This is a genomic window from Psychrobacter sp. Pi2-1 (assembly GCF_904846645.1).
Lineage (GTDB): Bacteria > Pseudomonadota > Gammaproteobacteria > Pseudomonadales > Moraxellaceae > Psychrobacter.
Window position 1 is genome coordinate 346030 of the sequence record NZ_CAJHBO010000001.1, and the last position, 57671, is coordinate 403700.

49 protein-coding genes (2 of these 49 only partly in view) are annotated in these 57671 nt (G+C 43.2%); 29 read left to right on the forward strand and 20 right to left on the reverse strand.

Annotated elements, in window-relative coordinates; translation table 11 throughout:
* The 6 genes from JMX91_RS01310 to JMX91_RS01335 all read left to right on the forward strand — a co-directional run.
* On the forward strand, nucleotides 1-849 hold the 3' end of the coding sequence (locus JMX91_RS01310) for a DNA primase (RefSeq protein WP_201547342.1). The gene continues 1380 nt to the left of window position 1, outside the view; the window shows 849 of its 2229 coding nt (coding positions 1381-2229); the start codon falls outside the window, past its left edge; its stop codon occupies nucleotides 847-849.
* A gap of 530 nt (nucleotides 850-1379) precedes the next feature.
* Nucleotides 1380-3302, forward strand: coding sequence for an RNA polymerase sigma factor RpoD (rpoD, locus tag JMX91_RS01315; protein ID WP_201547343.1), 1923 nt, complete (start codon nucleotides 1380-1382; stop codon nucleotides 3300-3302).
* 368 nt (nucleotides 3303-3670) lie between these two features.
* A complete protein-coding gene (locus tag JMX91_RS01320; RefSeq protein ID WP_201547344.1) occupies nucleotides 3671-4114 on the forward strand; it encodes a MarR family winged helix-turn-helix transcriptional regulator in 444 nt (147 codons plus the stop codon).
* 16 nt (nucleotides 4115-4130) lie between these two features.
* A complete protein-coding gene (locus JMX91_RS01325; protein WP_201547345.1) occupies nucleotides 4131-4925 on the forward strand; it encodes a siderophore-interacting protein in 795 nt (264 codons plus the stop codon).
* 30 nt (nucleotides 4926-4955) lie between these two features.
* A complete protein-coding gene (locus JMX91_RS01330) occupies nucleotides 4956-5486 on the forward strand; it encodes a DUF2798 domain-containing protein (protein ID WP_201547346.1) in 531 nt (176 codons plus the stop codon).
* 541 nt (nucleotides 5487-6027) lie between these two features.
* Nucleotides 6028-6336, forward strand: a complete 309-nt coding sequence (locus tag JMX91_RS01335) for an ArsR/SmtB family transcription factor (RefSeq protein WP_201547347.1) — start codon at nucleotides 6028-6030, stop codon at nucleotides 6334-6336.
* A gap of 369 nt (nucleotides 6337-6705) precedes the next feature.
* Here the strand turns inward: JMX91_RS01335 and JMX91_RS01340 are convergent, their stop codons facing one another.
* On the reverse strand, nucleotides 6706-8205 hold the full coding sequence (locus JMX91_RS01340) for a SulP family inorganic anion transporter (RefSeq protein ID WP_201547348.1): 1500 nt from the start codon (nucleotides 8203-8205) through the stop codon (nucleotides 6706-6708).
* Between the two features lie 694 nt (nucleotides 8206-8899).
* On the opposite strand from JMX91_RS01340, the gene JMX91_RS01345 reads away from it, so the two are divergent.
* The 9 genes from JMX91_RS01345 to yfaE all read left to right on the forward strand — a co-directional run bounded on the left by JMX91_RS01345 (nucleotide 8900) and on the right by yfaE (nucleotide 17602).
* A complete protein-coding gene (locus tag JMX91_RS01345) occupies nucleotides 8900-9856 on the forward strand; it encodes a bestrophin family protein (protein ID WP_201547349.1) in 957 nt (318 codons plus the stop codon).
* Nucleotides 9857-10393: 537 nt separating this feature from the next.
* The gene (locus tag JMX91_RS01350; protein ID WP_057762424.1) at nucleotides 10394-10684 is read left to right on the forward strand and encodes a YbeD family protein; all 291 of its coding nucleotides are present in this window, start codon (nucleotides 10394-10396) and stop codon (nucleotides 10682-10684) included.
* Nucleotides 10685-11185: 501 nt separating this feature from the next.
* Entirely contained in the window at nucleotides 11186-13462 is a 2277-nt protein-coding gene (gene nrdA, locus JMX91_RS01355; protein WP_201547350.1) for a class 1a ribonucleoside-diphosphate reductase subunit alpha, read from the forward strand.
* Between the two features lie 141 nt (nucleotides 13463-13603).
* The gene (locus JMX91_RS01360; RefSeq protein WP_201547351.1) at nucleotides 13604-14713 is read left to right on the forward strand and encodes a protein kinase family protein; all 1110 of its coding nucleotides are present in this window, start codon (nucleotides 13604-13606) and stop codon (nucleotides 14711-14713) included.
* A gap of 340 nt (nucleotides 14714-15053) precedes the next feature.
* Nucleotides 15054-15305 (forward strand): type II toxin-antitoxin system Phd/YefM family antitoxin, encoded by a 252-nt coding sequence (locus JMX91_RS01365; protein WP_075102948.1) that lies wholly within the window; start codon nucleotides 15054-15056, stop codon nucleotides 15303-15305.
* Nucleotides 15295-15582: a type II toxin-antitoxin system RelE family toxin gene (locus JMX91_RS01370; protein ID WP_071001399.1), complete on the forward strand. Its 288-nt coding sequence runs from the start codon at nucleotides 15295-15297 to the stop codon at nucleotides 15580-15582. The genes JMX91_RS01365 and JMX91_RS01370 overlap by 11 nt, the downstream gene beginning before the upstream one ends.
* A gap of 36 nt (nucleotides 15583-15618) precedes the next feature.
* Nucleotides 15619-15987, forward strand: coding sequence for a hypothetical protein (locus JMX91_RS01375; protein WP_201547352.1), 369 nt, complete (start codon nucleotides 15619-15621; stop codon nucleotides 15985-15987).
* Nucleotides 15988-16073: 86 nt separating this feature from the next.
* Nucleotides 16074-17207, forward strand: a complete 1134-nt coding sequence (gene nrdB, locus JMX91_RS01380; protein WP_201547353.1) for a class Ia ribonucleoside-diphosphate reductase subunit beta — start codon at nucleotides 16074-16076, stop codon at nucleotides 17205-17207.
* 125 nt (nucleotides 17208-17332) lie between these two features.
* Nucleotides 17333-17602, forward strand: a complete 270-nt coding sequence (yfaE, locus tag JMX91_RS01385; RefSeq protein ID WP_201547354.1) for a class I ribonucleotide reductase maintenance protein YfaE — start codon at nucleotides 17333-17335, stop codon at nucleotides 17600-17602.
* Nucleotides 17603-17721: 119 nt separating this feature from the next.
* Here yfaE and JMX91_RS01390 read toward each other — a convergent pair whose 3' ends face one another.
* On the reverse strand, nucleotides 17722-19044 hold the full coding sequence (locus JMX91_RS01390) for a S1C family serine protease (RefSeq protein ID WP_201547355.1): 1323 nt from the start codon (nucleotides 19042-19044) through the stop codon (nucleotides 17722-17724).
* A 351-nt stretch (nucleotides 19045-19395) separates the two neighbouring features.
* On the opposite strand from JMX91_RS01390, the gene JMX91_RS01395 reads away from it, so the two are divergent.
* Together JMX91_RS01395 and JMX91_RS01400 are read left to right on the forward strand one after the other, a co-directional pair.
* Complete coding sequence (locus JMX91_RS01395) at nucleotides 19396-20232, forward strand: Nif3-like dinuclear metal center hexameric protein (protein WP_201547356.1); 837 nt, start codon at nucleotides 19396-19398, stop codon at nucleotides 20230-20232.
* Between the two features lie 1023 nt (nucleotides 20233-21255).
* Nucleotides 21256-22461 (forward strand): transglycosylase SLT domain-containing protein, encoded by a 1206-nt coding sequence (locus JMX91_RS01400; RefSeq protein WP_201547357.1) that lies wholly within the window; start codon nucleotides 21256-21258, stop codon nucleotides 22459-22461.
* Between the two features lie 138 nt (nucleotides 22462-22599).
* Here the strand turns inward: JMX91_RS01400 and JMX91_RS01405 are convergent, their stop codons facing one another.
* From JMX91_RS01405 to JMX91_RS01415, 3 genes are all read right to left on the reverse strand, one after another.
* On the reverse strand, nucleotides 22600-25581 hold the full coding sequence (locus JMX91_RS01405) for a LysM peptidoglycan-binding domain-containing protein (protein ID WP_201547358.1): 2982 nt from the start codon (nucleotides 25579-25581) through the stop codon (nucleotides 22600-22602).
* Between the two features lie 243 nt (nucleotides 25582-25824).
* Entirely contained in the window at nucleotides 25825-26319 is a 495-nt protein-coding gene (locus JMX91_RS01410; protein ID WP_101205368.1) for a hypothetical protein, read from the reverse strand.
* 373 nt (nucleotides 26320-26692) lie between these two features.
* On the reverse strand, nucleotides 26693-27991 hold the full coding sequence (locus JMX91_RS01415) for a CNNM domain-containing protein (protein ID WP_201547467.1): 1299 nt from the start codon (nucleotides 27989-27991) through the stop codon (nucleotides 26693-26695).
* A 547-nt stretch (nucleotides 27992-28538) separates the two neighbouring features.
* On the opposite strand from JMX91_RS01415, the gene yajC reads away from it, so the two are divergent.
* The 6 genes from yajC to JMX91_RS01445 all read left to right on the forward strand — a co-directional run bounded on the left by yajC (nucleotide 28539) and on the right by JMX91_RS01445 (nucleotide 35270).
* Complete coding sequence (yajC, locus tag JMX91_RS01420) at nucleotides 28539-28868, forward strand: preprotein translocase subunit YajC (protein WP_057759529.1); 330 nt, start codon at nucleotides 28539-28541, stop codon at nucleotides 28866-28868.
* A gap of 378 nt (nucleotides 28869-29246) precedes the next feature.
* The gene (gene secD / locus JMX91_RS01425) at nucleotides 29247-31124 is read left to right on the forward strand and encodes a protein translocase subunit SecD (protein WP_101205370.1); all 1878 of its coding nucleotides are present in this window, start codon (nucleotides 29247-29249) and stop codon (nucleotides 31122-31124) included.
* 9 nt (nucleotides 31125-31133) lie between these two features.
* Nucleotides 31134-32396, forward strand: a complete 1263-nt coding sequence (secF, locus tag JMX91_RS01430; RefSeq protein ID WP_201547359.1) for a protein translocase subunit SecF — start codon at nucleotides 31134-31136, stop codon at nucleotides 32394-32396.
* Between the two features lie 231 nt (nucleotides 32397-32627).
* On the forward strand, nucleotides 32628-34034 hold the full coding sequence (locus JMX91_RS01435; protein WP_201547360.1) for an MATE family efflux transporter: 1407 nt from the start codon (nucleotides 32628-32630) through the stop codon (nucleotides 34032-34034).
* Nucleotides 34035-34189: 155 nt separating this feature from the next.
* Nucleotides 34190-34921: an AzlC family ABC transporter permease gene (locus tag JMX91_RS01440; protein ID WP_201547361.1), complete on the forward strand. Its 732-nt coding sequence runs from the start codon at nucleotides 34190-34192 to the stop codon at nucleotides 34919-34921.
* On the forward strand, nucleotides 34911-35270 hold the full coding sequence (locus JMX91_RS01445; RefSeq protein ID WP_201547362.1) for an AzlD domain-containing protein: 360 nt from the start codon (nucleotides 34911-34913) through the stop codon (nucleotides 35268-35270). The genes JMX91_RS01440 and JMX91_RS01445 overlap by 11 nt, the downstream gene beginning before the upstream one ends.
* A gap of 119 nt (nucleotides 35271-35389) precedes the next feature.
* On the opposite strand, the gene purF is transcribed toward JMX91_RS01445, so the two are convergent.
* The 11 genes from purF to JMX91_RS01500 all read right to left on the reverse strand — a co-directional run bounded on the left by purF (nucleotide 35390) and on the right by JMX91_RS01500 (nucleotide 46227).
* Nucleotides 35390-36925, reverse strand: coding sequence for an amidophosphoribosyltransferase (gene purF, locus JMX91_RS01450; protein WP_102094783.1), 1536 nt, complete (start codon nucleotides 36923-36925; stop codon nucleotides 35390-35392).
* Nucleotides 36926-37161: 236 nt separating this feature from the next.
* Complete coding sequence (locus JMX91_RS01455; RefSeq protein ID WP_057759516.1) at nucleotides 37162-37659, reverse strand: CvpA family protein; 498 nt, start codon at nucleotides 37657-37659, stop codon at nucleotides 37162-37164.
* A 30-nt stretch (nucleotides 37660-37689) separates the two neighbouring features.
* Nucleotides 37690-38724 carry a quinone-dependent dihydroorotate dehydrogenase gene (locus JMX91_RS01460; RefSeq protein WP_201547363.1) on the reverse strand — a complete coding sequence of 345 codons (1035 nt, stop codon included), beginning with the start codon at nucleotides 38722-38724 and terminating at the stop codon, nucleotides 37690-37692.
* A 214-nt stretch (nucleotides 38725-38938) separates the two neighbouring features.
* Nucleotides 38939-39340 carry a DUF4870 family protein gene (locus JMX91_RS01465; protein ID WP_227526596.1) on the reverse strand — a complete coding sequence of 134 codons (402 nt, stop codon included), beginning with the start codon at nucleotides 39338-39340 and terminating at the stop codon, nucleotides 38939-38941.
* Between the two features lie 202 nt (nucleotides 39341-39542).
* On the reverse strand, nucleotides 39543-40112 hold the full coding sequence (gene gspM, locus JMX91_RS01470; protein ID WP_201547364.1) for a type II secretion system protein GspM: 570 nt from the start codon (nucleotides 40110-40112) through the stop codon (nucleotides 39543-39545).
* A 32-nt stretch (nucleotides 40113-40144) separates the two neighbouring features.
* Nucleotides 40145-41416, reverse strand: a complete 1272-nt coding sequence (gspL, locus tag JMX91_RS01475; protein ID WP_201547365.1) for a type II secretion system protein GspL — start codon at nucleotides 41414-41416, stop codon at nucleotides 40145-40147.
* 191 nt (nucleotides 41417-41607) lie between these two features.
* Nucleotides 41608-42066, reverse strand: coding sequence for a SixA phosphatase family protein (locus JMX91_RS01480; RefSeq protein ID WP_201547366.1), 459 nt, complete (start codon nucleotides 42064-42066; stop codon nucleotides 41608-41610).
* A 57-nt stretch (nucleotides 42067-42123) separates the two neighbouring features.
* Complete coding sequence (locus JMX91_RS01485) at nucleotides 42124-43416, reverse strand: NAD(P)H-dependent glycerol-3-phosphate dehydrogenase (RefSeq protein WP_201547367.1); 1293 nt, start codon at nucleotides 43414-43416, stop codon at nucleotides 42124-42126.
* A 127-nt stretch (nucleotides 43417-43543) separates the two neighbouring features.
* Nucleotides 43544-44212, reverse strand: a complete 669-nt coding sequence (locus JMX91_RS01490) for a nitroreductase (protein WP_201547368.1) — start codon at nucleotides 44210-44212, stop codon at nucleotides 43544-43546.
* A 121-nt stretch (nucleotides 44213-44333) separates the two neighbouring features.
* Nucleotides 44334-45434 carry a cell division protein ZapE gene (zapE, locus tag JMX91_RS01495; protein ID WP_201547369.1) on the reverse strand — a complete coding sequence of 367 codons (1101 nt, stop codon included), beginning with the start codon at nucleotides 45432-45434 and terminating at the stop codon, nucleotides 44334-44336.
* A gap of 133 nt (nucleotides 45435-45567) precedes the next feature.
* Complete coding sequence (locus tag JMX91_RS01500) at nucleotides 45568-46227, reverse strand: alpha/beta hydrolase (RefSeq protein WP_201547370.1); 660 nt, start codon at nucleotides 46225-46227, stop codon at nucleotides 45568-45570.
* A 302-nt stretch (nucleotides 46228-46529) separates the two neighbouring features.
* Here JMX91_RS01500 and JMX91_RS01505 point away from each other — a divergent pair, with 302 nt between their 5' ends.
* The 3 genes from JMX91_RS01505 to xseB all read left to right on the forward strand — a co-directional run bounded on the left by JMX91_RS01505 (nucleotide 46530) and on the right by xseB (nucleotide 49105).
* A complete protein-coding gene (locus tag JMX91_RS01505; protein WP_201547371.1) occupies nucleotides 46530-46898 on the forward strand; it encodes a hypothetical protein in 369 nt (122 codons plus the stop codon).
* Nucleotides 46899-47268: 370 nt separating this feature from the next.
* Complete coding sequence (gene xseA / locus JMX91_RS01510) at nucleotides 47269-48801, forward strand: exodeoxyribonuclease VII large subunit (RefSeq protein ID WP_201547372.1); 1533 nt, start codon at nucleotides 47269-47271, stop codon at nucleotides 48799-48801.
* Between the two features lie 58 nt (nucleotides 48802-48859).
* The gene (gene xseB, locus JMX91_RS01515) at nucleotides 48860-49105 is read left to right on the forward strand and encodes an exodeoxyribonuclease VII small subunit (protein ID WP_201547373.1); all 246 of its coding nucleotides are present in this window, start codon (nucleotides 48860-48862) and stop codon (nucleotides 49103-49105) included.
* Between the two features lie 85 nt (nucleotides 49106-49190).
* On the opposite strand, the gene pncB is transcribed toward xseB, so the two are convergent.
* The 4 genes from pncB to JMX91_RS01535 form a co-directional block, all read right to left on the reverse strand.
* Complete coding sequence (gene pncB / locus JMX91_RS01520; protein ID WP_201547374.1) at nucleotides 49191-50417, reverse strand: nicotinate phosphoribosyltransferase; 1227 nt, start codon at nucleotides 50415-50417, stop codon at nucleotides 49191-49193.
* Between the two features lie 272 nt (nucleotides 50418-50689).
* Nucleotides 50690-51601: an ATP-binding cassette domain-containing protein gene (locus JMX91_RS01525; RefSeq protein WP_201547375.1), complete on the reverse strand. Its 912-nt coding sequence runs from the start codon at nucleotides 51599-51601 to the stop codon at nucleotides 50690-50692.
* An 88-nt stretch (nucleotides 51602-51689) separates the two neighbouring features.
* Nucleotides 51690-53618 (reverse strand): glycine betaine ABC transporter substrate-binding protein, encoded by a 1929-nt coding sequence (locus JMX91_RS01530; protein ID WP_201547376.1) that lies wholly within the window; start codon nucleotides 53616-53618, stop codon nucleotides 51690-51692.
* Nucleotides 53619-54010: 392 nt separating this feature from the next.
* On the reverse strand, nucleotides 54011-55495 hold the full coding sequence (locus JMX91_RS01535; RefSeq protein ID WP_201547377.1) for a coniferyl aldehyde dehydrogenase: 1485 nt from the start codon (nucleotides 55493-55495) through the stop codon (nucleotides 54011-54013).
* Nucleotides 55496-55901: 406 nt separating this feature from the next.
* On the opposite strand from JMX91_RS01535, the gene lipB reads away from it, so the two are divergent.
* From lipB to JMX91_RS01550, 3 genes are all read left to right on the forward strand, one after another.
* Nucleotides 55902-56741, forward strand: coding sequence for a lipoyl(octanoyl) transferase LipB (lipB, locus tag JMX91_RS01540; RefSeq protein WP_201547378.1), 840 nt, complete (start codon nucleotides 55902-55904; stop codon nucleotides 56739-56741).
* A gap of 194 nt (nucleotides 56742-56935) precedes the next feature.
* Nucleotides 56936-57466 (forward strand): inorganic diphosphatase, encoded by a 531-nt coding sequence (locus tag JMX91_RS01545; protein ID WP_057759479.1) that lies wholly within the window; start codon nucleotides 56936-56938, stop codon nucleotides 57464-57466.
* 157 nt (nucleotides 57467-57623) lie between these two features.
* Nucleotides 57624-57671 carry the beginning of a hypothetical protein gene (locus JMX91_RS01550; RefSeq protein ID WP_101205393.1) on the forward strand. 417 nt of this gene lie beyond the right edge of the window, so 48 of the gene's 465 nt are visible here — the first part of the coding sequence; it begins with the start codon at nucleotides 57624-57626; its stop codon lies beyond the right edge, outside the window.

A 57671-nucleotide genomic window follows, 5' to 3' on the forward strand; every position in this document is an offset into this window, starting at 1 on the left:
CTGCCTAATAATCATGATCCTGATACGTTTATTAAGAGTCAGGGCAGCGATGCCATGCGTGAGCAAATCGCTAATGCCATGCCGCTATCGCAGTATATTTTTGCGTATTTGAGTGAGCGTTATGACATGAGTCTGGCTGAAGGCAAAGCCAAGCTCATGTCCCAAGTTCGCTCGTTGACGACCGCTTTACCCAAAGGCAGTAGCTTTCGCTATTTGCTTAACAATGACGTTTATCAAAAGCTTGGCGGCAGGCGCAGTCAGAATGTCGAGGCCAAAGATGCGCTGCTAGATTTCGATGGTGATATGACCATCAGTCAGCAATTGCAGCTTTGCTTTTTGTTTCAGCCGCGCGCGTTAATCGACGACCCTATTGAGTCGATTTGGCAACAGTCAGGGATTAATGGCTTACACCTACCTGCCCATATCAAACAAAAAGCATCGCCTGATACGCTGCGTCCTCTTGCGTGGGAAGACTTGCAAGATGCTGCCTTGTTAGACATCGTAAGTACCATTAAGCGCTGTCTTAATTACTTACCAAAAGATGTAAATGCAGCGGCGCATTTTATCTTATCGAACGTAAAGCCTGCGACCCAAGACATGCTCAGCCGTAATTGGGGCGGCTTCTATAAAGCGCTAACTACACGTAATATTTTGGGGCTTGATGGCCTAATCGAAGAGCTAGTCAGTCAGCTGCTTGAGCGCAACATGAAGAAAAAAATACAAGAGCTGATACAGAACCCAGATCATATTAAGCTTGCGATCGTCCGTAAACAAACCCAATTATTGAATGATTGGTTACGCGCACAGCAGGCAGAGCAATCGGCCCAGATGGTCACTGTACAGTCTTAATGTTTAATTTCAAATGTTGACCCTTTAAAAGTCTAGCAGCTGCCCCCACTACTAATGATTATGCCCAGTAGCATGAGTCGCTTCTAAATCATTTAGCTGATGGCAAATAATCAGTAAAAAATGGTCGGTAACTATCACTAGCTCGTGCTTGACGACTGTGGTCTGTGTTAAACTGTGTCGCTGTATATTGACAGCACTGCTTGGTGAATGATTGTGAGCATGCATCGTTGAGCACAAATTTTAGGTATTATTTTTACGTATCAGCTTTTAGATACTATTTTTGAGTATTAAATTTTAAGTACTGTATTTTTTTAAGTACCATATTGAAGTCTTTTTAGCTTTTCTAATTTTTAGCTGTTTATCAGCATTGTTATTGTAGTGTTTTGAGCCTTTATTCATATCAACTCATTTTTGATATTATTGACAACCTCTACGCCATATTTTGATCAATCGACTGATAAGATCAACGCAAAGAGCGAGCGATAGCGAGTCACAATATAAAAATGTCCGATGCAAGTAAGCGAGTATTTATGAACGATAAGTCAGTTTCTAAGTCCACATCTCAACTGGCCACCTTAATCCAAATGGGCAAAGAGCAAGGGTATCTTACCTACGCTGAGGTGAATGACCAGCTGCCCGACTCTATTACCGAAAGCGATCAGATCGAAGACATTGTGCAAATGCTGACCGATGTCGGTATCAAAATCTTTGAATCAGCTCCTGATGCCGATGACATCTTGATGAACGATGATTCAAGCGATGATGATATGGCAGCAGATGAGGCAGCGGCAGTACTCGCCTCTGTTGAAACTGAGCCTGGTCGTACTACTGACCCTGTACGTATGTATATGCGTGAAATGGGTACGGTTGACCTACTAACTCGCGAAGGCGAGATTGCCATTGCGAAGCGTATCGAAGAAGGTATTCGTGATGTGCAGCATGCCATGTCTTACTGGCCTGGTACCGTACAGTTTGTCCTTGACGAGTATCAAAAAGTACAAGACGGCGAAAAAAAGCTATCTGACGTCATCACTGGTTTCTTAGATCCTGAGACCGAAGAAGACAAAATCGCTGCCCAAGAAGCAAAAGAAGCGGCGAAAGAAGAACGTGAGCGCATTAAAGAAGAAAAAGAAAACCCACCAGTTATCAAAGCTAAGGTCAATGCAAAAGCAGCTGCGCTTGATGATGATGAGGAAGACGAAGACGACGTTGAAGAAGAAGCTGAAGAAGAAACTAGCGGTCTTGATCCAGAAGAGGTTCGTTTACGTCTAGAAGAGATCGAGCATCTATTTATCAAAGCCAAGCAAGCATTGCTAGATTATGGCCGTGGTAGCGTACAGGCTGATACAGCGTATGCCCTACTTGCTGAACGCTTTATGATGCTAAAGCTAAACAATCGCTTGTCAGACCAAGTCATGGCTATCATGCATGACGTCTATGACGACGTACGTAAGCAAGAACGTCAAATCATGCGTTTGGTGATTCGCCGTGGTCGTATGCCGCGTGAAGAGTTCCGTAAGACCTTCCCTAGCAATGAAACCAATGTTGATTGGTTGATTGAACGTATTAAAGGTAAGCCTGCATTTGCTGGTACGCTAGAAAAAGTTACTGATGACGTTATTTTACTACAACGTCGTATCCGTGATTACGAGCAACAGCTCGACATGAAAATCCACGACATGAAAGATGTGGCACGTCGTATGGCTGTTGGTGAAGCAAAAGCTCGCCGCGCGAAAAAAGAAATGGTTGAAGCTAACCTGCGTCTGGTTATCTCTATCGCCAAAAAATATACTAACCGTGGTCTACAGTTCTTGGATCTTATCCAAGAAGGTAACATCGGTCTGATGAAAGCCGTTGATAAGTTTGAATATCGTCGTGGTTATAAGTTCTCGACCTATGCTACTTGGTGGATTCGTCAGGCGATTACTCGCTCGATCGCTGACCAAGCGCGCACCATTCGTATTCCTGTGCATATGATTGAGACCATCAACAAGATAAACCGTGTCTCACGTCAATTGCTACAAGAAATGGGCCGCGAGCCAACGCCTGAGGAGTTAGGCGAACGCTTAGAGATGGACGAAGTTAAAGTCCGTAAAGTGCTGAAAATTGCTAAAGAACCTATCTCTATGGAAACCCCTATCGGTGATGATGAAGATTCGCACCTAGGTGATTTTATCGAAGATGGTACGATTTCAAGCCCTGTTGATGATGCGACTGCTGCTGGTCTGCAAGAAGCGACGCGTGATGTATTGGGTAACCTGACTGAACGTGAAGCGCGTGTCTTGAAAATGCGCTTCGGTATCGATATGCCAACCGATCATACTCTAGAAGAAGTCGGTAAACAGTTCGATGTAACGCGTGAGCGTATTCGTCAGATTGAGGCAAAAGCATTACGTAAATTGCGTCATCCATCACGTTCTGAGCACTTGCGCTCTTTCCTTGAAAATGATTAAATTTTCAGAGAAATACTGAGCCTAACTAATAGGTTTCAGATAGTTGCCAACAATAAAAAAGCTGAGTATATCTCAGCTTTTTTTATGCCTGCTTTTTAATTCTAGAAATTATTAATCACAGCATTTGTTAATCACGATGTTTGTTAGTTACAAATCTTCTTAATTGCACAGCCTCCTAGTCATAAAACCCTTTAATCCAAGAGCTCCTCCTTCAATATATACCCTTATTTTTCTTACTTCCTAATAACTTATTTCATTGAAAATTATCTAACTATAGATACAGACACTCCTTTAAAAATCACTTTATAGTTGATACTATCAACATTATTCTATATAGTTGCTCCTATCAACTATATCAAAGAGTTTTTATGTCTAATAATTCATTGAGCGAAACACTACATCAATTGATGCATACCTATACTAACCTACTGCTAGAAGGTATTCGCCAGCAAGGTGTCGAGTTGTCCGTGACCAATATCAGAACGTTAAAAGGTGTCTGTTATAACCCAAACAGTACTGCGCTATCGATCTCTAAACACATGCAGCGAGACAAAGCGCAAATCACTCGTGCCTTAAATGACCTTTTGGCGGCTGAGCTAATCTTGAAGACAGATAACCCGCTTGATGGTCGCAGCCAATTACTACAGCTGACCCCTAAAGGTGAAGAGGTTATGACAAAGCTTGATGCAGCAGAGGAATGGACAAGACAGCAATTAACGAAAGATTTAAGCCTCGTAGAGCTTGCGTTATTTTTCCGTGTCAGTCGCACCATGATAGACAACGTTAGCAGCAGCAAGACTACTGATAAATAAGTAAGGACAGATCCACATGAATAACACAATAAATCAAAAAACAGTGCGCGAAATCATGACTGTTGCTCACAAGCAAATGATTACTCCGCACTACATCCGTATATACCTCACAGGCCAAGCAGATACTATTGCCAATATCTCGACCATGACAGTTGGTGCAAACAACAAAGTGCTTATCCCTGTCGATAAAGCTCAGCCAATTGACCTAAATGACAATACTACATTCGTTGTTCGCACTTATACTCATCGCGGCGTTGATGTAGCAAAACAACAGATCTGGATTGATTTTGTCGCTCATGGTGACGAAGCCCCTGCTTCAGGTTGGGCCACTCATGCTGAGGTTGGCGACGAGATTGGTATCTTAATGAAGCCTAAAACCAAAGCGCTTTGTCCTGATGCAGATAATTTTCTATTGATTGGCGATGCCACAGCGATACCAGTGCTCGGCTCAATATTAGAAAGCTTGCCTGCCAGCGCGACTGGTCAATGCATCATTGAAGTACACGGTACAGAAGATGAGCAAGAATTGTCGACAGCGGCCAATATCACCATGACATGGTTACACAACCCAGATCCAACGCAAGGCAGCCAATTAATCGACACAGTGAAATCTCTCGATTTGCCAACTGCAGAACAGAGCCGTTTTGCTTATATCGCTAGCGAATTCTCATCTGTCAAAGCCCTGCGTCATTATCTAAAGGTCGAGCAACAGTGGTCTAAAGACGAACTATATGCCTTTTCTTACTGGAAAGCAGGTGTTGCAGAAGACCAATCTGTAAGCGATCGACAAGCAGAAAAAAACACCGATTAATTAATCGCTCTTTATGATAGGAAAATAACTATGGCTCCAAATACTATACCAGCAAATACCGAGACCCTGCTCATTGATGGTAATAAAAACAATGGCGCTAAGAATGATGGTACTAAAAAAACACCGTTGCTCTACAAAGTGTTATTAATCCTTGCTTTGATGACTGTCATAGGTGGTCTCTTAACAGGTGTGATGACCTATATGAATGTCGGGTATTCCGATACATTTTTTATAGACTGGTCTAGAGCGCTACTTGCAGCGTATGCGATTATGCCGATTGGCTTCTTAATGATGGGTCTGGTCACAAAATACATTAATCATAAGCTACCTAATACCAAAGCGTACAAACGTAACCTCATCACAGGCATATTGATGGCTTGCATAATGGAGTCTATGTTGGCCTTTAGCACCGCCTCAAAGACGATTGGTTTTGCCAATCAAACGGCATTTTTGAACGGCTGGTTAGAAGGGTTTCTAGTTGCATTACCAGTAGGATTGACGTTAATGGTCATTGTTTCTATGACTATTAAACCAAAAATTGAGACGTTTCTAAAAAGCTAAAATATCACGACTATGTTTATTAGATTTTTTGGCACACGACCGCGACGCTAACCAGATTAACAAAAAAGCTTAATAAAATTGAAGAACATAAAACATTAAGGGCGTGTTGAGTATTCAACACGCCCTTGTCATGTCAGAAGCTTTCTAATACTATTTGACTGCTTGTCAGGTCAAAACTAACGTTTATTTAATAAGGCAGTCGTAACAACCTTTACGGTTAAATTCGATTTGAGACAGTCTTTTTTGTTCATCATATATTTATGCTATTCGACAATATTCCGATGACTAGACAGTACAACTGTCATAATTAATCTAGTTTTGGCTGTATACTCTACTATTATAGAAACGTATAGTCAGAATACAAACGCTAGTTATAAACAGTATCCTACTAGTAGCCATTTATTTGTATATGTTTGACACATTGGTGGTAGATAGATTCTACTCCGCTTTAGTGTTTAGACCCATAATGAGTAAGCTAAAAATCTAATGTTCCACTCTGACAGTTGTTGATTATTAACTAGGTATCGATATCACATATTTTATGAATACAGAAAACATAATATCTGCACTTAACAACCCCATGCGTCGTCAAATCATAAAGTGGTTGAAGGACAGATCGAACTTTCCAGCGTCATTGCCAGAGCATGCTAATCTGGATGGGGTATGCGTCAGCTACATCCAAGAAAAAGCTGGATTGTCGCAATCAACCATCTCAAATTATATGGGTGTGTTAAAAAAAGCAGGATTGGTTACGTCCGTACGCCACGGACAATGGACGTTTTATCAGCGTCATGAAGCTAACATCGAAGCGTTTCTCACTGAAGTTGAAAAAGAGCTGTTGAAGCTTTAAAAATTTCTCATAATCTTTAGAGCTATTTTTCTTTGTTACAAAACATCTAGATATTTCAATATAACGATTATTTATCTCCATACCGCATCATCCAAACCAGCTACTTCTTCTCTTCTAGCGACCTTTTTCCTTCTGCCGACATATTACCTTCTAAAATTTTATTCATAATAGAATATTGCCTTCTGGTCAGTCGCCAGAACAAATACCTAAATACTCATTACATTTCTATTGTCCTTAATAAGCCAATAATGAATAGTAAACTCTCTCAATAAATAGCATGTATTCTTGGTTTTAATCTGCATAAAAAAAGCCAAGATACACTCAGCTTTTCTATATTTATCAATATGACACTATTAATACGTAGCTAGTTTAATGCGCGCCTAAACTTTGCTCAGCATCTGGCTTATCATGCACACCGAAATTGTCTATCATCGCTTGGCTCGCCTCGTTCAAACCGATGAGCTCTACCTCAGTGCCTTCACGGCGAAATTTAATAATCACTTTATCTATGGCAGCGACTGCTGTCACGTCCCAAAAATACGCGCGCGACACGTCAATGACCACGTTAGAGACAGATTCTTTAATATCAAAGGAGTCAATCATACGCTCTGCTGATGAAAAAAATACTTGTCCATCAACTTGATAATAACGCGTTTGCGCTGCTTCATCCATGTGACTATGCACGCTCATATAGCGCTCAATCTTATTGGCAAAGAACAATGCTGACAGCAGCACACCAATCAATACGCCATAAGCCAAGTTATGCGTTGCGACCACCACAGCGACGGTCGTAATCATGACCACATTACTTTGCAGCGGCTTGGTTTTTAGCTCTTTAAACGAACCCCAGTTGAAAGTACCGATAGACACCATAATCATCACAGCGACCAATGCGGCCATTGGAATAATCTTTAGCCAATCGCTTAAGAACACTACCATCAATAATAAAAACACGCCTGCCACTAAAGTAGAAAGACGTGTATAACCGCCTGATTTGACGTTGATGATCGACTGGCCAATCATCGCACAGCCTGCCATCCCGCCAAAAAAACTACTAACCACATTGGCAATACCTTGGCCTTTGCACTCTTGCGTACGGTCGCCTTTGGTATCAGTCAAATCATCTACGATCGTCATGGTCATCATAGACTCAAGTAAGCCAACTATCGCCAAACTGATAGAGTACGGGAAAATAATGATCAACGTATCTAAGTTCAACGGGATATCAGGTATCAAAAACATCGGCAGAGTGTCAGGCAGCTGTCCCATATCATTGATGGTTCGAGCCTCTGCACCTAATAGGATGGCTATAACCGTCACCAGCACAATACTGACCAATGGCGATGGAATCACTTTACCGATCTTTGGAATATATGGATAGCCATAGATAACGACGAGACCTAGCGCTACAAGACCATAAACATGTACTAGGTTTGAGCCTGCCTGCGGCAACAGCTCAGGAACCTGCGACATAAAAATCAAAATAGCCAAGGCATTGATAAAGCCGAGCACTACGGATTGCGATACATATTTCATCAGATTCCCCAGCTTTAAGAAGCCAAAAATAATCTGTATAACACCTGTCAGCACACTGGCTGCTAATAAATACTGTAATCCATAATCCTTGACCAGTGTCACCATTAGTAACGCCATCGCACCAGTCGCCGCCGAAATCATCGCTGGACGACCGCCAACAAACGAAATCACTACCGCGATACAAAACGAGGCATAAAGCCCTACTTGGGGATCGACACCGGCAATGATAGAAAACGCAATCGCTTCAGGGATAAGCGCCAAAGCGACGACCATGCCAGCCAAGACATCGCCGCGCGCATTGGATAACCAATGCTCTTTAATTGTATTTAACATATTTAACTCAGTTTTGGAGAACTGCTTTAGTCTGTCAATAAACGAAGTATCTAATCACTATTTAGAAAGCATCTATTTGGAAAGTATCTAAAAAGTAGTTAAAAATCATCTCACATGAAAAGTCTGACACATCTTTATTTAGATCCTTTGCTATCTAGGCACATCTCTGTTTATACCCTTTGATATCCAGACACGTTGCCCATTGCCTATCAAATGATAAATATAAAAATGTGAACGAGCATAGTTATCGAGTTATCGTCATAACATATTTTTAGTGGGATAATTTTTATGATCCACTAGATATATCGAATAGTGATACAAACGTTAAAGCAGTGCGTGCGCACAAGAAAAAGCGTCAGACGCTTTATAAGAGTAATTGCTATAGGAAGCAATCATTACTGAGGAGGGGTACAGCTAGGGTGGCGTATTCATCTTTGTGGTGGCAGCTTTTATAGAGTTAAGAAGTGATATTTTGCATCATTTTAACATACATAAAGTAGATTAATAAAAACATCGCTCTTTTGGCGAGGATTTAACTCCTATAGCTATCTCAATTATCAAGCTTAAGTAACCACCCTACGCTTCTGTTTGAATAAATTTATAGCCTTTTGGGCTTTACAGAACTCGATTCTATATTAGAATCACACCAGACATTGAATAGTGTCTCCATCTACCTCATCGCTAGGAAACTGACATGATTGTCCGGCAAACGCCAAATGCCCTTAAGATATTTTTTACCCTACGTGGATCAATCATTCCAAAAATCTATCCGCAAATTTTGCTGATTACTATTCTTAGTACGCTTATCACGATTATTCAGCACTGGCTTCCTGACTCGTTTCCCTATTATGGTATGGCAACGTTTACCTTACTCGGAATTGCCTTATCGTTGTTTCTTGGGTTTCGGAACAATGCCAGTTATCAGCGTTGGTGGGAAGCGCGCGGACTGTGGGGTCAGCTGGTATACGACTCTCGTAGCTTAACGCGCCAAGTACTGTCCTTTATAGATGATGATGCGACTGCCATAGATGATGGCGAGGATGACAATGTGACTGGACGCGATACTCAGCGAACAATGGTATATCTGACCATTGCGTTTGCCCATGCGGTGCGTCATCGATTGCGTGGTACGCCACCTTGGGCGGATATCGAGCCTTTTGTCGCTGCGATACATCATGACCGTATGCGCCAAGCAAAAAACGTACCTGATTATATAATGCGCCTAATGGGTAAGCAGCTTGGCGATATTCGGCGTCAAGGACTGGTATCGGAGCAAGTCATACAAAATATGGACGAGCGCCTGACCTCTATGACAATTGTACTGGCAGCGTGCGAGCGCATTCATAACACTCCGCTGCCCTTTGCTTATATGCTGCTGGTACATCGCACGACCTATCTGTATTGCATTATGTTGCCCTTTGGCTTGGTGGCATCACTCGGTTGGGTGACCCCGTTGATTTGTGCGGTGATTGCTTATACCTTTTTTGGTTTGGATGCGCTTAGTGAAGAGTTAGAAGAGCCTTTTGGCTTGGCCGCTAACCAGCTACCTTTGACTGCCTTGTCACGCACTATCGAAATTAATCTACGAGAAGCATTGGGAGAGACGGATATTCCACCTGATATCACTCCTATCAATGGTTATTTGCAGTAGCTTTATTAACAGCTATTAATTAAAGCAATTTGGCTTACTGTTTCGCGATAAATCTGACTAAATACAGACTTCACTTGAATAATCACCCATAGACCACTATAAACAGTGCATATATTCTCTGCCTAATATAGCCATTCCACTATAAAAGTATGACAGCGTTAACCTCGCTTAAAGTATCAAATGTACATCTATACTCGGTTGCCTTGTACTACTTTTAAATTGAATCGACTATAGCTTGACTGATTTAAGTGCCACTGATGTCCATACTGAGCCTGTCTCAGATTTTTGCATTATTCAAGCGCATACTTTACTAACTGAATGTCTATAGCAGCGATTTTCGAATGTCTTAATATTAGTTACTTACTTATTTACTGCTAATGACTGATTAACTTTTTCCTATTTACCTATATAAGCGAGGCTCATATCATGAGTGATGATTCAAAAGACAACAACGACAACGTCGACAACAGCGCAAATAACCCAACCAGCAATCAGCCATCAGTTAAAGTCACTGATTTGACGCCAAATAAAGGTGCATTGGTAGGCAAAAAGACCGATATTCAAAACCCAGAGCTTTGGGAGTTCCCGATGAACTACCCACTGAGCATCATCGGTCATGAAGGAGAGCGTGAGAGTTTGCTTAATGAAGTAAAGCTAATTTTGGGTAGCCAATTCCCTGATTTTGATTTGGCGTCTATCGAAGTTAAGCCGTCTAAAACGGGTCGTTTTCACTCAGCACGGGTTAATTTGTACTTAACGGCTGCTGAGCAAGTGAATGCGCTTTATGCCTCACTGGATAATGCAAAAACGGTTCGTATTGTTTTATAAGTCGCATAAAAAACTTTAACGCCTTTTTAGTCCAAATCGTCACTCGCTAGTAATAAGTTATGGGTGGCGATTTTTTGTGGTTTGATGTACAATCTGCGCCCGCATTATTGCCGCCATGACTCGCATTATCAGTCGACAATAACCGAGAGAATGAAAATTAAATCTCACGATATTTTTACAAAAATTTTATTATTGACCGCATTTGCGTCTAACCCTTATCCCATCGTCCTTTGCCAAAATTTGGACTGACTACAACCTTGTAGCAACATAGTTTTATTCTAAAATCAATATAGTATTTTCAAAATTTTCCCGCTATATTGTGCCTACCAATTAACAAACACGCTATATGTAGTACTCAGTGATTTTAACCGTCACTATGAGTAGTGGTAGCTTTTTGCCCAAAAAACCAGCTAGCACAACCCTACATAATAGCGTTATAAAGAATGTCTGCCGCCCACTCGGCGCGCAGCATCACAATAAGCAATCAAAATAGAGGCCAGCATGACACATATTGACAAAATCCAAGTAACCAAACGTGATGGACGTTTAGAGCCTATTGATTTAGACAAAATTCACAAGGTAATAGCGTGGGCAGCTCACGGCTTGGACAACGTGTCTGTGTCTCAAGTTGAGCTAAAGTCGCACATTCAGTTTTATGAAGGTATCAAGACTCGTGACATTCACGAAACCATCATCAAATCTGCCGCCGACCTAATCTCTGAAACCACGCCTGACTATCAATATCTGGCTGCGCGTTTGGCGATCTTCCATCTACGTAAGATTGCTTATAACAAATTCACCCCGCCGCACCTGTATGACCATGTCAAAACTTTGACTGATGCTGGCAAATACGATCAGCACATCCTAGCTGACTATAGCCGTGCTGAATTTGATGAGTTAGAAGAATATCTTGATCACTGGCGCGATATGAATCTTGCTTATGCGGCTGTTGAGCAAATGGCTGGCAAATACTTGGTTCAAGATCGCGTGAGCAAGACTGTTTATGAGAGCCCGCAGTTCTTATATATGCTCGTCGGTATGTGTCTGTTTAGCCAATACGACAAGTCAGATCGTCTTGATTTCGTCAAACGCTTCTATGATGCGACCTCAGAATTCAAAATCTCACTACCGACACCTATCATGTCAGGTGTGCGTACGCCATCGCGCCAGTTTAGCTCGTGCGTACTGATCGAATGTGGTGATAGCCTAGACTCAATCAACGCGACCACTAGTGCCATCGTCCGTTATGTGTCACAGCGTGCTGGTATCGGCATCAACGCAGGTCGTATCCGTGCCCTTGGTAGCCCTATCCGTGGCGGTGAAGCACAGCATACTGGTTGTATCCCGTTCTACAAACTGTTCCAAACGGCAGTGAAATGCTGCTCACAAGGTGGCGTACGTGGCGGTGCTGCGACTCTATTTTACCCACTATGGCATTTAGAAGTTGAGTCATTACTGGTACTGAAAAACAACCGCGGCGTCGAAGACAACCGTGTTCGTCATATGGACTACGGCGTACAGTTAAACAAAACGATGTACACGCGCCTAATCAAAGGCCAAGACATCTCGCTATTCTCACCAGGCGACACGCCAGGCTTATATGATGCGTTCTTTGAAGATCAAGACAAATTCGAAGAGTTATACACCAAGTACGAAAACGATCCTAACGTACGTAGCCGTCAGATCCCAGCAGCTGATTTGTTCAGCCTGATGATGCAAGAGCGCGCCAGTACCGGTCGTATCTATATCCAAAACGTCGATCATTGCAACACGCATAGCCCATTTGACTCGACGGTTGCGCCGATTCGCCAGTCAAACCTATGTATGGAAATCGCGCTACCGACCAAACCACTTGATAACATCAATGACGAAGAAGGCGAAATCGCCCTTTGTACACTATCAGCGGTCAACTTGGGTAAAGTCGACAACGTCAGCGACATCGAAGAGCCAGCCGAACTGATCGTGCGTGCGCTTGATGCCCTGCTCGACTATCAAGACTATCCAGTAAAAGCCGCTCAAAACGGCAGCATGCGTCGCCGTACACTCGGTGTGGGCGTGATTAACTATGCGTATTACTTAGCTAAGAATGGCGCACGCTACTCTGACGACAGCGCGCTTGGTCTAACACATCAGACGTTTGAAGCGTTGCAGTTCTATCTCTTGAAAGCGTCAAACAAGTTGGCAAAAGAGCAAGGCGCGTGCCCTGCATTCAACGAGACTACATATTCACAAGGCATCTTGCCGATTGATACGTACAAAGCCGACTTGGACAAAATCTGCCAAGAGCCGCTACATCTCGATTGGGAAACGCTACGTGGCGAGATCACCGAGCACGGTCTACGCAACTCTACCCTAACCGCCTTGATGCCGTCTGAGACTTCTAGTCAGATCGCCAACGCGACCAATGGTATTGAGCCACCACGTGGTCTGGTCTCTATCAAAGCATCAAAAGACGGCATCCTAAAGCAAGTCGTGCCTGAGATTGATAAGCTAAAAGATCAGTACGAGCTACTGTGGCAAATGCCAAACAATGACGGTTACCTAAAGCTGGTCGCTATCATGCAAAAATTCGTCGATCAAAGTATCTCTGCCAACACCAACTACGATCCCGTTCGTTATGCTGGTGGCCGTGTACCGATGAAGATATTGCTAAAAGACTTGCTAAACGCTTATAAAATGGGTGTAAAGACCTTGTACTACCATAACACTCGTGATGGTGCGAACGATGCCCAAGCGGATATGGAAGATGATTGTGCTGGCGGTGCGTGTAAGATCTAGATTTGCTAGAGAAGCTCTTTAAATAGAATTTCTAATGAATGGCGGGTTTGGCTTTTGGGTTAAGCCCGTTCTTTTCTGTAATCTAATTCAAGTCACTATTCATCATAAAGTCACTGGAATGACTTTTTAGAGAGTACCTAGATGCAAGGCAAATTAATCGAATTTATTCGTCAGAAAGATTACAAGTTTATAGACGAGATTGGACAAGGCGGTACTGGACGTACAGTTCTACTTGAAGACGAGATTATCAATGAACGATTCGTTTGCAAGAAATATTCACCTTTTTATGACGAGCATAAACAAGTATTTTTCGGTAATTTCAAAGATGAAATTAAACTTTTACATCTCTTAAACCATAAGAACGTTGTTCGTGTATTTAATTACTATTTGTACCCAGAGCATTATACTGGCTACATTTTGATGGAGTATATTCAAGGTAAAAACATCAATGAATATTTAATTTATAACCCTGATAAGCTTAATGAAATATTTAGGCAGGTTATAAGTGGATTTGCCCATTTAGAGCAAGCAGGTATATTGCATAGAGATATCAGGCCTGACAATATCTTAATTTCTGATGAAGGTATTGTGAAGATAATTGATTTTGGCTTCAGTAAAAAAGTGAATCTAGATTCAGACTTTACTAGAAGTATCGAATTAAATTGGAGATACTCTCTTCCTACAAGCTTTTCTAATCAAAGATATGATTTTAAAACAGAAGTATATTTTGTCGGAAAGTTATTCGAAGAAATCATTCATATTAACGAATTAAACTCTTTTGGTTATTCAGATATTTTGAATAGAATGATTGGCATAAATTCCTCGAATAAAATTAGCTCTTTTTTTGATGTTGAAAGAGAAATAATAGATGCAACAGTCCTACAAGAGCCGATTAATGATTATGAAAAAGATATTTATCAGGCATTTGCAAGTGGATTAGAATATTCAGTAATACATATTAATAAGAGTGCCTCATATATAAATGAAACATCAGAAATAATTAGAAATCTTGGTATATTATACAAAAACTCTATGTTAGAAGACTTCATTCAAAACAATGGCAGTCTGGTGAAGTGCTTCATCAAAGGAGGTTTCGAATATAGAACAGCAGAAACTTTAGAAGTTGACACTGTCTCTAAATTTCATAAATTCTTAAGCGAATCATCCAAAGAGAAGCAAAAGATAATTATAAACCACGTTTGGCAAAGATTAGATAAAGCTAAAAGGTTCGATGATGATATACCTTTTTAACTTATAAATTTAAAAGTGCGCGAGGCGCACCCTACAAATTACGCCCAAACGAAAGAATCGTTAAGAACAAAGAAAGACGCCCTAACAAGGCTTTTTAGCCCCGACTATAGCGGTATCCTGCTGACGACGATGGCGATGCAGTCTGTGGCTGAGCGCAGTATCGAGATAACAGGAATGCGGTCAGACACGATAGACTGCACGCCAGCGACTAGGCAGATACAAGCGGTAGGCGGGATTGGCTACCGCAAATATTTAAATTTAACACAGTGACAAATAAGACCTAATTTTCGTGCTAAAATTAGCCCTATATTTAGAGTATAATTTTAACGGAGAGTGCGTCATGCAACCAATATTTGCGACACAAACAGCCAGTATCTCAGAGCTAAAAAACAATCCTTCTGCCTTGATTAAACAGTCAGATGGTGAGTCGATTGCCATTTTAAACCACAACAAACCCGTGGCGTACTTGGTCTCATCAGATGTGTTTGAGCGTATGATGGAAGCGATGGACGATATGGCACTCAGCCAAACCGTAAACGCACGGATGAATGATGGGCAAACACCTATCAAGGTCACGTTAGATGACTTATAGTCTTGAGTTTCACCCGTTAGCGTTAAAAGAATGGAAAAAGATAGCGCCAAGTATCCAGCAGCAGTTTAAGAAAAAATTACAGCAGCGACTCTCAAACCCTCATGTGCCTGCGTCAAAGCTCTCTGGACACACTGATACTTATAAAATTAAATTACGCACCATAGGCTATCGTCTGGTATATACCGTCAAAGATGACGTGGTGGTGGTTTATGTATTGGCAGTCGGTAAAAGAGAAAATAACAAGGTATATGACAGTCTGGCGACGCGTCAGCCATAATCAAAACCTAGATAGAACTAAAACGACGGAGGTCATGTGCAATATACCGCAATCATCAAAGACGGTGGTTTGTTTATCCCAAACGTATTTTCAGACCTAAACGATGGTGGCTCACATATCGTACAAGTCGAGGTTGATATTGCAGAGGTGCGTCAGCAGTTAGGTGTGGACGAAGCGCCAAAAGCAGCCGTCACCAAAAAAAGCGTGGCAAAAGCAGCCAAAAAACCAGCATCAAGAGCGGCTAAAAAAGACACAAAAATAGCAGAAGAGTCTGATGTCAGTACCCTACGCAAAAGCGCACTTGATGAATTAGAGGCATTAGATGATAGTGAGCTGAGCGAAATATTCAAAGCCTATATGAACGATGGGCAAGAGTCATCACAGATATCGCTAGAGAACCTTTAACCTAAAAAGCCATTGACCAAAATTTAGAATATAATCATATCCAATTTGTATAATTTCATAACCATATCAATGATAAAGGCAGTCCCATGACTTACTCGATTTTTTCTCAAACGCCAAACAATGCGCTAAAAGAGCCGATGTTCTTTGGTCAGCCCGTCAACGTGGCGCGCTATGACCAACAAAAGCACCCTATCTTTGAGCAATTGATTGAAAAGCAGCTATCGTTCTTTTGGCGTCCAGAAGAAGTCGATGTATCACGCGATCGTATCGACTTTAGCAATCTATCGTCGCATGAGCAGCACATATTTTTGAGCAACCTCAAGTATCAGACCCTACTCGACTCTATCCAAGGTCGTAGTCCAAACGTAGTGCTCCTGCCGCTGGTGTCTATCCCTGAGCTTGAGACGTGGATTGAGACATGGTCATTTAGCGAGACCATTCACTCACGCAGCTATACGCATATCATTCGTAATATCGTCAATGACCCAAATATTATCTTTGACGACATTATGCAAAACGAGCACATCTTAGGCCGTGCCTCTGATATCGCCCAATACTATGATGAGCTGTATCGCAACTCGCAGCTATATAGCTTGTACGGTCCAGGTACGCACAATATCAATGGCGAGGAAGTCACTGTCGATCTAAGATCGCTGAAAAAGCAGATGTATCTGTGCATCATGGCGGTCAACGTGTTGGAGGCCATTCGTTTCTATGTGTCGTTTGCCTGCTCGTTTGCCTTTGCTGAGCGCAAGTTGATGGAAGGTAATGCCAAAATCATCAAGCTAATCGCTCGTGATGAAGCGCTGCATCTGACGGGTACGCAGCATATGCTGAACCTGATGCGTAACGGTCGTGACGACCCTGAGATGGTTGAGATTGCCGCAGAGTGCTATGAAGAAAGTATTGAAATCTTCCGCAAGGCTGCCGAGCAAGAAAAAGAATGGGCAGGCTATCTGTTCAAAGATGGCTCGATGATTGGTCTAAACAAAGACATCCTGTGCCAATATATCGAATACATCACCAACTTGCGTATGGAAACCGTCGGCTTGCCAGCGGCGTTCCCGAACTCAAAATCAAACCCAATCCCGTGGATCAACACGTGGTTGTCGTCTGACAATGTGCAAGTAGCCCCGCAAGAGACCGAAATTAGCTCGTACTTGGTTGGTCAGATTGACTCTGACTTATCAGACAGTGATTTTGATGACTTTGAATTGTAAGAGCTTTGAGAGATAAAGGCTTGAGCAGTAGAGATTTGAAGCTATAAAACTTCTACCGCTGTAATCGTCTTATGGGTTAATAGTAGGGATAGCAATAGCACAGACATATCCCAATAGGATCAACGATGACTTGGGTAATGACCAGTAAAAAGCAGTTCTATCTACATGATGACGAGAGTCTGCTAGATGGACTGCTACGCACCGGACACGATGTAAACTATCAATGCCGCGAAGGCTATTGTGGTAGTTGCCGAGTCAAACGTATTGCTAGCTCACATACAGTTGATTATCCATTTGACCCATTGGCGATGATTGAAGAAGATGAAATCCTACCCTGCTGTTGTCGTGTGCGAGGGGTTATCTACATCAATCATGAATTTATTGAAAAGCCTTAGTAGAATAGTAAGGACTAAAGACTGGCCTAAACATTAGCTTTGATAAAATTTAACTCAATAAAAAAGCGCGCCCCTTTTAGATAAGGAGTGCGCTTTTTTGTGCAATTTAGCAATACACTTTATTGTGTTACGGAGTCTTGCTCAAACAGTTTCATCAGTTCTTCGCGCATGCGATCACGCTCTGCTTCTGACATCATAGGTGCTTGCTCATCACCTTGGATACTGCCGCCCATCCCATCCATACTCTCACCTTGTAGAACGACAGGACGATCAATAGGCTCTTGTGCGGGACGCTCCTCTAGCATTATTTTTACTTGAGCGTTTTTGCCTTGGCGCAATATTTGTGCGTTCAGCTCAGTCGTTGGTGGCTTACGAGCGACATATTGGATCAAGGTATTGGCATCAGTCATCTCGACACCATCGATGGTTAGGATGATATCGCCAACGCGTAGACCACTCTTGGCAGCAGGACTGCCTTCGATGACGTTTAGCACTTCCACGCCAGTTGACGTCTCTAGCTGCGTTGGGTCACGTAGCTGTGACTGAATCTCGATACCGAGCCAACCACGACTGACGCGACCATCTTTGATAAGCGCATTCATTACTTGCTCGACCAATGATGTAGGAATCGCAAAGCCAATACCCATCGAGCCGCCAGAGCGCGAGAATATCACCGTGTTGATACCGACCAGCTCACCACGAGCATCGACCAGCGCGCCACCTGAGTTACCTGGGTTAATCGCCGCATCCGTCTGGATAAAGTCTTCGAACTTATTGACGCCCAGTCCAGTACGCCCAGTCGCTGAGATAATCCCTTGGGTTACCGTCTGACCGACCCCAAACGGATTACCGATAGCCAATGCCAAATCGCCCACACGTATTGGATTTTCACGGAAACCAAGCGGTGTTAATCCCGTCATATCGACCTTAATCACGGCTAAATCACTGTCAGGGTCGGTACCGATAATTTTGGCACGGCTCTTACGACCGTCGTTAAATGCGACTGTGATTTCATCCGCTTTTTCGATGACATGCGCATTGGTCACGATATAACCGTCTTCTGATACAATCACACCAGAGCCTAGATTGGTATTGCCCTGCTCTTGTGATGGGCCACCATGATATTCAAAAAACCGGCGCAGTACAGGATCATCCATATAAGGATGCTCTGTCATCGTTTGTGTGGTGTAGATATTGACAACCGACTGCGACGCACGCGCAACTGCATTATGATAAGAAGAGATGGGCGCTGGTGTATCCGCAACAGGTTCTGACGCTTGCTGCTCCGCAGGCGGGGTTCTCGGCGGCTCCCACGTGGCCTCCGACGTCGACTTCATACTCGTGAACAACCAGATAAACGCTACTAACACTAGCAGCAATAAGACCCAAGGCAACCATTTTAATAAAGACGCCTTGTTATTGGTGTTCTGGGATGACGACATATAGAACCTCTATAAATTTAATGCAGACGGACAGTGAGAAATAAGGTGAGAAAACTGCGACTATTCAACCATCATGGCTTGATTAGGCAATTGATAGCCAGAGCTAGGCAGACTCACATGTATAAATTATAACCGCAATGCCGTGAAATAGTAACGTATCGTGTACCATTTCAGTTATCCATCTTGTCTACTCTTTTACAGTGCCATGTTAAAATCACCGCTATCAGATATTTGCGATAGATAATGGTCAATTATTTATCTCTTATAAGTCTCCGTCTTTAAGTGACTATTTGAAGCATTGTATTTGAATAATAATGCATTACTGCAAGGCAATAACAATAAGGAAACCTAATGACCCAAAACACAACTATTGAACCCTCGACCAACAGCATCAGCGCACAAGCATTGACGCAATTTTGTGATGAGTATCTATCTGCTAGTGCGTTTAAAGACTACGCACCAAATGGCCTACAAGTAGATGGCGGTCGTCCAATACAGCGTATCGTCACAGGGGTGACGGCGTGCGAGGCGCTGATTGATGCGGCTATCGCTGACAATGCGGATGCGATTATGGTCCATCATGGGTATTTTTGGACAGGCGAACCTGCGCCTATCACAGGCATGAAAGGTCAACGTATCCGCAAATTGATGCAACATGGTATCTCTATGATTGGCTATCATTTACCGCTTGATGCACACCCCGTGATTGGTAACAATGTAAAATTGGCGGACGTACTAGATATGACCATTACTGGCGCGCTCTACCCCAACGAATCACACCCTGTTGGTAATATCGCCACTTGCACACCGCAGAGTACTGATAGCCTCATCGCAAAGATTACTCAAGCGCTCGGTCGTACCCCACTACATATTTCGTCTAATTATGAGCTTCATGCTGATGATAATGCGAAAACGACTGCCAATAGTGAGAGAGTGATCAAACGTGTCGGTATCTGTACAGGTGGGGCGCAGGATATGATCGAACAGGCTGCCATTATGGGCTGTGATGCATTTATCTCTGGCGAGATCTCTGAGCGTACCACGCATATTGCTCGTGAGCTGGGTATTGATTATTTTGCCTGCGGTCATCACGCGACAGAGCGCGGTGGTATTCAAGCGTTAGGAGAGATAGTCGCCCAAGAATATGGACTGCCATTTACCTTTATTGATATTGAAAATCCAGCTTAGTATTGCCAGTATATCGCCAATTACATAGCCATAATTAGGACAAAAGTAATGGGCTGAATAAATAGCATTTATAGGCGCGATTTTGGCAGTTATCGAAAGAGTCATTGATAAGTTTGTGACCGGCACGCGTATAAAATGGCTAAATTTAACCGTTTATATCGAAATTGTTAAGTTTTATCGCTTTTTTCTTAACTCCACTTGAATAATGCAAGCAGTAACCGCATATTACTACCTGTAAGAAAGAACGTTTTGTCATGAAACTTCCCATTATTACAGCTTCCGGTTATGGCGCTAAAATAATGCTGGCGGTTATCTGAAATTTTATTATGCTCTATGAGCAATGAAATTTTGGAAATCTGCTAGTCAAAACACGATGTATACACTCGATATTTGGTTTATACCGTGTTTTTGTTTTTAGTGTCGCGATGACAGTTTTGCACCACCTTTTTGATAGCATACTTTTATAAGCTATCAAATATGGCTGAGTTGCCCGCCCTCATTGCTGGACAATTAACTTTAACAGCTAGCCACCTTACTACTAATCACTCAAGGTGTCGTTAGTTATTAAAGTTAGCATTATCAAAGTGGATGAATATATTGGTCTCAATGGCCAATCATTACCTCACCGCTTTGCTTGATGTCGTTGTCTCAATAACTTACTCATGACCTTACCTATGTTTGATATATAGTTGTTTGGCCATTAGCCATATTGCGTTATCGATGAAGGAATCATCTGATTTACATCCTTCGTGTAGTCGTGCGTCCAGATTTTGAAACGACTGTCTTATGCTTTTATTTTAAGCATATAAGCGACATATCGATAGCGGGCTGACCCATAAATCCACATCGCTAACTCTTAGAGAGAGCATGCTAGTGGCGCTATAATCAAGCAAGATGACTGGTACTTATTTTATTCAAAAGTATGATGTCGTCTGAAATGCTGTATTGATACATGCCAAATGATGTGCATATATTTTTACGCGTTTTTGCGGTAAGAAGGATGGCTAAAATCAGGAGACATCCATGCAACGTATTACTTATCGTGTCAAAGGATCTGCGCAAGGTGCCAAACGTCGTATTTCTCATTTACTACGTCCATCTAAACGCCTACTTAACACCAAAAGTAACATCGTTTCATCTACCCCTACTGTGTCGGGTCGTTTTGCCAGAACCAAGAAGCTGGCACAAGTATCCAGTATAGCTCTGCTCTCTTTGCCTGCACAGAGCCTAACGACAATGAATACAAAGGTGCCAGCCTATGCCAATGTCATGCTGGAAAACACTTTGACCATTGCCGCTGTCCCAGGTGATAGTACTTATTTTGCCACTGATGGCTTTCAACATGGATTTGGTTTTGATCTCGTGCGCACCTATGCAGACGAGCTCGGTGTGGATATCAATCTGAAAGCCTATGCCAATGAAGAGGCTGCACTCAAGGCCTTGAGATCAGGTGACGCTGATATGGCGTTGACCACGGCTAGTACCAAACTAAAAAGCCAGCTCAATCTATCATCTATTAATGTCAGCTGTGGCTACGACTCAAGCTTGACTAAAAATGGTCTACATCCAAAAGTCAGCTGGACGTTCAGCTCACCTAATGATCCACTGTCCAAAAAAGCCAGTTACTTCTTGTGCGATAGCATCAAGCTAAAAAACACACAGAAATTAGCCGCATTTTACAATCAGAATTTGCTAAAAGACGCTTATAGTCAGGATCATTTCCAAAAAACACTGACAGAAAAACTGCCTGATTATCAGTCTTCGTTTGAAGAGCAAGCGCGCAATTACAATCATGATTGGGAATTATTGGTAGCTATGGGTTATCAAGAGTCACATCTTGATGCCAATGCGGTGTCGCCGACTGGCGTACGCGGATTAATGATGCTGACCAATAATACTGCAAAAGCGATGGGCGTGTCAGACCGCGTTGATCCTTATCAAAGTATTGGTGGCGGCGCTCGTTATCTAGAGCAAATGAAAGCAGATTTCGCCGATGTTCCCAAGACTGATCGTGTCTGGTTTGCACTTGCTGGTTATAATATGGGTCCAAATGCGGTGAAAAGTATTCAGCGCAAATTACGCGACCAAGGCATTGACGACAAGAGCTGGGCGAACGTTTATGCGTACTTGGCGGACAACAAAGCATCAAACAGCCGTTATGGCCAAGCGATGCACTATGTTAGCAACATCAGAAGTTATCTTGAATCTATCAAAACTCAAACTGTCTAGTTAATAAATTCGATTAGATATCTTAAGACGCCTAATTTTTACGTAAAAAAAGCTGCTCTATATAAGAGCAGCTTTTTTATGCGTTACGATTTATATTGGCGATATGTATGTATATATCATTCGATAATACGCTACTGATTAACGATTGGGTACCGTCAGACGCTGACCACGCTGCAACATAGTATCAGCAGCGATATTATTCATCTCAGCCAATTCTTGGGTTGATACGCCATATTTACGAGCTAAACCAATCAAGCTATCACCTGAGCCAACCGTATAGCTTACTGTCGCTTTTGGCACTTTTAGGGTCTGTCCACGCTGTAGTTGAGCGTTTGTTGCCAAGTCATTGGTCGCTGCCAAGTCCTCTACAGAGATACCAAACTGACGTGCTAAGGCAATCAAGCCATCGCCAGATTTAACTTTGTAGCTTTCAGTGTTACCTAATTTCGTACCACTGCTTACTGAGCTATTACTGCTGCTACTAGCAGAGCTGCTGCTTTGGCTGCTACTAGATGCACTTGCCACACTGCCGCTAGCAGGGATGGTAATAGTACGGCCCAGTATCAGATTCGAGTTGGTATTCAAGTTATTCGCTGATGCCAAATCGCTTAAGCCAATGTTGTAACGTTTAGCAACACCCGTTAGCGTATCACCTGATTTTACTTTGTAGCTGACCGCTTTGTCATTTAACTGACGATCGACCAATTCTTTAGAAGCAGGTACTTTAATCGTTTGACCACGTTGCAGGCGAGCCTTTGCATCAAAATTGCTGTTTACTGCAGCAATTTCTGTTGCACTAACTCCGATGCTGTTTGCAATGCCAATCAGCGTATCACCTGATTTTACTTTGTAATTGGTGGTCGCGACCGAGCTTGAGCTGTTACTACTACTATTGCTTGCAGTATCAAAATCAACACTGGCTGGAACTTTAAGCGTCTGACCAACATATAGCGAACTTGTGCTGTTGATGCCGTTGAGTCTGGCTAAAGTATCTGTCGACACGTTGAATTGACGTGCCAATGCAATTAATCCGTCCCCTGCTTTCACTTTATAGTTTTTGGTCGCGGTGCTTGATTTACTCGGCTTAGTAGAAGGCGCGGCAGGTGTTGTCGCAGGCGCAGTCACTTTACCCGGTATAAGCCATAATTTTTGACCTCTGAGCAGATCAGCACGGCTGCTCAAGTTGTTGTAGCTGGCTAGCTGAGTAACCGATAATCCAAAACGATTGGCCGTACCGATAAGCGTATCACCACCTTGTACAATATAACTGTCAGGCTGACTAGCGGCGGCGTTATTAGCAGTGCTTAATGGCTCGATGGTCTTAGCATTATATAAATATAACGTGCTGCCAGATAGCAGATTGGCACTAGCATCTATCTGGTTCCATTCTGCGATATCACGCCAGCTAACCCCTGCTCGACTCGCAATGTTCGAAAGCGTATCACCACGTTTTACCGTATAAGTGGTACGCGTGCCCTGTGGTTTTGGCTTACTTACTGAAGTTTTGGCAAAGCTAAGTTTCTTCTCTGCACCACTCGCTTCTAAGATAGACTGCTGCGTCTGTACGGCTGATAGATTAATATTGCCATCCGCATTGATGACATTGGTCTCAGATGTGTTTCTACGGATTTGATTGGCAATAAAATCACGCTCTTCTTTGCTAAGCGGTGGCTCTTGGACAATCGTATTGTTCTGAGTAATCTGAGCTGAGGTAGTTGGTAGACTGTTACTACTCTTAAGTTCAGCATTGATCTTGTTAGTCTCTGCAGTGGTCAGTGGTGGCTCAGTACGAGCTGAGGAATTGCCACTGTATACCGAGCTGCTAGTTGGTGACGCAGACGGTGAGATATAGCTGGTAGTCTGCTGAGGTACACTTGCGCTAGCTGCATAATCGGCCAATGCACTACCAGTAGATGGCAGTGATGAGGCAGTATATGGTTTGTTATTATAGCTTGGCGTGGTCGCTGTCGTACTTGAGCTACCTGCGTTGCTTGAGGCGAGCACATTGCCTGTACCGTTACCTCTGAGCCCACTTAATTTGGCATCGGCATTGAGACTGACGTCGTTAGGAATGATGACACGCTGCGGACCTGAAGAGTCAACGCGGCCTGATGTCAGTGCAGTGTTTAGGCGCTCTAACTCATCATAGCTAACGCCAGTTAACTGTGATACTTCTGCCAAACTCACACCGTAGTTAACAGGTACACTACGGAAATGCTGGCGGTTAGCGATAGCTGGTAGATACACACCATACTGCTCAGGCTTGGCAACGATTTCAGCTACGGCTAAGAAACGCGGCACATAGTTCATCGTTTCAGTCGGCAGTTGAAGTGACCAATAGTCTGTTGGTAGTCCGCGCGCTGCGTTGGCATCGATTGCTTTCTGTACACGGCCAGGTCCAGCGTTATAAGCAGCCAATGCTAGCTCCCAACTACCGAATTGGTTGTGCAATGCTGTCAAAAAGTCATAGGCAGCACGTGTCGACTCAATAACATCACGGCGACCATCATAAGTGCTACTTTGGTTCAAACCATAGATACGGCCTGTACTTGGAATAAACTGCCATAAGCCCGCAGCTGCTGCACTACTCGTACCACTTGGATCGTAAGAGCTCTCGATAACTGGCAACAAGGCAAGCTCTGTTGGGATATTGCGACGCTCTGCCTCACGTACCGTATGATAGATATAACGACTGGCACGTGCAGTTAGACGATTTAAATAATCCTGTCTACTGGTAAACCAGCTTTTTTGACCTTCAATACGCTGATTATAGATTGGCTTACCACCATTCATGCGGTAGCCTGCGCGTAGACGATTCCACAAATCACCATATTGCTGAATAGCAAGCTGGTTACCTTCTACCATGGTCATGTCAGTGGCTTCTAACAAGTCAGCCAACTCATCCAAACTCTCTGCATCTAAAAACGCAGTTGAGTAGTCTGCACTACCTGTATTAGCCCCTTGATTGGTAGGACTTTTGGTGATGACAGATGAGCTATTGGTCGCACCTTTGTTTTTTACCGCTGATGTATTGCTACACGCACTAATCAGTAAAGTGGATACCGCAAGCGTCAATGGCAACGCAATAAATGAGCGAGAGTGTGATAGCACAGTAGACATGATATTGGAGGTTTCCTAACGACAGAAATTAATAAGATAAAGTTGATGGATAGTATAGTATGCAATGTAAAGCAAAGACTAGCCTAATATAAAAGATAATAATAGACGCTCAAGTAGCCTATAAAACTAAGTAATAACTGTTTAACCCACTAAAACCCTTTATAAGTTAGAATCTCAGCCAGTTAGATTAGCTATTGCTTATATGACCTATTGTATTCTGAGTCTTGCTTGGTCAATGGCGACTTAATTAATAGCCACCTGTGATACTGCGCGCAAGAGCACTGCATTACCAGTAGATAAGGTCAAGGTCACACGAGATGTGGTAACAAATGATACTTGCTGACCATTTTTTACCCAGCTCTCATTGGTCGTCACATTGGCTTTGGCTTGTGAACCAGTAATCACCACATTATCTACCGAAATATCATAGCGATAATTAGACGTATCATTCCAACTGTTTTGAAGCAGCTTTAAGTACGCATCTTTATCTAAACTGGTAGATTTACCTTTTCTAGATAAAGAAATAAGCGCGTCATCTGAAACAAGGCGCGATACCTGATTGATGCTCTGGCTATTCGCTGATGCTTTCATTGCGGCGGCATAGTTCTGTACCAAATCTTCGGTCATAGTTGCCGCTTGTGCATTGATACTGATAGTGCTGGCTACTGCTACGATTGCAGTGATGCTGGCGCTTTTCACCAATAGAGCTAATAGCCTATTTCCCAATAATTTTTTCATGATAATCCTTAGCGATATTTTTTTCGTTAGTGTCATATAGTGACGATTAACGCTCTTTTATCATTTATTTTGGCAGTGTATCTGTATAGATATATCTATATAAGTATACTCATATCCTATGCCGAGCCTATCATCGAATTCTCACAGCCATGTGACACCCTGTGTAATTATTGCGAATAAAAACCCAAGCTATCAAATCAAATAATCTTAAGATTTTATGCTGCAGATTCTAGCCATAATAACTATATGCTTTGTGATACTTTGTAGATCTAGCTTGATAGTCAGCCCATAATGAGCTGACCATTTTTAAACCATCAATCTTTAGAACCATTAATACTTATGGTTAAACTGTCAACGTTAGAGTTTGGCTTCGTTAGGACTTAGGTTCGCTGTTACTGTCTTCATACTGCTCATCATCGCTGAGCTTCATGCCCAAACGCTCTACCCGTCTATCCATCATCTGACGTGCTAACGCTTGCATGTCTTCAACACGGTCAATTTCATCGACAATCTCAAGACCCAACAATGTCTCAAACACATCTTCTAACGTGACAAGCCCTTTAACTTCACCATATTCACCGACTGTAATCGCAATATGAATACGATTTTTTAGCATCAACTCTAACAAGTCAAACAGCTTCATTTTAGAGAAAACAAAAGTGATGTCTCGTTGAAACTGCGTTAACGGCTTGTGCATAGCATGGTTAACTTTAGCCAGTAACATGTCCGTTTTTAGGACAAAGCCTGTAATGTTATCTAGGTCACCATCATAGATTGGCAAGCGAGAAAATGTCAGTTTTGGACGATCAACCAATAGCTCAGCGACGGTTTTATTCTCTTCGAATGCAAGCATCACCGAGCGCGGTGTCATGATGTCTTCGACTTTAATCGCGCCAAACGCAAGCAAGTTACGAATAATACGCGACTCTAGTGGGTCAATTTGTCCTGACTCTTCACCGATACTGGCAAGAGCAGCAAACTCACGGCGGCTAAATGTTTGCGGCTCTTTACCGCGTACCAATAGTTTCGTCAGACGCTCTGAGAACCAGATTAATGGGTATAGCAGCAGGATGATGCCACGAACGAAATAAGCAACCAAGCCACTTAGTTGACGCCAGTAAACTGTACCCAGTGTTTTTGGGATAATCTCAGATAAGAATAAGATAGCAAGCGTCATGAGGGCAGAAAACAGACCAAACCACGCACTACCAAAGACGATCGTAGCCTGTGCACCCGCACCGATAGAGCCGAGTGTATGGGCAACGGTATTTAACGTTAAAATAGCGGCTAGTGACTGGTCGATATTGTCCACTTTCAGGCTTTTAAGCATTTCTGCTTTTTTTGGACTGGTCTCTTGCACATCCGCAATAAACGATGGCGTCATGCTCAGCAAAACAGACTCTGCTAATGAACAGACAAAAGAGACGCCAATAGCGAGTAAGACAAAAAATATCAATAAAGAAACGCTAAGCGCAGTTGGTGCTGCCGCCTCACTGGATGTTGATACAGCACCAGCTGCCCACACTGCCTGCGGTAGCATAAATATTGCTAATGCAGATAGTGCCGAAAAAGAAGTATAACCAAATCGAGAACTAGTAGTCATTCTCGGGGGAGGTTCTGCAGATGCGTCTTTACGATGGGCGCGCGGACGACATAAACGAGGTACAAACATAAAAGTGGTGAACAAGTTAGGTAACCTAAAAAGAGTAAAAGGAAGATAATGTCATGAGCAATTTATATCGATTTTCAGAGTACTGTTAATAAAGCAATAGAATGCATCTGTCTATCGTATAAATAGTTACTCAAAGCTGATTTAATCGCTATTTCAAAGCTATACTAAGCTTCAAAAAGCCGTAATATGGTTGAATATATAGCATACTAAATACAGGCAATTATTGCCATTTGATAGTAGCATTGATGATACCATTTCACAATAAGTCACCATTTTTAAGTTTTTGTTTTTTGATGACTTTTATTGCCCTACTATTAACGGTTGTATGACGACATCTTTACTAGCCAATTCATGACAGCTATTTAGCCTGACGCTTTATATAGGTTATCTGAATGTAGTAAAAACATTGTTGTCCTATCCGTTGGCTGATAGTATGCCTTGCGCTAAGAAAAACACGCCCAGCCTATGATTAACAGTTACCAAGTCTGGGATTTTTTGTTACTATGCGTCTAATTTTATTATTGTCTATGACTTACTGAGAGATATTATGAGCTTATTTATTCAAGCTGCCCATGCTGCACCAGAGACTGCAGGTGCTGCAGGTCTATTCGGTCAGATTTTACTGCCTGTTGCGTTTTTTGCGATTTTTTACTTCTTGGTCATTCGCCCGCAGTCTAAGCGTACCAAAGAGCACCGTGCCATGGTTAACGCATTGACCGTTGGTAGTGAAATCATTTTTGCTGGTGGTTTAATGGGTCGTATCAAAGCAATCGAAGGCGATTACGCCGTTGTGAGCCTAAACAACAATACTGACGTCAAAGTACAACGTGCTTCTGTTATTTCAGTATTGCCTGCTGGCACGATCGAAAGCGTCTAATTAGAATGTTCACTCGCTTTTATTAGTGAATACTCAATAGTCGTCACATTAACGAATGTAATGACTAAAAAATGACCGTATATGATTTACGGTCATTTTTCGCTATTAGCGCAGTAAGGTAAAATTGCTATATAAATTAAGCTTACTGTTTAGATGTCCTATCTTTATCCAAGTCAGCCATATGATTTTTGGTGACCAGATAAACAGACATCTGTATTATTTGCTTTACTGTTTTATGCGTTACTATCATCGCGGATGATCGCAATGGTGCATGATGACGGCTGCTGAACATAGCACTCGACCGTTGCTATCGCTAACTTCCCATCTGCTAACTTGTGGCCTACGTCGCCAGTCGTTTATCAACTTAAAGAAGTGATTATGCAATATCCCGCTTGGAAATACTTACTAATTGCCGTCGTGCTACTCGTTGCCGGTCTATATGCTGCCCCCAACCTTTATCCTGACGAACCTGCTGTGCAGATTACGAGCGCAGCAGCAGGAACTCAGCTATCTGAAGGTATCTTGACCGAGTCTCAAAGCTTACTCGAAGAGGCAGGTCTAGATAACCACGATGGTACGTTTGAGGGCAACAGCGCGCTGGTACGCCTCAACAACCCAGTCGATCAGCTAAAAGCGCAAGAAGTGCTACGTCAAAACTTGGGCGAAGACTATGTCGTTGCCCTTAACCTAGCACAGACGACCCCGCAGTGGCTACGTGATATCGGTGCAAGACCGATGAAGCTTGGTCTCGATTTGCGTGGTGGTGTACGCTTTGTACTCGAAGTCGATATGGACAAGGCGCTTGAACAGCGTTTGACCAGTGCCAGTCGCGATATGCGACGTGAGCTACGTGCTGAGCGAGTAGCAATCAAAGGTATCAAAACCGAAGATCGCGGCGTGGTATTGCATTTTGCCGATACTGATACTCGTAACCGTGCCCAAAACGTATTACAAGGCTCGATGAGCAATACGTTCAACTTGCAGTCTTCTATTGATGATCAAGGTCCTGCATTGGTCTTATCGTATAACGATGCGACACTTGACGAAATCAATAGCTACGCGGTCAACCAGAACTTGACGACTCTACGTAACCGTATTGCTGAGCTGGGTGTTACCGAAGCTTTGGTACAGTCGCAAGGCGCTAGCCGTATCGTCGTTGAGCTACCTGGTGTACAAGATACTGCTGAAGCAAAACGTGTACTTGGTCGTACTGCAAACCTTGAGTTCCGTATGGTGGCAGAAGATGCTGATACCTATACTGGCGGCATACCTCCAGCAGGTACAGAGGCATTCCCATTCGAAACACTCGATGGTCCTCCTGTATTGTTAGATCGTCAAGCGATCGTCACCGGGGACAAAGTAACCAACGCACAAACTGGCTTAGATGAAAGTGGCCTACCTGAAGTAAGTATTACCTTGGACAGTGCTGGCGGCAAGCTCATGCAGAACGCCACACGTACAGCTGTTGGTCAACAGATGGCTGTGTTGTTTATTGAAAACAAACAAAGAATCACTTACGAAGAAGATCCAGCCACTGGTGAAACGACTGAAGTACGCACACCTTATGCTGAAACCAAAGTCATCAACCGCGCCAACATTCAGGCGGTACTAGGTTCATCATTCCGTATTACTGGTCTAGATAGTAGTGCTGAAGCAGCCGAGCTTGCGCTATTGCTACGCTCGGGCGCACTTGCTGCACCGATGTATTTCGTAGAAGAGCGTACTATTGGTCCATCACTCGGTCAAGAAAACATTGACAAAGGATTGTTCTCTACGCAGGTCGGCTATCTATTAGTCTTCGCGTTTATGATTATCTTCTATCGCCTGTTTGGTGTGATTGCCAACGTTGCGCTAGCCGTTAACGTTATTATTATCATTGCGATTATGTCAATTTTGGGTTCATCACTTACTCTACCGGGTATCGCAGGTATCGTTTTGACCATCGGTATGGCGGTTGATGCCAACGTACTGATCTTTGAGCGAATACGAGAAGAGATTGCCAATGGTGTCCGGCCAAAATCAGCCATCGTGGCAGGTTTTGACCGGGCATTTAGTAGTATTTTTGATGCCAACATTACAACCTTATTGGTCGCGTTTATCCTATTTGCGATTGGTACTGGTCCGATTAAAGGCTTTGCGATTACGCTAGCTATTGGTATTGTCAGCTCGCTATTCACTGCAATTTTGGTGACACGTGCACTGGTACAAATTGCTTATGGTAAGCGTAAATCCATCAAAAGTCTGAGCATCGGTTAGGAGAATATTATGGCGATCGATAATAACAACCCTTTAGAACAGCAGAATAATCCTGATCGAAATGGCTCAAACGGTGACACGACCAATGCAAGTACGCGTCGCCGTAACAAACCGCGTCGTGATGGTAAAGGTAGCAATACTAAAACCAATAACCCTACTACCGCAAAGTCAGGTAAAAGCCCTAGTCGTCGCGGTGGTAAAGGTCAAAATGCCAAAGATAGTCAAGCACTGTCTACCGCTGTTGATTCTGACGTAATATCAGGTGACGCCGCTGACGATGCCGCAGCTGTCGCTGAAGGTGGCATCAAGGCAGTTGGCAACCAGCGTATCATTCCATTTATGAAGATAGAAAAGCCGATGGCACTACTATCTTTATTTATGGTGATCGGTAGTATCATTGCTATCGCGGTAAATGGTCTGAACTTAGGTCTTGATTTTACTGGTGGTGTCTCTGCTGATGTGCGCTATGAGCAGCCTGTTGAGCAAGTTGCTGTTGTACAAGCACTAGCAGATAATGGCTTCGATGATGCGGTTGTACAATACCTAGGTACTCGTGAAGAGCTATTGGTACGTCTACCTCCTCAGTCTGATAACGTCGATGGGCTAAGCGCAAATCTAACGCAAGCATTGGCATTACCTAGCAACACCGCTACGATTAGCAACGTAAATATCATTGGTAGCCAAGTTGGTAATGAGGTTTATCTAAACTCAGTCATGGCATTGGTATTGGCACTAGTATGTATGCTTGGCTATGTTGCCCTACGCTTCCAGTTCAAACTGTCTCTAGGTGCCGTACTATCACTATTCCATGATGCTGTCGTAACCATCGGTGTGTTTGCTCTATTCGGCTTTCCGTTTGATTTGACGGTATTGGCTGCGGTATTGGCATTGATTGGTTATTCATTGAACGATACCATCGTTGTCTATGACCGTATCCGTGAAAACTTCCGCCGTGTCCGCGGAATTACGCCAGAACAGACGATTGATTTGTCATTGACCGAAACGCTACGCCGTACGATTATGACCATTTCAACTGTTTTGTTGGTCGTACTAGCCATGCTCTTCTTGGGCGGTGATGGGCTATACTGGTTCTCAGTAGCTCTGTTTATTGGTTTGCTTGCGGGTACTTACTCATCGACTTATATCGCCAGCTCGATTCCGCTGCGCATGGGTCTGTCGCGTGATGACTTTATCGTAAAAGTAAAACCAGAGTTTGAAGAAGAAATCGTTACTTTCAATGATCCAAAAATGTTTGAGCAAGACAACGTTTAGTAAGGTATATTAGATAGATTGATACGTTGAACTAGCGTGTTATCAATCTTTATAGACCTACTGAGTGCACAGCTACAACGTTTAAATAAGAGCACCTGACTCATGAACAATGAGTTTAGGTGCTTTTGTCTTTATAGCTATTTTGTCTCTTATACTAAATGTACTGCCTTACAATCTTATTATCATTTTACGAACATACCTCTTTATCGTTCACGTATAAACGAGTCACCCATGTCAGCTAAATCCGCAATTTCTCACGCGATGCCACCTATTGATACAAGCTATAAGCGTATTATCGCGATTGCATTGCCTGTGCTACTGGCCAATTTGGCTATGCCATTGCAGAGTGTCATTGATACGGCCATTGTAGGCAATATGAATGACACGGCGAAACTTGCTGGTATGGGTTTGGCCATACAGTTGCTATCGCTATTGCTTGTTAGCTTTAACTTTTTGCAGTATGCATCATCTGGGCTTGCTGCGCAGGCATTGGGACAATTAGCTAATAATAATAGCAATGCATCAACCGTATCAGCACCCACGCCTTTACTGTCTATCTTGCAACGCGCGTTACTATTGGCATTTGTTATCGGAGCAATATTGCTACTCGCAAAACCATGGCTGATTGATTTTGGCTTAAAAGCACTATCAGCCAATCCTGAGAGTGGACGCGCGGCAAAAACCTACTTAGACATACGCTTTTGGGGCGTGATCGCGGAGCTGATGAATTTTGCATTTATTGGTTGGTTTGCAGGACAAGGTAAGACCCGTTATATGCTGTATCAGCAGGGCTTTATTGCTGTACTTAATATCGTACTGACTCTGTTTTTTGTATTTGCAATGCAGATGGGATTAGCTGGTGTCGCACTAGGAACCACTATTGCATTTTGGTTTGGAATACTGCTGGCACTGTGGTTGAGCCGTCAACACTTAAAAATATCGTGGTCTGTATTATTTAAAGCAGATCGACAGTATTTTACGAAAGAAAAAATGCTTAGGCTATTTTCTTTGAACAAAGATATCTTTGTACGCACCCTTATCTTAACGCTAAGCTTTGCTTGGATTACTCGCCTATCTGCCCAAAGCGGTGATGTCATACTGGCTGCCAATGCTATTTTATTGCAAGTACTAAGCATATCTGCCTTCGCTTTAGATGGCGTCGCTGTCTCTGCTGAAACGCTGAGTGGACAAGCTGCAGGGCGACGTGACTGGCCACGTTTTCGTATTATTATAAAGCGTACAGGCGTGGTTAGTTATGGTCTTGCTATCATGTTGAGCACCATCTGGTGGCTTGCGATGCCTACGTATTTGGGATTTATGACCAATATTGAGTCAGTGTTTACCCTCGCCTATGATTACCATTTATATGCCGTGTTGTTGCCTCTTGTCGGCGTTGGAGCCTATTGGTTAGATGGAATATTTTTTGGTTTAACGGCTGGTAGCGTGATCCGTAATGCGGCGCTGATACTGGCTGCTATTTTCTTTCCGTTGAGCTGGTTGCTCTATCAGCAATGGGATATGACTGGTATTTGGCTTAGCGTGTGGTGTCTATTACTATTAAGACTAGTCATTCTAGGCGGGTTTTTGTACCGTGCCAATCAGACTGGCAGTTATGAGAAACTACAACCTGAAGCTTAGTTAATTTTATATTATGTTTGCTCTATCAATTTTCGATAGAACGTTTTTATTAAGCTCGTTTTTTACTTTTTAATTTTGCAGCAATACCGTTTGAATCAATAATTTTTATATCGATAGATTTATAAAAATATCATAAGAAAAATTTAGGATGTCATGTGAATACTCATTCAAATGAATTAAGCCATCAACATGCAAGCCGCTATCAATGGGCTGAGGGCTTTAAGAAAAGCTTGCCAGTTGCTATGGGATATCTGCCTGCCGGTATTGCCTTTGGTGTACTCGCACAGGTGGCAGGTATCCCGATATGGGCAACGATTATGCTCAGTATCGTTCTCTATGCTGGTGCAGCTCAGTATGCTTGTCTGCCAATGCTGAGCGCTGGCCTACCGATTGGCAATATCGCCACCAATATTGCCGCGATTAATCTACGTCATGTATTCTATGGCATGCCACTACTGCAGTATTTACCGAAAAATAAGCTAGCCAAGACGTATTGTTTGTTTGCTTTGACCGATGAGACTTTTTCGATCATGACAAGTTTGCCAAATGAGTCGCGACGAGCGCTCATACTTCCTATTAGCTTATTTAACCAAAGTTGGTGGGTACTGGCGAGTACGGTTGGCGTAATGATTGGTAGTACGCTCAGTGATTTGGTACCAAATTTAGATTTTGCTTTGGTTTGTCTGTTTGCAATTCTCGCTTATGAGCAATTTCAAAGTATCAAACGCTACTTCCCGATTGGTATTGCCGTGCTTGGCTTAATCATTGCTTCGCTATTTACCAGTGACTGGTTGCTACTAGTAGCCATCACTATCTGTATGTTTATGATTTTGGTACGTGGGTTTTGGATAGAGCGTCAGAAGACGGGAGACTCTTATGACCAGTAGTTATCTTATTTTTGCTACGCTTGCCATGGCAGCAGTGACCTTTATCACTCGTGCATTGCCAGCACTGATACCTAGAAAGCTGCTCGACACACCTTGGCTACATCGGTTAAATGAGAGCTTACCGTTATCGGTAATGGTATTGCTTATTTTGACTAGCCTTTCCTATCAGGACTTATCGACGACTGTTACTTTAAATGACACCGAACTACATCTATTAATGGCACAAGTCGGTGCACTTATTTTGGTATTGTTTATCTATCATATCAGCCGTCAGCTTTTGGTCAGTATGGTTGTCGGTATAGCAGCAATCAATGGTCTGTTTTGGCTATTTAACAGTTTTCTAGGCTAAAACTGTTTCGCCCATTTATATAAACGCCAGTACTCTTAGCGATACTTTAAACATAAAAAAGCTAGATTCTATTCAGAATCTAGCTCTTTCTTATTTCAGAATAATGGCTTTAGTACGACTTAAAGCTCTTCTACACCCATCATATCAACTGGGGTATCAGCCACTATTTGTACGCCTTTTTTACCAGTCTTGGCAGTATCGTTACGCTGCTCTTGCAAGTGATCAAGATACGCTTCATTGATCTGACCAGTGATGTAACAGCCGTTAAATACCGCACAATCAAAGCCTTCTACTCGGCTGTGTTTGGTATCTTTTACTGCGTCGATTAAATCATCCAAATCTTGGAAAATCAAACGATCGGCGCCGATGATATCACGTACTTCTTCAACACTATTACCTGAGGCAATAAGCTCGCTACGTACGGGCATATCAATGCCGTATACGTTTGGAAATTTCACTGGTGGCGCAGCACTGGCAAAAAACACCTTGTTAGCACCAGCATCTCGTGCCATTTGAATAATTTCATGACAAGTCGTACCACGAACGATAGAATCATCAACCAACAGTACGTTTTTGCCTTTGAACTCTAACGGCACAGCGCTTAGTTTCTGGCGAACTGATTTTTTGCGCTGCTGCTGACCTGGCATAATAAACGTACGACCGATGTAGCGGTTTTTCATAAACCCTTCACGGTACTTGACGTTCATTTTTAGCGCTAACTCCATTGCTGAAGTACGCGAGGTGTCTGGAATTGGAATGACCACATCGATATCGTGATCATCACCCCATTCAGCAAGAATTTTATCTGCCAGTTTTTCACCCATGCGTAGGCGCGATTTATAAACTGAGATATTGTCCATAATCGAATCTGGACGAGCAAAGTAAACATATTCAAAAATACAAGGCGTGTATTCTTTTTGCTCTACGCACTGATGCGTATGTAGCTTATGGTTTAAATCAATAAAGATCGCTTCGCCTGGTTTTACATCACGAACAATAGTGAAGCCAGAACCTGTCAATGCAACTGATTCAGAGGCAACCATATACTCAGTGCCGCCATTCGGTGCCATACGCTTACCAAAGATAAGCGGACGGATACCGTTTGGATCGCGGAATGCAAGTAAGCCATGACCAGTGATCAAAGCGACCACGCCATAAGCGCCTTCACAGCGTTTATAGACAGCTTTTACTGCTTCAAAGATATCATCAGCCGTTGGATGTGTTTTGCCAAGATTCTGCATCTCATGTGCCAGTACGTTTAACAGTACTTCAGAATCTGAGTCAGTATTAAGGTGGCGGCGATCTTCGATGTACAAAGATTTGGCCAAACTCTCAGCATTGGTCAAGTTACCATTATGAGCAAGGGTAATACCATACGGTGAGTTGACATAGAATGGCTGAGCTTCGGCGCTGCTAGAAGTACCAGCTGTTGGGTAACGAACGTGACCGATACCAAACTTACCAACCAGTTTCATCATATGACGATTCATAAATACGTCACGTACCATGCCATTTTCTTTACGTAGATAGAGTCGCCCATCTTGCAAAGTGACAATACCTGCTGCATCTTGCCCGCGATGCTGTAGCATCGTCAAACCGTCATAAAGAATCTGATTGACTGGTTCGTGAGCTGCAACTCCAATGACTCCACACATAATAGCTATATCCTATTTTGACTCATACATTAGTACGACAATAACGGCAAACTTAACGACAGTATATTGCTAAAATCATTCACTGTCGCACGCCGCTAACCTGATGATATTGTAAGAAACTTAACGAGATTTTTCGATAATCTATGTTTGATTATCAGTGACACGTGCAAACATTTAGAAGTATAAAAAGAAGTAAAATAGTGAACAGTTAGATAAAATAATAGGCAATTAGACAATTATGACTGATTGACCTGATCCCAAGCCATACCCAATACGTCCGATACTAGAGCCTTGCCCATCGGTGCATATGGCATCAGCTCTGGCGCTAGTACTGAGGTTTGCCACTGCGGCATCTGTACTAGCAATGGCGCACTGACGCTCAGTACAACCAAGACCATTAGTACGTTTTTGGCAGCACCCAGTACGCCGCCCGCCATTTTGTCCAAGACGCCCAAACGTAAGGTTTTAAGCACGCCTGAGAATACAAACGCCATCAGATGCATGATTGCTAATATGGCAATCACTACCAATAAAAAGGCCATAGCCATCTGTAGTACAGGGTTTTGTACGATACCCGTTAATTGGGGCGACACTACTCCTGCCAGCCTAGTAGCAGCGATAAGAGCGATAAACCAACCTACCAAGCCTATTGCTGTTTTAATCAGTCCTACTTGAAAGCCGCGCCATAAGCCAATCAAGACAACGATAGCAATCACAATATCTAAACCACTCATGCTCTACGCCTTATTACCTTATTTATTGGGTTAGCTTTCCATGGCATCGTAATAGCCACCGATTGCCTGAATGCAAGACTGCACCAGCCCAGGACCACGATAGATAAGCCCTGTGTAGAGCTGTACCATGTCTGCGCCTGCTTCGATTTTTTTGACGGCTTTGGCACCACTATCGATACCGCCTACGCCTATCAAAGCGACTTTACCATCTAATTGATCAGAGAACTGTTGCAAAATCTGGGTACTAATATGACTCACAGGACGACCAGATAAGCCGCCCATTTGGTCGCCATCACGCAAGTCTTCGACACCTACGCGGCTCAATGTCGTATTAGTGGCAATCAAACCATCAATTTCAAAGTCTATTAATTGCTGTGAGATATAATCAACTTGCAATGGCTCTAAATCTGGAGCAACTTTAAGCACTAATGGAACATAGAAACCATATTCAGTAGCTAACTGACTGTGACGATTTTTAATTGTATCCATCAGCTGAGTCAGCGCTTCACCACTTTGCAAATCACGTAGGTTTTTGGTGTTTGGCGATGAGATGTTGACCGTAATGTATGAGGCATATGGATACACACGCTCTAAGCAATACACATAATCATCGGCAGCTTGCTCTACCGGCGTATCGGCATTTTTACCAATATTGATACCGATATTGCCTTTATATTTGCAGCGTTTAACATTCTCAATCAGATAATCAACGCCTTCATTGTTAAAGCCCATACGATTGATAATCGCGTCTGCTTGCTTGATTCTAAACAGCCTTGGCTTGTCGTTGCCTACTTGCGGTCTTGGCGTGACGGTTCCTACTTCTATAAAACCAAATCCTAGCTCAGCCAGCGCGTCAATATAATCGCCGTTTTTGTCCATGCCTGCTGCCAGACCAACTGGGTTAGAGAACTGCAAACCCATACAGTCTGTTGGTTGCATTGACTGACCATACGCCAAGCCTAAAACACGCGCTTTATGCGCTTTATCCAATAAAGATAGTGTCATCTCATGGGCGTGTTCGGGATCCATATTAAACAAAAAAGGACGAAGTAAGGCATAAGACATAGTGATGGCAAACCCTGCTTGGAAGAAATAGTGAATAAAAAATGCGAATGAAATCGGGCGCAGCGATTATATCAGCTTAACAGAAATAAGAGCAAAGTTTCAGTCGCTAAATTTCTACATTTAAGCAGTAACCAATACTAATGAATCTCTGCTACATAACGATAAATTGTCGTTTTCTAAGCTAAAAACATAGCACGAAGGTACTCTTAAACATCTACGGTACTGGACGCCCATCAGTCAACGCAATCCAACCACGTATAATGCGATATAAATGCCAGATAAAGGTAAAGGTCATAATCAGTAAACCAAGACCAGCCAATAATATTGAGCCAATAGCGATATTGCCACTATCCGCCAGTACGCTAACGCCAAAGCCGCCCAATGCAAAGGTAATCAAAATGATGCCAATAACGAACCAAACAATACTGTACCAAAAGGTCTTGATTTGCCAGTCAAAATGCGTGGCTAACCATGACCCGTTAGCATCATGGCGCTTGGCATAATTCATGACAATCGGCACAATCCATAGTAAACCCGCAGTAAAGTAGCTGATCACATATAAGAAATAAGTGATATGGTTATAAGTAATTAAAGAACGGCGCTTATCGTTGCTCATACTGTCCCGCATTATGTGAGGTTTTCCTTACTGGTAATATTTTTATTCAATAGTCATATGATTAACTATTTAATGGAGCCAGATAAATGGCTTTTCAATGATACCAACGATAAAGCATTATTTTGCTGTCGAGGTTTGAGTGTTGAATACTAGACACACAGTGTTATAAGTATCTAAAATTTCTATCACAGTCTGACGCGTTTTAAGAAGTGACCGTTGCTTGTACCTGAATAGCTTTATTGGTCAGATCTTGCTGCATAGATAGCTGTGTAAATTGCCAACCTTGCTGTTCAAGCTTACCCAGTGCAGTGCTGACAACCGCTTGACTAGGATGCGTAAAGCTCAGTTGCACTGCATCACCAGTCGCAACCACCTGAGCACCTGCTATACCTGAGTTATTGAGCAGCGCGTTAATACGACTAGCAGGAGGCATATCAACCTCTCCAGTAGCGTTGTTACCAGAATTCAATGCACTACTATCAATATTACCTGCTTGAGCACGCAACCAAAAATAATCCGCCACTTGCTCCTGATAGTCACTCTTACTATCGCTCGCTGCTTGATGAACGCTATAGCCACCATAGCCGCCAATAAACAACAGTAGAAATACGGATAATACAGCTAATGCTAGCTGATCACGGGGAGGCAATGCTTGCCAGCGCGTCGTGAGTACATTTTGATAATTATTCATACGCTCTGATAATACATGAGCCTTAGTACTGGTTGCAGAGAACACTGCATTACGTTTGGTACGGCGTTGTAATCGTTTCATGTTTTGACCTTTATTACCAATACCTTGATGAGTTACGACGCTGCCGCATTGTTTGCCATGTCGCTGTTTTCTGCAATATTGTTTTCTATCACATTGACAGTGACTTGACCACTAAACTGACCTTGCTCATTACTATTCACTTGCGCAAGTTTGGCATTCAAGCCTTGTGCTACCAGTGTACTCGTAAATTTATCAAGACTACCGCGATCTGGAGCAATCAAGGTAAAACTGAGCGCTGATGGCTGCATTACCAGCGACTGTGCATGCAATGAGGACTGCTTAATCAGCGGTGATATGCGTGACAGTGCTGCCATATGTGACGCAGGCGCTTGGCTATCGCTACGCAGTTTTGGTTGCAGCTGTACTTGCAGTTTTGTGCGCGTACTCAGTGGCTCATCGGCGAACCAAGATTGATACTGTGCCGCAATTGCAGTCTTGGTTGCTGCCGTCGCTTCATTATACTTATACCACTGCACACCATCAGTTGCCATTTGCAGCACTAACGCTGATAGCGCAACCATCATCGCCACCCGTAGGTATGGTGATAGTTGTGAGTCAGTAGATTTCATAAAGAAATTAAGCGCGTGACTTTCAGGACTGTCAATTTGCTTAGGTACTGTAGGCAGGGCCGTCAGCAATAGCTGATGATCAGCGATCAGCGCTTTAGTTTGCGCCACTAAATCCATGGGCGATGAGGAATCTAGTGAGTCGACCGATGCGTCAATAGGTGCCTCAATAGACGGCAGTACCATTAATTCACTCAAATGCGGGAAACGCTCAAACATTAGCGGTAAATAGCTGACGGCCATACCCTGACGCAATGATTGGCGCAGCAGCATAGTCTGCGAATCTTGATAAAGGGTCACTTGTTGACCTGCGCCCTCTTCTGGCGGTGGCAACAATAAAAAATCTGGCAGTAACGCTACTATATTCATACCGGCTAGCTGCGCGCTTTGTTGCCATGACTCAATATCGTTTTGTGCCAGTGCGTACAGTTGCGTCGTATCAGCATGGCTCAATTGACGGATGTTCAATTGCTCAATAGGCGTTAATGAGGTTTCTTCAAATAGGTATTGCTTGCCGCTATTACCAAGCTGTTTAAGCTGAGCAGCATTAAGTGCCGTATCCACTTGCAACGCATGACTTGAGGGAAAATATAGACAAAGCGCCTTTTGGCTATTGGATTTATAGTTACCATAGATTGTTTGCAGCTGTTGCCAACCATCAACCATTTGCCATTGCTGTACATCTTCGTGCCAGACAGCTAGCGGGCTATGCTGCGCTCGTAACCAAACATGTAACACTAAACGTGTCCTCAATTATTGCTGCGGTTATCAAAATATCGTTAAGGATTGATGCGGTTTTTGAAAGCATTGGATGATTTTATATGATTGATAAAGGGCTGAACTTTGTACCAATACCATTTTAAATCCGTCATATCTAATCAATTCTGCTCTAGCAAATCGTTTCTAAGCAAAATATTAGAATGTCTAGTCTAATAAGGCTGGTCAGGAACAAATCGATCAACTTCCGTTGCCATGCCAGTCATCACAAACTCCATATCAAACACTCTGGCTTCCGCTAGAGAGAAAGACTCTGGATAATCGCCTGTCAGCAAGCCCGCGATATAGGCGACGATAGACATATGACAAACAACGACCAAACACTCAGCTTCAATATTGGCAATATCTATCAGAGCTTGGCGCGCATCATCCGAGGGCGTGATATTGTCCTGCACAGATGAGGCTACTTGCGGCGCTCGCGACTGGAACGTAGATAAAGTCTGCTGCGCTCTCGTATAAGGGCTAACCACAAAACGATCTGGGCTATAGTGAGTGGTCACATACTCTGCCGTTTGCGCTGCTTGCTGCTGACCAAAGTCCGTCAGCTGACGCGCGCTATCTGGACGTGTTTCGTCTTCTGCTTGACCATGACGTACTAATATAATTTTCATAACCTTCCTTGGAGCGCTAAGTTCGACTCTCTTAATACTGATTTTTAACGGTGTGTCTTACTTATCAGCATCGCTGTCTTTGCTTTTGGTATTACTGCCAGAGGTTTTCATATGAGCCGTAAGTGCTGCATTGCTATGATCATGTGCCATGACAAACTCAACATCGCTACGGAATCCTGCTTCCATTAGATGTAACGCAACGCCTAGAGCAGCCTTGTCTTCATAAATGACCGCATAGAGCGCATGAGTAATTGGCATATAGATACCCGCTTTGGTCGCTTTTTCATGTACTTGCTGAATGGTATTTACCCCTTCAGCAGTTTGGCCAAGCTTTTTGACCGCGGCATCAATGCTCATACCACGACCGAGCATATTACCGATACGATAGTTACGACTTAGCTCTGAGCTACAAGTAGCATATAAATCGCCTACGCCAGATAAGCCCAAGAAAGTGAGCGGATTGGCACCTTCTTCAACGCCAAAACGACTCATTTCTGCCAAAGCACGAGTAAGAATCATCGCCTTCGTATTCTCACCTACTTCATAAGCGGCTGCCATACCCATGGCAATTGCGTAGATATTTTTGAGCGCGCCGCCAAGCTCGACGCCGCGTATATCATCACTAGCAAATACCCTAAAGAAGGCACTGTGTAGTGCTGCTTGTACGGCATGACGTAATGGTTCCGATTCACTTGCGATAACCGTAGCAGACGGCATATTTTTCATGATTTCGATAGCGAGGTTCGGTCCTGACATGACGCCAAAGTTCACTTCTGGCAGCACTTCTTTGATGATATCGCTCATCATCGCAAAGGTGTCTTTTTCCATGCCTTTAGTCAACGACACAATAGACTGACCACTAATAAAAGGCGCAATATTCTTTAGCGTTTCACGAAAAGCTAAACCTGGCACAGCGATAAAAATAATGTCTTTGTCTTTGACGCTTGCCGCCAAATCATGGCTGTACTTCAATCGATCATCAAGCTTATAGCCTGGTAGATACTTTTTATTGGTCTGTGTTTTGGCCATCGCTTTTACGGTACGCTTATTACGTACCCACAGCGTAGTATCACAGCCATTACGTGCGGCTAAATTTGCCATTGCCGTACCGAAGCTACCACCCCCTAAAAACGCCAAACGCAGCTTGGTTGGATTGCTATGAATGTCGGCCATATCCTTTGCCACAGCTGATTCAACAGGGCTAGGATTTGACTTTTTACGGCCGAGACCTGACTTGGTTGCTCGCTCAAGAATACCTGCAAGCATACCGTTATGCTTTTCAGACGACTCTTTGTCCGTTTCATTATTAGCACTGGTGTTGTTTTTATTACTATTGTTAGGGCTTGTCATGTTCTTTTATCCGTGTTGACTGACGTATTATCAATGGAATCTATCGTGCTCAGCTACTGAGCCTTATTATCTTTGAATTACAACTTTATGCAATTATAATCTTATAAATAGACAATACTGAGCTACATTACGACTCGAAGCGAACTAGCGGTTCGATATCAATAGGTTTGCGTTTGGACTCATCCTTGGGGCTTGTGCCAGTATAAACAAAAGCGGTCACATAATCATCTGCGCCTACACCGAAATACGCTTTTACTGCAGGCTCATTACACAGCAGCCCAGTGCGCCAAACGGTACTAAACCCTTGGGCCTTTAATGCCAAAATTAGATTTTGCACAGCAGCACCCGCACTGAGCATCTGCTCAAAAGGTGGTACTTTTTTGTGTTCTTGCATTTGAGTTACAGCCGTTATGATCAGCGGCGCTCGCAGCGGCATATTTTGAGTTTTAGTGATGGTTTTTTCAGACAACTCTTCACCATCTTGTAGCGCTTTTGCTTGGGCAGCTTCGAGCAAAGCACGGCCTAATTCATGGCGCGCCTCACCTTGCGTCACGATAAACCGCCACGGACGTAATTTTTTATGATCTGGCGCAGTTGCCGCACACTCAATGGCAGATTCAATCTGCGCACGTGTTGGTGCTGGCTCATCTAGATTACCCATGCTGCGTCTTGAATTTATCCAGCCTATCAGCTCTTCACTGGTAGATGAGATATCATTCGCTGCTACATTCTTAATAGACAGTTTGTTGTCTTCAGTTTCTTGGCTTTCATTATCAGCATTGTCAGATGTAGTCATTGTTTTATCCTTATTTATTATTATCTATCACTACTTATTATTTATAATATCATTTTCTTATTTTTTAACAGCTATAGAGAAGTTGAGAGCTACACATATGCAGCCTCAACTCAGCGATAAACTACGCAACATCTTCGACTCGATGATCCATGCGTAGATAGTCTTCTGACTGCATCTCAAGCAGACGTGAGCGAGTACGTTCAATCTCAAACGCCAACTTTTCTCCTTGGTACAAGTCTAGAATCGGCTGCTCTGCCCGTACCAATAATTTCACACGGCGATCATAAAATTCATCGACGAGATAAATAAAGCGGCGCGTTGGATCACGCAAGTCGTCATCTAGTGCTGGTACAGAGTCAACTAAAACAGTACTAAAGCGTTTGGCAAGCTCAATAAAATCAGCGGCTGATCGCGGCGCCATACAAAGATGACGGAAGTCACAGAATAAGATATCTTCGGTACAAGCGTTGATTTTCACTTCTCGTCCATTGATAGTAATGGGCTCTTTATTGATTTTCTGATTATTCGACAAGCTCGCAAAACGGTTGGCTAACCAATGGTAGTTTGCCTTAGTAAGCGGCGCTTCGTATAGCTCAGCTTGCTGTAATACGCGCAGACGATAATCAATTCCCGAGTCGATATTCATTACCGTCGTATGACGCTCAACTTCCGCAATGGCAGGCATAAAACGGTCACGATGTAAGCCATCTTTATACAATCCAGCTGGCTCAATGTTTGAAGTAGCAACCAAAGTAATACCGCGATTGAACAGCATAGTGAACAAATCGCCCAATATCATGGCATCAGAGACATTAGAAACAAAAAACTCATCAAAACAGATGATAACCGCTTCTTTATAAATAATATCGGCGACTTTTTCGAGTGGATCGCTCTCACCTTGTAGTTTGTTAAGCTCTCTATGGACACGCTGCATAAAATGATGAAAATGCAGACGCATTTTGCGCTCGATGGTCAACGAGTCATAAAACATGTCCATCATCCACGTTTTACCGCGGCCAACACCGCCCCACATATAAAGACCCGTTGGCGCGACTGGCTTGGATTTCAAAAAACCAAAAAAACCTTTCTTTTGCGGTGCACTATTGATGAGCTGATGGTATATCTCATCAAGATAGCTCATGGCCTGAAATTGCTGCTCATCCCGAGTAAACTCATCTGTACTGACGGCTTTCTCGTAACGTTGCAATGGAGATAAACTCATAATACGACTCATCGTTGAATTAAATAAATATCAAAATAGTAGGATAATTTAGCATAACGCTGGTGCTGCCAAGCAAGCCATGCTAAACCATATCAAAACGAAAACCATCAATTTGAACTAGGTAACAAATAAATTAGCTGTCCTGCCTAAAGCTATGCTTGTCTAATAAGCCCTTGAGCTCTGATAAGCGACCATGGAAGAAATGACCCGCGCCATCAACCACGCTGACTTCAATGCCTAATCGGTCTGCAAATGCCTGCATATTATCAGGTTCAATCACTTCATCGGCATTACCATAAATCTCAAAAGTTCTATCCGCAGGCAAACTAATATCAGTACTATCGTTTTTTTCGACTGATGGTGCGATAAGGGCGATTTTCGTTACTTCAAAGTCACCCAATCCCCATATATGTGCGGCTTCAAGCACTTGCTCAGCCACGCGTGCCGTGACATAGCCACCAAAAGAAAAACCACCCAGCCATAGCTTTCGAGCATTGGTTTGTTCAGCAATCCATTGTAACACGGTCATTGCATCGACCACTTCACCTTCCGCGTAATCATGCTCGCCTGTCGATTGACCAACGCCGCGAAAGTTAAAGCGCACCACATGCATACCATTGTCGCGGGCAAAGCGATACATGGTGGTGACCACCTTGTTATTCATCGTACCATCAAACAATGGATTGGGATGGCAAAGCAGCGCCACCGTGTCTGTATTTGGGTCATTGGGATTGTCATTTTGCCACAGTGCGTCAACCTCTAGCACGCCAGCAGGAGCAGGAATTAATTGCATAGTATTACTTATTAATAAAAAATGAATGGCTCAATTATCCTAGATACAATTTATATTTCAAGTGATTTGCTGTGTACGGATGCGACTTGTTTTATTTTTGGTCAATAACGGTTGTCTACAGTTTTGCAATATTGCTGTTCTCAAGATATTAAACTGGTTTATATCTGGGGCAAGGTTCATCGGCAATATACTGGTAATACAGCACACAATAACTGTCTAGACAGGTAATATCTAGATAAGCTACATTCATAAAGCTTTGCCTATAGCTAAGACGTTCAGCCTATATAAATCAGGAATTACTTATGAATACTTTTAATAAAACTGCCAGCTTAACGGCAACGTTAATGGCTGCACTTGCTTTGAGCGCCTGTCAAAGTACACCTTCTTCACCCGTGATTCAGCGTGCCAACTCTATCTATGAGACAACCGGTATCGCTGATACCAAAGTCAAAGCACAACAAAATGCGATCGATAGTGCGCAAAAAACCTGTCGAAGCAAGCAAGTGATTATCGTTGATGACAACGTAAAATATAACGGTATCTTAAACGAACGCACTGGCCGTATGGTTGGTCAAGTAGGTGCTGTCGTTGGCTCGATATTTGGCACGGGTACACCAGATTTGTCACGTAGCGATGATTATGAATACACCATTAACTTCCGTTGCCAATAAATATAGTCAATACTATATAAAACAGATACAGTGTCAGGCTCACTCAGTCTACTATTTGTAGCACTTTCGCTTGCCTTCCTTGTATCTGGATTATCTTGGATCGACTATATCTAGCTAAAAATATCCATCTACTTTTCTCTACACGACAATCTCTTTTAGACGCAAACAGGTTTACGCTCTAACCGCTAACATTAAGTGACATACAATTCTTCTCTGATTAAACAGCCAACAAACTGCGATATAGATAATATATCAGTCAAAGCTTGTTGGCTTCGCTTTTTGTGCTCTTCTTTTTAAGTTAAACTATCCGCTATCGTATTCAGCACATCCTCGTCAGTCTTTATATTTTCATTATCTTTGGTCTAATATTATGCGCAAACCCAATCTTTCAAATATTAAACAGGCCAAAGTATTAGCACCTGCCAAAGATTTGGCCACTCTAGAGGCAGAACTCGCTGAGCAGGAAGACCATCTAGAGGATACGGTCCTACGCCTAAGTGATTACTTATCAGCGGTTGAGATGGTCATCAAACAAACTTTTGACCACCGTGTCTGGGTAAAAGCTGAAATCCGTAATCTGTCAAGTAAAGGTGGTCATTACTACTTTGAACTGGCAGAAAAAGATGACGATGGCAAAGTGGTCGCCAGCTGCCGTGGCAATCTATGGCGTTTTAAAGCGGCTCGTGTATTAGCCAAGTTTGAGCGCGCGACTGGTATGCCGCTTGAGCGTGATTTGACCGTACTCCTCAAAGTATCGGCAGGCTTCCATGCCCAGTACGGCTTTTCAATCACCATTGAAGATATTGATCCCAGCTATACGCTAGGCGACTTGGCACGGCAATATGCAGAAATGGTTGACCGCCTAACAGGTGAAGGGCTATTACATCTTAATCAACAGCTACCTGCCCCTTTTGATATCGAGCATGTGCTAGTCATCGCCCCTGAAAAGGCAGCAGGCTTGGGTGATTTTCAAGCAGATGCCGATCGCTTAGCCAGTACAGGTGCGTGTCACTTCCACTACCATAGTGCGACTTTTCAGGGCAATCATGCACCCGCTGAAATCCGTCAAGCAATCGTTAGCGCCCAGCAGCAGTTTTACGATACTTATCAGCGTCTACCAGACTTGTTGGTTATTATTCGTGGTGGCGGTGCGGTTGGTGATTTGGCTTATCTCAATGATTATGAGCTAGCAGCTTTGGTTGCCGAACAGCCTATTCCTGTCTGGGTAGGTATCGGTCATGAGCGTGACAAAGTCATCTTAGATGAAGTGGCGCATATCAGCTTTGACACACCCTCAAAGGTGATTGCTGCCATCCATAGCCATTTAGCCCAGCTCGTCACTCAGACGCTACAATATCAAGCGCAAATCAAGCAAGCGGCTCAGCGTCAATTGAATATTGCTGAGCAACAAACCGCACGCCAGTTAAGCCAAATACAGTCGCAAACGATTGGGCAGCTCACCGCTCTACGAAAAGACAGTGACTATGCATGGCGCAGTATTCAACAAAGTGCCCAGCGCCAAGTAAAGCAAGCAGTCAGGCTGACGGCTGAGCGATACACACAAACGCAAACCTTGGCGCGTCAACAGCTCGCAAAAGCCGCTACCAATAGCAAAAGTCATCAAGAGACAATCATGCAGAACGCGCAGCAGCAAATTGTGCAAGCACAGCGCGATAGCGAACATCTACGTGACATCGTGCTATTACATCGACCGTCTCGCGTACTCAAGCAAGGCTATACCATGCTCACGGATGCTCAAAAAAAGCAGACGCTCACTAGTAGCACCCAACTGTATCCTGAGCAAACCGTCAATATTATTTTAAAAGATGGCAATGCAAAAGCGCAGATTATCGATGTCAATATGGATAAAGAAGCGATAGAAACTTCAGGCACTCCAACTTAACCACATAATAATATCTACAGATTACTCATCTACTTACCTTTAACAATTAGGAAATTTTATGACTACCCCTACTCGCCGACGCAAAAAAGCCGCCCCAAAAACCTTTAAGGCGGCTTATGATATTTTAAAAACCAATGCGGCTGAACTACAGCAACAGGACGAGCCTGATATTGATAATCTGATGACAACGGTTGAAGAGTCTATTGCCGCTTATCGCGTTTGCGAGACTCGTATCAACGCCGTGCAACAAGCATTGGATGCAGCCTTTGCCGAAGAAAAATCTACCAGCATTGTTGATAGTTAAACGAAAAACAGCCACTAGATAGCAGCTGTTTGGCCAAACTAAGCGCATCAATCTCATTTGGCAATGCAACCGTTTGATATTCTGTTTACTCTGGTTCGTCAACCTCAAAGACTTGGCGCAGATAGGCAAGATACGTGTCGTTATTGATCATGGTCTTGCCTGGGCTATCAGACAGCTTGGCGACTGGCTGACCATTACACTCTACCAACTTGAGCACGATATTAATCGGCGTAATGCCCATATCATTGGTCAGATTGGTGCCAATACCAAAGCTAGTTCTGATGCGACCTTTGAAATATTGATGCAACTCCCACGCCTTCTCTAAATCCAACCCATCGCTAAAGGTCAAAATCTTTGTCTTTGGGTCTATTTTTAACTTCTCATAATGGGCAATCGCCTTATCACCCCAGATGTAAGGGTCACCACTATCATGACGCAGACCGTCGAATAGCTTAGCAAAATACAAGTCGAAATCACGTAAGAACGCATCCATGCCGACTACATCTGTCAATGCAATACCCAAGTCGCCACGGTACTCATGCACCCACGCTTCAAGCGCGGCCTTTTGTGAGTCACGCAGACGCACATCTAATGCCTGAAACGCCTGCATAAACTCATGTGCCATGGTGCCTATCGGCGTCATTCCTAGTTGCTTGGCCAAATACACGTTTGATGTACCACCGACTATCTTTGGCTCGGCTTTATGTAGCGTTTCCACTACATGTGCCTGCCAACGTCGACTAAAACGTCTACGCGTGCCAAAATCAGCGACGATAAATGGCGGCGTATCGTGACCGTACTGGGTTTGCGCTTCGGCATACTGATGTAAGAGTGCTACTTTTTCATCGAGGCGACGTTGCCCTTCTTCTATCACGCTGTCATTAGATAGCGCATTAAAATACAGCTCATTGACAATGGCCAATACAAATACTTCAAAGAACATCGCTTGAATCATCGGCCCTTCGATATCGATAAACAGGCGACCTTTATCGTCTGTACTTACCGTAATAAAGCGGCGTTTTAGCTTAAACAACTCTAGATAATCAACGAAATCTGAGCGAATAAAGCGTAGGCTACGCAAGTACTCAAGCTCATCTGGCAAAAATCGCAATTCGCATAAGCTGTCTAGTTGCTGCTCTAAATCCTTTTGGATGTCAGCCAATGGATAGGCTGCATCTTTGTTATTACGGCAACGAAAGCGATAAACACCATGGGTTTGCGGGAACTGATGCAGCATGGCTTGTAACATCGTAAATTTGTACAAATCATTATCAAGCAATGAAGTAATAATAGGTGCATAAGAAACGGTCATGCTATGGCCTTAAAAGTGCAAAATAAGAAACAAACGTCATTTGATAGACAAAGCGACATCATATGTGGACGATAAACAATACACGCTCATTCATTATGAGCCATCGATAAACCGTTCAGTATAACGAAGTTTGGTATTTATTTCAGAGTTCACTTTTGATTGCAGCAAAATGATAGTGAAAAGCCAGTAAAATGATTGCGATTATTTACACCATTCATAAAAACATTGTATAAGTCTATCCAGACAATCTATTCATAAATGGTTAGCACAACCTATGATTTTGCACTCATAAACTGCTCGACATAGTCATCAGCAGGATTATGCCGCAACTCGCTTGGCGTCCCCGTTTGTATAAGCCGACCACCATTTAGCATACTGATACGCTGACCTACTTTGACAGCTTCATCGATATCATGGGTAATAAATACAATGGTCTTGTTCAATCGATCTTGTAATTCGAGTAGCTGGTCTTGCAACTGAGCGCGAATGAGCGGATCAAGTGCAGAGAACGCTTCATCCATTAGCAAAATTGGATTATCCGTCGCTAAGGCACGAGCCAAACCAACGCGCTGCTGCATTCCCCCTGAGAGCTCATCAGGGTAGCTGTTTTCCAAATTGGATAGACCTACTTCATTAAGCCAATGTCGAGCCGTTTCGTGTCGCTCGTTTACGCTCATTTTTCGGACACGCAGACCATAAGCAACGTTTTGTATGACCGTCATATGCGGCACTAAGCCGAAATGCTGAAAAACCATACTGACGGTCTGCTGACGATAATGCTGCAACTGTTTATCGTTGAGCGCTAAAATATTAATAGCCGTAGCAGAACGCTCTTCTACTACCGTACTTGTATTATCTGTCGCTGATTGCCTATCAGTCGTTGTATGAGTCGCATCTTCTCTATTCAGAGCAGTATCTACCCATATCTCACCACTGGTTGGATCTATCAAACGATTAATATGGCGTATCAGCGTTGATTTTCCTGAGCCTGACAGACCCATGATGCAATGCAACTCGCCTGCCTTGATATCTAGATTGATATCATACAGACCAACTGAATAGCCCGTTTGCTCTTTTACTTTGATGCTATCCATACCCTCAGCCAGCAATGCCAATGCAGACTGTGCTTGCGTGCTACTGGCATTATAAATCTTACTGATATTTTTTAGTTGAATATGATTCATCGGTGCTCTCACTATTCACGTGGTTTTTATTATCAGGGCTTCGGTCGATTACCATGGGTTCAGTCATATGCCACCATTACACAACCTTCTACCCAATCGGACGTCTGCCTGCTTCGATGTTTTTTTGACGGGTACGCTTACCTTGACCAAATGCTTGCGTAATACGATCAATGATAATGGCAACGATAACGATGGCCGTACCTGCTTGTAGGCCCTGACCGATATTGAGCGTTTGGATAGACTGCAACACATCTTCACCAAGACCAGGAGCACCAATCATTGAGGCCAATACCACCATGGCAAGTGACATCATCACAGCCTGATTGATACCTGCCATAATACTGGGCAACGCTTGTGGCAATTTAATCCAAAGAAGTAGCTGTAAATGCGTACTACCAAAGGATCGTCCTGCTTCGACCATTTCATGATTGACTTGTGTAATCCCTAACGTCGTCAGACGAATCAAGGGTGGCAGCGCATAAATCACAGTCGCGAATAACGCAGGCACTTTACCAATACCAAACAACATCAGCACTGGTATGAGATATACAAAACTCGGCATGGTCTGCATGATATCTAACACTGGCGTCACAGTCTTGCGTAGCAGTTTGCTACCTGACATAGCGATACCAATAGGAATACCAATCACCACCGTGACCAGTACCGATACGATAAGCAGCGCTAGAGTGTCAATTAATGCGCCCCATAAGCCAAAAGCACCAATCAAAAACAACCCTGCACCACATGCCAGCGCGAACCAAATCTTGCGGACACCAAACCAGCCAAGCACAGTCACAAATGCAATAATAAGCCAAGGCGGGACAACCGTTAATAATCGTTTAATAGGTAATAGCAGGTAAGTAAGCGCCATTGTGCTAATAGTACGAAATACATCGCCATAGTTTTGGACGACGTTTGCTAAGGCATTATTGAGTGGGGTCTCAAGCGACCATGAAGGAAAGCTTGATGCGAGCGCTGACGCATTGATACTAGATGCAGTTGCTTCTGTAGAGATAGCACCCGTTGAGCTAAGACCTAACTTGGTAGCGAGATTGGTAGCAGCCTCATCGGATAACCATGCTTGCCAAACCTCTGGGTTGTCACGCAAAAACACCACGGCTTGCTCATCTCCAGTACGTTTACTTTCGCTCATCTCCAAGATAGCACCGTTGAGCTCATCAGAGGTAAATTGCACCTTTTCAAAGACAGCTGCTAGTTCGGGATTGGATTCGACAAACGGGGTAGAAACAGCAATACCTAACGGTGATACTGGGAATCCTGACACGCAATCCATCTTACCATCAGCGAGCAGCAGATTTTGCCAACAAGCATCCTCATAAGCTGGAAACTCTAATGGCGCAAGGTCATATTTTGCCATTAGCCCAGTGGGTTGCCAGTAGTAAAACAACAGTGGCTTATGCTGTTCAAAAGCGGAGGCAATTTCGGCATCGAGAGCAGCACCTGTACCAGGGTGTGCGTTGTTAAAAAGACTGTCTAGACCGGTGGTTTTTAGCAAACGTGTGTTAAAAATCTCACACGTCCAACCAGAAGGACAGTTCATAAAGCGTGATCTACCAGGATCTTCAGGGTCTTTAAATAGCTCAGTATATTTGGGCAAATCTTGATAGCTGCGTAGTCCTGGGTTCTCTTCCAAGACGTATCTTGGGACATACCAGCCTTGAGTTGCACCGCCTTTTAGCGTATCGCCGATGATGGCCACTTTATTCTGCTCAATGGCTTTTTCCATGATTGGCGAGCGACCAACCCACTGCTCCCCGATGACCTGAATATCGTTCTGTGAGAGCGCTGTATCAAGTGCAGGCCCTGCTCCTGGTACTTCTTCTACTGTGCAGCCGTACCCATCTTCTACGATATGTCTGAGTACGCCGGAGGTAAATTGCCCACTCTCCCAGGTTAGCGCCCCAAATTTAATCGGTGATTCACACGCCGCTGACGCCGATACAGGCAGTAGTATCGCGCTCATCCACAGTAAGCTTAATGCAATCCATTGGCGCATACTCTTTCCTATTATTATGTTGTATCGGCATGAAATCACTATTAAAACAATAGAGCTAAAAAACAGCTGAAAGGTCTATATCATGTTTACCAATGCTAGCTCTAGACCATTCAGCTACTATCTACTGTTGTTTAGACTTACTACAAAGTGTAGCGATTTATAGAAGTGATGACAAACGCTTATTTGTCGATTAATTCAGTATACAAATTTACGATAATTTTAATAAAGCTCTTATAACAAGTCGCTCTTAATTTTAGAAATCTATGTTTATAAATTCATATTTTAGATAAAAAAATAGCACCTATCTGGATAGGTGCTATTGGTTATGATATCGATTAAAAAGGTCACTATTAATTTCTATAGCTACTATAAAATGTCTAACTCAAGAATCGTTATTTTAAAAACAGTGCCATCGCCTTTTTAAACAGTCCACCATAAGGCGGCAATAATAAATTCAGACCATTGAGCTTGGTTTGTACAAAAATAGGCTTCATATGGCTGAGGCGTTCAAAGCCAGCCTTACCATGATATGCGCCAGTACCAGAGTCACCCACACCACCAAACGGCAAGTCATGCTGAGCCACATGTATCAAAACTTCGTTGATACATAAGCCACCCGAGACCGTATTGTTACGCACGTTTTCGATACTGCTGTAGTTATCACTAAACACATATAGCGCCAATGGCCGTGGACGCGAGTTCACAAAGTAAATGGCATCATCAAGCGTCTCATAATGCATCAGCGGCAATATCGGGGCAAAAATCTCATTTTGCATGAGGTCGCTGTCAGGCGCAGGCTCGCTGACGATGACTGGCGGCATTAGACGGTTTTCTATATTGGGTTCGGCGCCAGTTAACGCATGTACCTCGCCGCCTGTTAACGCATCTAGATAGCCTTTTACCCGTTTGAACTGCTCACCATTAATAATGCGAGAATAATCTGGGTTTTCTTCAATATTAGGATAATGCTTGGTCATCCACTCTTTTGCGAATTGGATAAACTGGTCATGGTATTGGCGCTGAATCAAGACATAATCTGGCGCAATACACGTCTGTCCAGCATTTAGTGTCTTACCCATCATCACTCGATTGACGACAGACTCTAGATTGGCATCATCTAGTACAATCACAGGTGATTTGCCACCAAGCTCAAGCGTCACTGGTGTTAGATTTGGCGCAGCGGCAGCCATGACCTTTTTGCCCACTGCAGTCGATCCGGTATATAGCAGATGGTCAAATGGTAGCTCACTAAAGGCGGCGGCAATCTCAACTTCACCGAGTACCACACAGATCATATCTGGCGAAAAATAACGAGCAATAGCGTCAGCAAACGTCTGAGCAAATTGCGGCGCAGCTTCACTCATTTTGACCATAATGCGGTTACCCGCAGTGATTGCATCAATCATCGGGCCAATTGCTAAAAATAACGGATAGTTCCAAGGCACCATGATACCGACCACACCCAATGGCTGCGGCTGAATTTCATTATGAGCTGGCATATATAGCGCTGAAATAGGCGCACGATGGGCTTTCATCCATTTTTTGCCGTGTTTCTTGGCGTGGCTGATACCGGTAAAGCTAGGAAATAACTCAGCAAACTGCGTCTCTGACTGGCTACGATAGCCAAAATCTGCACTAATTGCCTTTGCAAAACTCTCTTGGTTATCGCTAAGCATCACTTCTAGATTGTCTAGCTGCGTCGTACGTGTGCCCCAATCATTGATTGGCTGGGTACGGCTTAACATTTGCAAGCGTGAAAATTGCGCTTTCATCTCATCGATAGTCTTCGCCGTACTTAGTGCTTCAGGCACACGCTGCAGCGCAAAACCGGTCTCGGTCACTGGCTGCTCATGGGCGCTTTGGTTGCTATCTGTCATTTGTCTTCCTTGTCATAATCATAGTAATAGTCATAAGGTTTGTAGTCACTACATTATATTGGGTTAGAGGCTCTATCTTTCTAGTCAGGTGCACTCTTTGATAACCTACTCTGACTATAAACTTCATCAGATTCCATTCATCACACTTTAATGTAGCGCATCGACTGAGCAATGAACAGCATCTTTAGTTGACTACTGCGTCTGTACTAGCAGCACCGCTATGAACCACTTGCCACGGTTCTATACCTATTATTTCGTCAGCCATTGTTAGCTGTTTATTATTAGCATTTATGCCACTTACAGACATTGCGACAGTATATATCTTTGGGCGATAGTCGCCAAAACTGCTACACTACCGATGAGCATTATTTATTTTAAACTTGATAATAATAAGACAGATACTCTCATGCAAAATGACACACAACTCCTTAATGATACGCTTGTCAGCAAATCTCTCTCAGCGGCCGATTATGTCCCTACTCTAGATGCGATGCTGGCACGCACCCTTGAACGTATCGATCTAAAGAAACGACAAGGGCTGCGTACGCCTGATGAATTATGGATTGTAGATCATAACGACGTCTACACGCTTGGACAGGCAGGCAAAGAAGAACACATATTACAGCGTACTGACACGCCTATCATCAAGACCGATCGCGGTGGTCAAGTGACATGGCATGGTCATGGGCAGTTAGTGATCTATTGGTTGTTTGACTTGGACAGTCTTAAATGGAGTGTGCGCAATCTTGTCTCCCATGCTGAGCAAGCGATAGAAGACGTCATCAACGACTGTTTGCGTAGCTCACCATCTAATAGTGACAATATCAGTGCTCATGCGCGCCGCGATGCCCCAGGTGTCTACCTATATGCAGATACTGCTGCAACAGATGACAGCACCTTTACAGATGACAACTCTCTTGATAATAAGATTATGCTTGGCAAAATGGCCTCGCTAGGCTTTAAGATTAAGCATGGTTTTAGCTACCATGGTATTGCGATTAATTTAAATTGTGACCTGTCTTCATTTAACGCCATCAATCCTTGTGGCTATGCCGGCATGCAAATGTTGCGACTGTCTGATTTTGTAGCCATGCAGACAGATTCAGAGCAAACAAAGCCGGAGGCGCAGACCGAGCAGCAAATTAGCGATTCATTCAGCTATGAGACAGTCACTCAAAAACTTATTGATAACATCGCCAAGCGCCATGCTGGTCTGATTGAGTTGCGAGCTATCGCACCTAAGTAAGTTTTGAGTCCGTTTTTGCATAATCTTTTTTTGCATAATATCTTGCACGCTTAGACTTAAGCATTAAGAGAAAATTCAGTACAAACTTGCTATAATCACATGCAGTACAAATCGGACGCAGCAACTATCCTTGCTGGATCCCTAGCTCAACCCCTTATTCAAACATTTAAAACAAAAGCAAATTGGAGCATTTTATGGCAGATTTTAACAAAATTTTGGACGCAGGCGACGTAGACGGCGGCATCATCAACGTAGTAGTAGAGATCCCAGCTGGTAGCAGCCATAAAATTGAGTGGAATCGCGAATTAGCAGTATTTGAGCTTGACCGTATTGACCCACAGATTTTTGCCAAACCTTGTAACTATGGTTTCATCCCACAAACACTTGACGAAGACGGCGATGAGCTTGACGTATTGCTACTGACTGAGCAGCCACTACCGACTGGTATTTTCTTAAAAGCAAAAGTTATCGGTGTGATGAAGTTTGTCGATGATGGCGAAGTAGATGACAAAATCGTCGTTGTCCCTGCTGATGACCGTGACACAGGCAATGCTTACAACAGCTTAGAAGACCTACCAAAGCAGTTGATTAACCAATTAGAGTTCCATTTCAGTCATTACAAAGACCTGAAAAAAGCTGGTACGACGGTTGTTGAATCTTGGGGCGATGTCGCAGAAGCGAAAGAAGTTATCAAAGAGTCTATCCAACGCTGGAAAGATCTATAATTATCAAATATTGGCAAAAATGCCGATAACGATAAATCATAAAATACCGCAGTCACCATAGTGGCCGCGGTATTTTTTTGCTTGAACATTGCTTATCTAACATGGTTATAATGAGCATATTACTCATTCACACTTATACGCCGTAATAAGGACAATCATGTTTAACCCCGACCCTAGCGCAAAACCGGTCAATACCAAGTTGCCA

Bases quoted from the DNA above. Each gene is read 5' to 3' on its own strand.
- JMX91_RS01335 (WP_201547347.1), top strand. From the start codon at position 6,028: ATGAATACAGAAAACATAATATCTGCACTTAACAACCCCATGCGTCGT.
- JMX91_RS01480 (WP_201547366.1), bottom strand. From the start codon at position 42,066: ATGAAAATTATATTAGTACGTCATGGTCAAGCAGAAGACGAAACACGT.
- purF (WP_102094783.1), bottom strand. From the start codon at position 36,925: ATGTGTGGAGTCATTGGAGTTGCAGCTCACGAACCAGTCAATCAGATT.
- yajC (WP_057759529.1), top strand. From the start codon at position 28,539: ATGAGCTTATTTATTCAAGCTGCCCATGCTGCACCAGAGACTGCAGGT.
- JMX91_RS01340 (WP_201547348.1), bottom strand. From the start codon at position 8,205: ATGTTAAATACAATTAAAGAGCATTGGTTATCCAATGCGCGCGGCGAT.
- yfaE (WP_201547354.1), top strand. From the start codon at position 17,333: ATGACTTGGGTAATGACCAGTAAAAAGCAGTTCTATCTACATGATGAC.
- JMX91_RS01400 (WP_201547357.1), top strand. From the start codon at position 21,256: ATGCAACGTATTACTTATCGTGTCAAAGGATCTGCGCAAGGTGCCAAA.
- JMX91_RS01370 (WP_071001399.1), top strand. From the start codon at position 15,295: ATGACTTATAGTCTTGAGTTTCACCCGTTAGCGTTAAAAGAATGGAAA.
- JMX91_RS01535 (WP_201547377.1), bottom strand. From the start codon at position 55,495: ATGACAGATAGCAACCAAAGCGCCCATGAGCAGCCAGTGACCGAGACC.
- JMX91_RS01405 (WP_201547358.1), bottom strand. From the start codon at position 25,581: ATGTCTACTGTGCTATCACACTCTCGCTCATTTATTGCGTTGCCATTG.
- JMX91_RS01445 (WP_201547362.1), top strand. From the start codon at position 34,911: ATGACCAGTAGTTATCTTATTTTTGCTACGCTTGCCATGGCAGCAGTG.
- JMX91_RS01505 (WP_201547371.1), top strand. From the start codon at position 46,530: ATGAATACTTTTAATAAAACTGCCAGCTTAACGGCAACGTTAATGGCT.
- rpoD (WP_201547343.1), top strand. From the start codon at position 1,380: ATGAACGATAAGTCAGTTTCTAAGTCCACATCTCAACTGGCCACCTTA.
- JMX91_RS01320 (WP_201547344.1), top strand. From the start codon at position 3,671: ATGTCTAATAATTCATTGAGCGAAACACTACATCAATTGATGCATACC.
- JMX91_RS01365 (WP_075102948.1), top strand. From the start codon at position 15,054: ATGCAACCAATATTTGCGACACAAACAGCCAGTATCTCAGAGCTAAAA.
- JMX91_RS01390 (WP_201547355.1), bottom strand. From the start codon at position 19,044: ATGTCGTCATCCCAGAACACCAATAACAAGGCGTCTTTATTAAAATGG.
- lipB (WP_201547378.1), top strand. From the start codon at position 55,902: ATGCAAAATGACACACAACTCCTTAATGATACGCTTGTCAGCAAATCT.
- secD (WP_101205370.1), top strand. From the start codon at position 29,247: ATGCAATATCCCGCTTGGAAATACTTACTAATTGCCGTCGTGCTACTC.
- JMX91_RS01490 (WP_201547368.1), bottom strand. From the start codon at position 44,212: ATGACTACATCTGACAATGCTGATAATGAAAGCCAAGAAACTGAAGAC.
- JMX91_RS01500 (WP_201547370.1), bottom strand. From the start codon at position 46,227: ATGCAATTAATTCCTGCTCCTGCTGGCGTGCTAGAGGTTGACGCACTG.
- JMX91_RS01345 (WP_201547349.1), top strand. From the start codon at position 8,900: ATGATTGTCCGGCAAACGCCAAATGCCCTTAAGATATTTTTTACCCTA.
- zapE (WP_201547369.1), bottom strand. From the start codon at position 45,434: ATGAGTTTATCTCCATTGCAACGTTACGAGAAAGCCGTCAGTACAGAT.
- JMX91_RS01485 (WP_201547367.1), bottom strand. From the start codon at position 43,416: ATGACAAGCCCTAACAATAGTAATAAAAACAACACCAGTGCTAATAAT.
- JMX91_RS01530 (WP_201547376.1), bottom strand. From the start codon at position 53,618: ATGCGCCAATGGATTGCATTAAGCTTACTGTGGATGAGCGCGATACTA.
- JMX91_RS01410 (WP_101205368.1), bottom strand. From the start codon at position 26,319: ATGAAAAAATTATTGGGAAATAGGCTATTAGCTCTATTGGTGAAAAGC.
- JMX91_RS01460 (WP_201547363.1), bottom strand. From the start codon at position 38,724: ATGTCTTATGCCTTACTTCGTCCTTTTTTGTTTAATATGGATCCCGAA.
- JMX91_RS01465 (WP_227526596.1), bottom strand. From the start codon at position 39,340: ATGAGCAACGATAAGCGCCGTTCTTTAATTACTTATAACCATATCACT.
- JMX91_RS01360 (WP_201547351.1), top strand. From the start codon at position 13,604: ATGCAAGGCAAATTAATCGAATTTATTCGTCAGAAAGATTACAAGTTT.
- xseB (WP_201547373.1), top strand. From the start codon at position 48,860: ATGACTACCCCTACTCGCCGACGCAAAAAAGCCGCCCCAAAAACCTTT.
- JMX91_RS01455 (WP_057759516.1), bottom strand. From the start codon at position 37,659: ATGAGTGGTTTAGATATTGTGATTGCTATCGTTGTCTTGATTGGCTTA.
- xseA (WP_201547372.1), top strand. From the start codon at position 47,269: ATGCGCAAACCCAATCTTTCAAATATTAAACAGGCCAAAGTATTAGCA.
- JMX91_RS01325 (WP_201547345.1), top strand. From the start codon at position 4,131: ATGAATAACACAATAAATCAAAAAACAGTGCGCGAAATCATGACTGTT.
- JMX91_RS01545 (WP_057759479.1), top strand. From the start codon at position 56,936: ATGGCAGATTTTAACAAAATTTTGGACGCAGGCGACGTAGACGGCGGC.
- gspM (WP_201547364.1), bottom strand. From the start codon at position 40,112: ATGAAACGATTACAACGCCGTACCAAACGTAATGCAGTGTTCTCTGCA.
- JMX91_RS01415 (WP_201547467.1), bottom strand. From the start codon at position 27,991: ATGTTTGTACCTCGTTTATGTCGTCCGCGCGCCCATCGTAAAGACGCA.
- nrdB (WP_201547353.1), top strand. From the start codon at position 16,074: ATGACTTACTCGATTTTTTCTCAAACGCCAAACAATGCGCTAAAAGAG.
- JMX91_RS01330 (WP_201547346.1), top strand. From the start codon at position 4,956: ATGGCTCCAAATACTATACCAGCAAATACCGAGACCCTGCTCATTGAT.
- secF (WP_201547359.1), top strand. From the start codon at position 31,134: ATGGCGATCGATAATAACAACCCTTTAGAACAGCAGAATAATCCTGAT.
- pncB (WP_201547374.1), bottom strand. From the start codon at position 50,417: ATGACCGTTTCTTATGCACCTATTATTACTTCATTGCTTGATAATGAT.
- JMX91_RS01525 (WP_201547375.1), bottom strand. From the start codon at position 51,601: ATGAATCATATTCAACTAAAAAATATCAGTAAGATTTATAATGCCAGT.
- JMX91_RS01435 (WP_201547360.1), top strand. From the start codon at position 32,628: ATGTCAGCTAAATCCGCAATTTCTCACGCGATGCCACCTATTGATACA.
- JMX91_RS01395 (WP_201547356.1), top strand. From the start codon at position 19,396: ATGACCCAAAACACAACTATTGAACCCTCGACCAACAGCATCAGCGCA.
- nrdA (WP_201547350.1), top strand. From the start codon at position 11,186: ATGACACATATTGACAAAATCCAAGTAACCAAACGTGATGGACGTTTA.